The following is a 56,797-nucleotide window of genomic DNA, read 5'->3' as shown; positions in this document are numbered from 1 at the left end:
TACACGCATGATCAGGCTACGGCCTTCCTTGGTGACTTCCATCGGACCATCCCCGGTACGTGGTTTCATCGCAGCCATTAGCGCTGTTCCCTTTCATTTGAGGTAAAGGCCTTTTGGGCCCCACCCGGTGGTGAGTTAATCGGCGAACCTGGATAATCGTGATCCGCTTTCAACTTGCTACGTCCTATTATTCCGAAGAATGGCTCGTGTTGCTAATCACAGGCTCTTTTCCGTGTGCCGCGATGACCTCATGCAACCGACTTAACTCGGCGGAAAGGGAATCCAGGACCTCGTCAACCTGATCACAGCGATATCCACGCAGCGCCAGTGAAAAGCCCACCTTCTCCACATCCTCGGCCTTCGGCTGCTCGGGAAGGAGCACCGGAGGAAGGGTGGCCACAGGTTCGACCAGCCCCTGCACGGGACCACGGATCGGCTCAAAGCGCCGCCCGTCCCGACCGGTCCGGCTCCGCCTGGTGCCGATGCCCAAGCACACTGCTGTGCCCAGGATTACGATGGCGACCACCAGCAACATGTAGACCAACGCGTGCTCCCCTGCTGTTTTCGATCCGTATCGGGAATTTATTCAGCCACGACAAAGCCATTGGGCCTGGCTGAATTGACGACAATATCCACGGCTTCTTCGATATCGTCCGTCACGTGAATCAAGTCGAGATCCGAAACGGAAATTGCACCGTCCACGGCAACGGTGTTTCGAAGCCATTCCAGAAGCGGGCTCCAATACGCGATGCCGACCAAAACAATGGGGAATCCTGTGACCTTTTCCGTTTGCACGAGGGTCAGCGCCTCAAAGAGTTCATCCAAGGTTCCGTATCCACCGGGCAAAACAATAAAGCCCTGGGAGTACTTGACGAACATTGTTTTCCTGGCGAAGAAGTAGCGGAAATTGATCCCCAGGTCCACCCACTCGTTGAGTCCGGTTTCGAATGGGAGCTCGATGCCCAATCCGACCGAGATGCCCCCGGCAGCCACAGCCCCCTTGTTCGCGGCCTCCATGGCCCCGGGACCACCACCGGTGATCACGGCCACCCCTGCGGCGGCAATCAGCTCGCCGATCTTCTCGGCCTGTATATAACGTTCGGATCCGCGCGGGGTACGAGCCGAACCGAACACACTGATGGCCGGACCCAGACCGGCAAGGGCACCAAATCCTTCAACGAATTCGCTCTGGATGCGCAGGACGCGCCACGGATCCGAATGGGTGAAATCCTCGTCCTCGCGCGTATCGAGCAGATAGGCGTCGGACTGCTCGGTCTTGGCCTGCGAGCGGCGCAACACCACCGAGCCTTTTCGGCGCGCCGGGTCGGGCAGTGAATCAAAGTTCTTGGAGTGCGAATTCTGGCGATGCATGCCCTCCACTGTAACGGCAATACCGCGTCCGACTGGCCGCGTCGTGGCGCAATTAGGCAAAGATTTGGCATCGGCTGTTCAAATTATGGTCGTGAAGCGCGTCACTTCGGATAGGGTTCTTGTCATGAGCACTGATTCCCACTCGAATAGCGCTAAGTCGGACCTGACTCCCATCGTCAGGCTCTCCGCGGTGAACAAGCACTATGGCCAACTCCATGTTCTACAGAACATCAACCTTGAAGTCAGCAAGGGTGAGGTCGTCGTCGTTCTGGGCCCATCCGGCTCGGGCAAATCGACCCTATGCCGCACCATCAACCGCCTCGAAACCATCGACACCGGAACCATCGAAATCGATGGGAAGGTGTTGCCCGAGGAAGGCAAGATGCTGGCCAAACTCCGTGCCGATGTCGGCATGGTTTTCCAGTCATTTAATCTCTTCGCGCACAAATCCATTCTGGAGAACGTCACCCTTGGCCCGATCAAGGCCAAGGGCATGAAGAAGGCCGAGGCCGACAAGCTCGCCATGTCCCTGCTGGAACGTGTTGGCGTTGCCAACCAGAAGGACAAGCTACCGGCACAGCTCTCCGGCGGGCAGCAGCAGCGCGTGGCCATCGCCCGTGCCCTGGCCATGCGTCCGAAGGTCATGCTCTTTGACGAGCCGACCTCCGCACTGGACCCCGAAATGATCAACGAGGTCCTCGACACCATGATCGGCCTGGCCAAGGAGGGCATGACCATGATCGTGGTGACCCACGAAATGGGCTTCGCCCGCAAGGCCGCCGACCGCGTGATTTTCATGGACGGCGGCCAGATCGTCGAGGAATCCACGCCCGAGCAGTTCTTCACCAACCCCCAGAGCGCGCGGGCCAAGGATTTCCTCGGCAAGCTCATCACCCACTAAAGCCATTTCACGACGTTCTTAGTTCGATGGATGAGAAACTCGCTCTCATCCTTGATCACAACAAGGAGAAACGATGCGTAAGTCTCGCATTTCAGCAGTAGCAGCCATGGCAGCAGCCGCGGCCCTGGCCCTGACCGGTTGCGGCGGGTCCGGAGGCGATGCCGGTGACGGCGACACGGTCAAGATCGGCATCAAGTTCGACCAGCCAGGACTCGGGTTCAAGGACGGCGAAGCGTACAAGGGCTTCGACGTCGATGTTGCCAAGTACGTGGCGAAGGAACTCGGCTTCGCCGAGGACAAGATCGAATGGGTCTCGGCACCGTCGGCCAACCGCGAAACCCTGCTCGAGACAAAGCAGGTCGACATGATCTTCGCGACCTACTCGATCACCGACACCCGCAAGGAGCGCGTCGCCTTCGCCGGACCGTACTTCGTTGCCGGCCAGGACCTGTTGGTCCGCCAGGACGACACCTCCATCACCGGCCCGGAAACCCTGACCGGCAAGAAGCTTTGCTCCGTGACAGGATCGACGTCGGCCAAGAAGGTTTCCGATTCCTACCCCGGCGTGAGCCTGGTTGAGCAGGGCGGCTACGCCGACTGCCTGGGTCTGCTGGAAACCGGCGGCATCGACGCGGTCACCACCGATGACATCATCCTGGCCGGCCTGGCTGCAACCGAGGCCAACAAGGGCAAGTTCAAGGTCGTGGGCAACACGTTCTCCGAGGAGAAGTACGGGGTTGGCCTGAGCAAGGACGCCACCACCTGCGCCGACATCAACACTGCCATCACGAAGATGATCGACTCCGGCGAATGGGAGAAGGCGCTCCAGGCAAACACCGAGGGCACCGGCTACTCGCCCAACGCGAAGCTGAACCCCCCGAAGCCCGAGGCCTGCGCCTAGCCGCTGACCGTTTCTCCATGGGACCCATCCGGCGCGCGATCCGCGCTGGGTGGGTCCCGAACCAATCGCACCCTAAAGGAGTAAGCCATGCAAGGCTACCTTTCCCTGTGGGATGAATACGGCGGACAAATGGTGTCCGCCTTCTGGGGCAACCTGCAGCTGACCTTTTGGGCAGCCATCGGGTCGTTGGTCCTGGGCACGATCCTGGCTCTGATGCGAATTTCGCCGGTGCCCAGCTTCCGTGCCTTCGGCACCTCGTACGTGAACATTTTCCGAAACACCCCGCTGACCATCATCATGGCCTTTGGCGTGCTGGTGTTGTTCGGCGTGTTCCAGGTCCAGTTCAGCTCGGATTTCAATCTCAACTTCTTCCAGATCGCGATCCTCGGATTGACGATCTACCATTCCGCATTCGTGTGCGAGGCCATCCGTTCGGGCGTCAACACCGTCCCCCTGGGACAGGCCGAGGCGGCCCGCGCCATCGGGTTGAGCTTCATGCCCGCCGCCCGACTGGTCATCCTGCCGCAGGCCTTCCGCGGAGCCATTGCCCCGCTGGGCAACGTCCTGATCGCGCTGATCAAGAACACCACCGTCGCCGTGGCCGGTTCGGTGGCCGAGATCTCGGGCCTCATGAAGACCATGCTTGAGTTCCGCGCCGATGTGGGAATCCTGATCTTCCTCACCATCGCCGTGTTCTTCGTGATCGTCGTGATCCCCGTCGGCCTGCTCACCACGTACCTATCCAAGAAGTTGGCGGTGGCACGATGAAAGTCTCCGAATCCGTACTCTTTGACGCCCCCGGGCCCAAGGCGCGGCGCCGCGTCGTCGTCATCAACGTCATCGGCGTGCTGCTGGCCCTTGCCCTGGTCTACTACCTCTACAAGGTCCTGAACGATGCCGGACAGCTGACCGCAGAGAAGTGGTCGGTCTTCGGCAAGGGCTCCATTTGGGAGAACTACCTGCTCCCGGGCCTGTTGAACACGCTGCGGGCGGCTGCCGTCGCGATCGTCACCTCGATGCTCTTCGGCTTCATCTTCGGCATCGGACGGCTGTCCACCAACAAGGTGGTCAACTGGATCAGCTCGATCGTCGTGGAGTTCTTCCGCGCGGTGCCGGTGCTGCTGATGATGATCTTCCTCTGGATCATCCTGGCGCGCTCCGGGATGGTGGCCCCCAGCGATTCGCCGTTCGTCGCGGTCGTCGTGGGCCTGACCCTCTACAACGGCTCGATCGTCGCGGAACTCATCCGCTCAGGCGTCTTCGGCCTGCCCAAGGGCCAGCGCGAGGCGGGCATTGCCATCGGCCTGACGCGGGGGCAGTCGCTGCGCAACGTCGAGATCCCGCAGGCACTGATTGCCATGCTGCCGGCACTGATCGGCCAGTTCGTGGTCATCTTGAAGGACTCCGCGCTGGGGTACATCATCAACTTCAACGAGCTGCTCTTCAACGCCAAGCTCATCGGCACCGGCAACGCGAATGTGCTGCAGGGACTCGTTGTCGCCGCAGCCATCTTCATCCTGATCAACTTCGCGCTCTCGAAGCTGGCCTCCGTTGTCGCCCGTCGCCTGAGCAGCCGCGGCATCAGTGCGGGCAAGCCCCAGGACCCGGCGGTGCCCGTCGTGGTCGCGGACCTCAACACCAAGCTGCCCGGAGGATCCGCCACCTGATCCGCTGCGGGTGCCTCGGCCCCGCGCACGGCACGTTTAGGGGCCGGGCCGCAGTCGCTCTCGTTTTCCACGAGAACCGACCGCGGCCCGGCCCTTGCGCGTTGGCGGCACGGCCCGAAGGCCCCGCGGCTAGGCTCCGCCGCCGGGGAGGGCGGAGGGTTCCCCGCCCAGCCAGCGGCGCAGGGCGCCCAGGCAGTCGTGGATGGCGGTGCGGGTGACATGTTCGTCGTCCGAATGGGCCAGCAGCGCATCGCCCGGCCCGAAGTTCACCGCCGGGATGCCCAGCTCGGAGAACCGCGCCACATCGGTCCAGCCGAACTTCGGCTTCGGCGTCTGTCCCACCGCCGCGACGAAGGAGGCCGCCGCCGGATGGCGCAGCCCGGGCCTGGCACCCGGGGCGCCGTCGGTGCGAACGATCTCGAAGCCCTTGAAGAGCTCGAAGACGTGGGCCTCGGCGGCCGCCACGTCCTTGTCCGGCGCGAAGCGGTAGTTGACCTCGACCTCGCAGTAGTCCGGGATCACGTTCCCGGCAATGCCACCGTTGATCCGCACGGCGTTGAGCGACTCGCGGTATTCCAGTCCGTCAACGTCCACGGTCCGCGGTTCGTAGTCGGCCAGGATCGCCAGGATCGGCGCGGCGGCGTGGATGGCGTTTTCGCCCATCCAGGCGCGGGCCGAGTGGGCTGCGACGCCGCGGGTGCGCACCTTGTAGCGGCTGGTGCCGTTGCAGCCACCCTCCACCGTGCCGTTGGTGGGTTCGAGCAGGATGGCAAAGTCGCCGCCAAGCAATTCCGGGCTGTTGCGGAAGAGCCGGCCGAGGCCCGACTTCGAGCCCTCGACTTCCTCGTGGTCGTAGAAGATGTAGGTGACGTCGCGGTTCGGGTCCGCCAGCGTCGCGGCCAGGGCAAGCTGGACCGCCACCCCGCCCTTCATGTCGGTCGCCCCGCGGCCGTAGAGCGTCTCCCCGTCCCAGCTCACCGGCACGGTTCCCCGGGCACCGGGGGTCGTGGGCAGCGGCACGGTGTCCAGGTGCCCGGCCAGGATCACCCGTTCGGCGCGGCCCAGCATCGTGCGGGCCACGATCGCGTCCCCGTCACGGTGCAGCGACAGGCCCGGAACCCTGCGCAGCGCGGCTTCGACGGCATCGGCCAGTGCGGTTTCGTTGCCGGAAACGGACTCGATGTCCATCAGGCGGGCGGTCAGGTCGGCAACGTCCCCATGCAGGTCCAGGTCGATGGGCGTGGCGGGGACGGCGGGGTACTCGGGGCTGGGTTTGCTGTGCACATTCCAAGGTTAGTACGGTGCCCGCGCTAGGATTGATTCATGACTTCGGTAGACACCAACGCAACGCCCGCTTCCGCGCAAGACCTCAGGATCGCCTCGGCCCACGGCCTGGCCACCTATGCCGCCGACGGCGCGGTTCTGGACGCCTGGTTCCCCGCGCCCGTCATGGGCGAGCTGGACGACGCGGCACAGATCTCCGGCGACCTGGCCGCCGCGGCCCGCGACGACGCCGAGCGCGGCACGACCCAGGCGGTCATCGCCCTGGAGATCAACCTCGACGTCGCCCCCGCCGACACCGCGGACGTCTGGCTGCGCCTGCACCTGCTCTCCCACCGCCTGGTGACCCCGAACAACGTCAACCTCGAGGGGGCCTTTGGCCTGCTGCAGAACGTGGTGTGGACGAACTTCGGGCCCTGCGCCGTGGCCGACTTCGAGCGCACCCGCCTGCGCTTGCGCTCCCGCGGGGCGCTGACCGTGTACGGGGTCGACAAGTTCCCGCGCATGCTCGACTACGTCGTTCCCGCCGGCGTGCGCGTTGCCGACGGCGGCCGCGTCCGCCTCGGTGCCCACCTGGCCCCCGGCACCACCGTCATGCACGAGGGCTTCGTGAACTTCAACGCCGGCACCCTGGGCGCCTCCATGGTCGAGGGCCGGATCTCCGCCTCGGTCGTGGTGGGCAACGGCTCGGACGTGGGCGGCGGCGCCTCCATCATGGGCACCCTCTCCGGCGGCGGCAAGGAAAAGATCGTCATCGGCGAACGCGTGCTGCTGGGCGCCAACTCCGGCGTGGGCATTTCCATCGGGGACGACTCGGTCGTCGAGGCCGGGCTGTACGTCACCGCCGGGACCCGCGTCCAGCTCGGGGACGCGGTGGTCAAGGCCTCGGAACTCTCCGGCGTCTCCAACCTGCTCTTCCGCCGCAACTCCCTTACCGGCGCCGTGGAGGCACTGCCGCGCGCCGGCCAACACGTCGAATTGAACAGCGTCCTGCATGCCAACTAACGCACACCAACGCGTTCTCGCGTTGGGCTCGCGGGGCGCCGAGCAGCACCACGGCCGGCACCGCGGGCCCCGACGCTGGGGCCGCACCCTGCTGGCCCTGGTGCTTGCCCTGGGGCTCATCGCGGGTGGGCTCTACGCAGCGGTGAACTTCATCGGGATCGATGCCACGGTGGTGCGCCAGAAATGCACCGCCCTGGTGGGTTCCACGCTGCACACCCTGACCCCCGACCAGGCGTCGAATGCCGCGGTGATCGCCGGGGTCGCCGGCAAGCGCGGCATGCCCACGCGGGCCGCCACCATCGGGATCGCCACCGCCATCCAGGAATCCAAGCTCACCAACATCGACTACGGCGACAACGCCGGCCCCGACTCCAAGGGCCTGTTCCAGCAGCGTCCGTCCATGGGCTGGGGCACCGAGGCGCAGGTCCAGGATCCGGTCTATGCGGCGAACCGCTTTTTCCAGGAGCTGGAGACCTTCGACTACCAGTCCATGGCACTGACCGATGCGGCGCAGAAGGTGCAGCGCTCGGCGTACCCCGGGGCCTACGCCCAGCACGAGGAGAAGGCCAGTGCCTTTGCCTCGGCACTGACCGGGGCCTCCCCCTCCACGCTCAATTGCACGCTGCGCCCGGCGGAGGCCGCCGGCTCGGCGAAGTCGGTGGCGGCCGACCTGTTGGCGGCCACCGGCAAGGATGCCGACGAGCCGTCCGGAAACAACGTGCGGATTCCGGTGCGCGGGCAACAGGGCTGGGCCACCGCCCAGTGGGCAGTGGCCAACGCGCAGAAGCACAACATCGAATCGGTCTCCTACGCCGGGCTCGTGTGGAACCGCGCCGAGGGCCGCTGGGTGCCGGCGGCAACCACCGACGGGTACGTCATCATCTCCCTGGCCGGTTCCCCGAAATGACGCCCAGCCTGCGCGCCTAGGTCATCAGTTCGATGATGGGCTGCAGGTAGCTGCGGAAAAGCGTCGCGTCCCGCATCAGTTCCTGGCTCAGGATCACCGTGTTCGGTTCCACGAACCAGGCACGGCGTTCGGACAGCGGAAGCTCGACCAGCTTCAGGTGCAGGTCATCGACGTTCCTGCCCTCCAGCTCGCGTTCGGCAAAGAGATGGGCCAGCAGCGCCAGCCGCTCCTTGGTATTGTCCTGGCAGTATTCCCGGTACTCCCCCAGCCGGTTCTGCGTCCAGGTGTAGGCATTGCCGTAGTGGGCCCGCAGAAGGTGCTGCAGGCTCGGCGAATCGGAGAAGCCCGCAAAATCCGGTTCCGCGTCGATGTCGATGGTCGGATGGTCATCGGCAAGGATCCTCTCCCACCAGCTCTGCCATTCCTGGCGCAGCTCGCCGGCGGCAATCACCGCTCCCTCGCGTGCGGCGGCCGGCTTGACCCGGGGAGTCAGCGGCGCGAGGAACATGGCATCCACGGGCTCGATGGCCGCCAGATCCCGGAAATACAGCGCCAGCAACATCTCCTTGTCGATATCCGCCGAAACCTTCCAACCCGAACCAGACTCCAGCACCATGTGTGCACACCCGTTTCCTTGAAATCGCTCGCCTATCTCTAGGATAAGCCCGGAATCGCAGGTTTGCCCCGAAATTCCGGAGACCTGATGCAGCCGGCCGCGCATGCAAAAGGGGTCGGTGCCGTCGAAGGAGATTTACTCCTGCGACGGCACCGACCCCCGGGGATGCAATGCTGCCGGCCGAGGGCCGCGGGAATGACTCCCTGCGACGCCTGCCGGACGTCCCTAGTTGTTCGGGTAGCTGCGCTCGGACTCGCCGATGTAGAGCTGGCGCGGACGCCCGATCTTCATTTCCGGGTCCTGGATCATTTCGCGCCACTGGGCAATCCAGCCCGGCAGGCGGCCGATGGCGAAGAGCACGGTGAACATCTTCTCCGGGAAGCCCATGGCCTTGTAGATCAGGCCGGTGTAGAAGTCGACGTTCGGGTAGAGCTTGCGCGAGATGAAGTAGTCATCGTTCAGTGCGCGCTCTTCGAGGGACATCGCGATGTCCAGCAGCTCGTCGTTGCCGCCGAGCTTGCCCAGGATCTCGTGGGCCGTGTTCTTGATGATCTTGGCGCGCGGATCGTAGTTCTTGTAGACACGGTGCCCGAATCCCATGAGGCGGACGCCGTCTTCCTTGTTCTTGACCTTCTCCATGAAGTCCGCGGGCTTCAGTCCGTCGGACTGGATCTGGCGCAGCATCTTCAGCACCGCCTCGTTGGCGCCGCCGTGGGCGGGGCCGAAGAGGGCGTTGATGCCGGCGGAGACCGAGGCGAACATGTTCGCGTTGGAGGAACCGACCAGGCGCACCGTGGAGGTGGAACAGTTCTGCTCGTGGTCCGCGTGCAGGATCAGCAGCTGGTCAAGGGCCTTGACCATGACCGGGTCCATGTCATACGGTTCGGCGGCCAGGCCGAAGCTCAGGCGCATGAAGTTCTCGACCAGGTTCATCGAGTTGTCCGGGTACAGCAGTGCCTGGCCGATGGACTTCTTGTGCGCGTAGGCTGCAAGCACCGGCATCTTGGCCAACAGGCGGATGGTCGAGAGCTCGACCTGCTCCTCGTTGAACGGGTCCAGCGAATCCTGGTACCAGGTGGACAGCGCCGACACGGCCGAGGACAGCACCGGCATCGGGTGCGCGTCGCGCGGGAAGCCGCCGAAGAAGCCCTTAAGCTCCTCGTGCAGCAGGGTGTGCCGGCGGATCTTCTGGTCAAAGTTTTCCAACTCGGTGGCCGAGGGCAGGTTGCCGTAGATCAGCAGGTAGCTGGTCTCCAGGAAGCTGGACTTCTCGGCGAGCTGCTCGATCGGGTAGCCGCGGTAGCGCAGGATGCCCGCGTCGCCGTCGATAAAGGTGATTGCGGACTTGGTTGCCGCAGTGTTCATGAAGCCGGGGTCGTATGTCACGCCACCTGTCGCCTTCAACAGGGGTGCGATGTTAAAGCCATTGTTGCCTTCTACCGCGGGCACAACAGGGAGTTCGATGTTGTTGCCGCCGAAGCTGAGCTGAGCAGAATTGTTATCCGTCATTGTCTCTCCTAACCGGAATGCAGATGAATCCGATGGTCAGTAATCACTGTCACGCTACCTTTTAGTAGGCGATTGGCACCAATTGGTTGGTCACGCTTGTCTTTCAGGCTGCCGCATTCAACCGCTCGACGGCGCTTGCAATGCGCTCGTCGCTGGCGGTCAGCGCGATCCTCACGAAGTTCTCCCCGGCGGTCCCGTAGAACGCGCCGGGACCGGCCACGATGCCCAGCTCGGCAAGCCGACCGAGGGTGGTCCAGCAGTCCTCGTCCGCGGTGCACCACAGGTACAGCCCGCCGACCGAGTCAACGATGCGCAAACCGAATGCCCCGAGTGCCGGGACGAGCGCCTCGCGGCGTGCCCGGTAAAGATCTTTTTGTGTCCTGACATGGTCGTCGTCGTTCAGTGCCGCAATCATGGCGGACTGCACCGGAGCCGGCACGATCATTCCCGCGTGCTTGCGGTTGTTGACCAGCGCGGGCATCAGGTTCGGGGCCCCGGCCACGAAGGCGGCCCGGTAGCCGGCGATGTTCGACTGCTTGGACAACGAGTACACACTCAGCAGGTCGGTGAAGTCCCCGCCGCAGACGGATTCGTGAAGGACGCTCGGAACGCCCGACTCGTGTTCGCCCCAGCCGAGTTCGGCGTAACATTCATCCGAGGCCACCACCGCGCCCAGCGAGCGAGCGTCATCGACGAGCGCCTTCAGTTCCGCAACACCGCGGACGATGCCCGTGGGGTTGCCCGGCGAGTTGACCCACACCAGTTTCACGCGCGCGCGGTCGGCCTCGGAGAGGTCCTCCAGCGAATCCGCGGCGATCGAGTCGGCCCCTGCGAGCTGCGCGCCGATGTCGTAGGTGGGGTAGGCGACGAGCGGGCGGACCACCAGGTCGCCGGCACCCAGGCCCAGCAGCAGCGGCAGCCAGGCCACCAGCTCCTTGGAGCCGACGGTCGGCATGACGTCGTCGGCGGCCAGGCCACGCACGTCGCGCCGGCGGGCAAACCAATGCACGATGGCCTCGCGCAGCTGAACCGTGCCATGGGTGGTCGGGTAGCCCGGGGCATTTGCGCCCTCGCGCAAGGCCTGGGTGATCACCTCGGGGGTCGGATCAACGGGGGTGCCGATGGAGAGGTTCACGGCCCCGCCCTCGTGCTCGGCGGCGCGGGCCGCGTACGGGGCAAGGGCATTCCAGGGGTAGTCAGGAAGCGTCAGCATGGTGGCGGCGGTCAGTCCTGGATTTGGGGCGGGAGGGCGGAGATGATCGGGTGGTCAATGCCCATGTTGCCGAGCTTGGCCGCGCCGCCGGGGGAACCGACCTCGTCGAAGAACTCCACATTGGCCTTGTAGTAGTCGGCCCACTGGTCCGGGACGTCGTCCTCGTAGTAAATGGCCTCCACCGGGCACACCGGTTCGCAGGCGCCGCAGTCAACGCATTCGTCGGGGTGGATGTACAGCGAGCGTTCGCCCTCGTAGATGCAATCCACGGGGCATTCCTCGATGCACGCCTTGTCTTTGACGTCGACGCACGGCTGGGCGATGATGTAGGTCACGGTACCCGGGGCCTTCCTTTACAACGAATCATGAACTGTTTGGTCATGCGGCACGCGGCTATGCATGCTCTCCAATAGCTTAGTACCGTTGGGGCCGCTTTGCCCCGTCGAACAGCGCCCGGGGACCCGAATGTGGCCTCGGACACATCAAGGCCGGAGGGGCCGTCCCGGGGTGCATCCCGGCCTAGACTCGAGACATGAGTCCGGATTTCCTTTCCACGATCCAGGTCGGCGCCCGCGTGGTCATTCGCTATCGCCTGGCACCCGACGAGCGGGGAAACGCCGGAGAGCAATTCACCGACGCGCTGGGCCACGTGCGCTCGGTGACCGAGACCCAGGTGCTCATCGAGACCCGCGGCGGACTGGTGCACATCGACCGCGCCGGAATCACCCATGCCAAGGCCGTCCCTCCCCCGCCGCCCCGGCGGCAGCGCGGCTGACCCGCACGGCCGCCAGCCACACGCCGAGCGATTTGAAAGTTTCAATCAGTGGCGTGATTTCCCGTATGCTAAAAACATGGCCACTGATGAAGAGGTACAGGCCCGTGCCAGGGCGTTGAGCTCCCCGCTCCGCCTTCGCATCCTGCGACTTTGCTTGCACGAATCGCGTACCAACAAGGAAATAGCGGACATGCTGGACATCAATCCGGCGACCTCGCTCCACCATGTGCGAACCCTGCTCTCCAACGGGTTCCTCGCAGCCGAAGAGACGCGCCGGGGCAACCGAGGGGCCAAGGAAGTGCCCTACCGCAGCACGAAACTCTCGTGGGGCACCAAGCTGCCGGACGCCGCACCCCTGCTCGTCGACACGTTCCTGCAGGAAATCGACGGCCTGGCTCCGCAGGAAATCCAGGTCATGCGCGTCGGCCTGAAGCTCAGCGAGGCCACGCAGAAGGAGATGATGTCGCGCATCCACGCCGTCATCGAGGACTACGCCATGCGCGATGCCGAGTTCGACGGGGTGGCCACCTCCCTCTTTCTGGCACATCACCTGGATATGAAGTCAAGCAAGTCCGAGCCCCGCACCGCATAGGTCCCGGAAATCAGGCAAGGCCCCCGCAGAACTGCGGGGGCCTTGCCTGAAGTAATCCGTTATTGCGTTTTATTGCGCTGCGGGCAGTCCCAATCCGGGGATCAGCCGCGCGACCGGGCAGCATTGCGCAAATGCCGGGAAGCCAACAGGATCGCAACGATGACAGGCACGATGATGCCGTACACCCAAATGCCGCCGGCCAGTGCCGGGCCCGGAAGCAGCTCGAAGTACTGGGTCGAGACGATCATCTGGTTGTTCGAGTCGGTCGCGATCAATGCCACGAACACGTACGTCGCCAAGCCGGCGAGGGCGCTAACCCACAGCTTGCCGCGCAGCAGCCCCACCCAGTAGGTCAGGGCCCCGGTCAGCAGCAGAGCCAGGGCGGCGCCCCAGGGAATCGGGACGTCCCCGGCGTAGCTAATCGAAGCGTGAAGGATAGTACCCACCACCGCGGCCAGCGCCCCGGCCGCAAATGCGGCCAAGACGCTGTACACGGTGGTGGCTACGGAGCCTGGTGCCTGATTAGTTCTTGGCCCGGGCACGGTTGGACTTGGCGCGGTCGCCGGCGTTCAGGATGAGCTTACGGATACGGATTGCCTCCGGGGTAACCTCAACGCACTCGTCCTCACGGGCGAATTCGAGGGACTCCTCAAGAGTCAGGTTGCGCGGCGGAGTCATGTTCTCGAAGGTGTCCGAGGAAGCTGCACGCATGTTGGTGAGCTGCTTTTCGCGGGTGATGTTCACGTCCATGTCGTCTGCGCGAGAGTTCTCGCCGACGATCATGCCCTCGTAGACCTCGGAGGTCGGTGCCACGAAGAAGGACATGCGTTCCTGCAACTTGATCATTGCGAACGGGGTGACGACGCCGGAGCGGTCAGCCACGATCGAACCGTTGGTGCGGTATTCGATCGGACCGGCCCAAGGCTCGTAGCCCTCGGCCAGCGAAGCGGCAATGCCCGCACCGCGGGTGTCGGTGAGGAAACGGGTACGGAAGCCGATCAGGCCACGTGCCGGAACCATGAACTCCATGCGGCACCAGCCGGTGCCGTGGTTGGCCATGTTGGTCATGCGGCCCTTGCGGGCAGCCATCAGCTGGGTCACGGCGCCAAGGAATTCCTCGGGCACGTCGATGGTCATGTGCTCCATCGGCTCGTGCAGCTTGCCGTCGATCATCTTGGTGACAACCTGCGGCTTGCCGACGGTCAGCTCGAAGCCTTCGCGACGCATCTGCTCCACGAGGATGGCCAGTGCCAATTCGCCACGACCCTGGACTTCCCAGGCATCCGGACGTTCGGTCGGAAGGATGTTCAGCGAAACGTTGCCGATCAGTTCCTTGTCAAGACGGTCCTTGACCTGGCGGGCGGTGACCTTGGCACCCTTGACCTTGCCGGCCAGCGGCGAGGTGTTGATACCGATGGTCATCGAGATGGCCGGCGGGTCGACGGTGATCAGCGGCAGCGGCTTCGGGTTCTCGATGTCGGTGAGGGTCTCGCCGATCATGATGTCTTCGATGCCTGCAACTGCGACGATCTCGCCCGGTCCAGCGGACTCGGCCGGAACACGGGTCAGGCCCTTGGTGGCCAGCAGTTCGGTGATCTTTACGGTCTTGAGCTCGCCGTCCTGGCGGGCCCATGCAACCTGCTGGCCCTTGCGCAAGGTGCCGTTGAAGATGCGCATCAGCGCCAGGCGACCCAGGAACGGGGAAGCGTCAAGGTTGGTGACGTGTGCCTGAAGAACTTCGCCCTCGGTGTAGGTCGGGGCGGGGACGTGCTTGATGATGGTCTCGAACAGCGGCTCGAGGTCCTCGTTGTCCGGCATGGTGCCGTCGGCGGGCTGGTTCACCGAGGCGAAGCCGGCCTTGCCCGAGGCGAAGACGACCGGGACGTTCAGGATCTTGTCCAGGTCCAGGTCCGGGGCTTCGTCGGCCAGGTCGGAGGCCAGGCCGAGGAGCAGGTCCATGGAATCGGAGACGACGCCGTCGATGCGGGCATCGGGACGGTCGGTCTTGTTCACCACGATGATGACCGGCAGGTTGGCAACGAGTGCCTTGCGCAGCACGAAGCGGGTCTGCGGCAGCGGGCCCTCGGAGGCATCCACGAGCAGCACAACGCCGTCGACCATGGACAGGCCGCGCTCGACCTCACCGCCGAAGTCGGCGTGGCCGGGGGTGTCGATGATGTTCATGGTCATCTTGTGGCCGTTGGCTGCCGGCCCCTCGTAGAACACGGTGGTGTTCTTGGCCAGGATGGTGATGCCCTTTTCGCGTTCCAGCTCGCCAGAGTCCATCACGCGGTCTTCGGTTTCACCGTGGCTGTCGAACGCACCGGTCTGCTGGAGCATTGCGTTGACCAGGGTGGTCTTGCCGTGGTCAACGTGCGCAACGATGGCTACGTTGCGCAGGTCTTCACGAGCGATGATGGTGGTATCTGACATGCGAAAAGGCTCACTTCTTCTAGAGAATTTGGGTCTCGGGGGTCGGGGCCACGACTGACCCAATTAACCATTCTAGTCCTATTGGGAAATCTGGTGTTAAACGTGCCTTATCTCACGCATGAACACTTGGTCGAGCCAGACCGGGCGGGTCTAGGCTGCGGCACTTGCGGTGGGCCCGAGCGGCCCCGTTTTGGTCGGCGCGGCACAATGGGCAGGCACGCGCTGTGCGTCTCTCCCGCGGCATAAAGCAGGGCGGCTTCGGAAGTAATTCCCGAAACCGCCCTGCCGGTGCCGTACGGCGAACCTGCGCCGCCGTCACCTGTTGTCGATGCCTAGCCCATCGGGTTGACCGGTCCGGCGTGGGCCGGAGGAACCGGCGGCGGCTGCTTGTTTTCCAGCTTCTGCAGCGACCGGGCGGCAGCTTCGCGTCCACCCAGGCCGTAGGCCAGTGCCGCGGCCAACGCTCCGCCGATGACCACCGCGCCAAAGGCCATGTTGATGATGGAATCGGCTATGCCCATGTACTTCAGGCCCATCGCGATGAACAGTGCGATGGTGGCCCAACGGATCACCGTGGCGGCCGTTCCCGGTCCGACGATCTTGACCACGATGTTGGCGATCAGGAATCCCGCCGCGATGATCAACCCGCCGAACAGCACGCTGCCGCCAAGGGCCAGGATCTGGTTGAGGATATTGGTGACTTCAGGGAAGTTCAGCTGCCGTGCCGCCATGATGCCGAAGAACAACATGATGGCGATCTTCACCAGCAGCGCGATGATGCCCGAGGCACTCCGGTCGGCGGGGACAATTCCCCACCTGTGCACCACCGAGTCGGTTCCGATTCCCTGAAGTGTGCTTTCCAGGATCGTTCCGACAAATTTGGCGATGATATAACCAATGGCCAGCAAGATCAGCGCGGCGATGATTTGCGGGATCGCGTTCATGATCATCGTCAGCATCTGCTGGGCCGGATCCGAAATGGCAGCGATTCCCAAAACCTGGAGGGCACTAATGCCCACCACGATGATGATGATGGCAAAGAGCAGGTTTCCAATGACCGAGATGATCTTGGCGTTCTGTTCACGTGTCGCGACGGGGTCGACTTCTTCCGTCCCGCGCCGGAACCTGGCAGTGATTCTGCTGAAATCGATGGTACCCAATGCCGTGGTCACCAGTTGCCGCACGATCTTGGCGATCATGTACCCGATGAAGAAGATGATTCCCGCACCAATGAGGTTCGGGATGAAGGCCATGACCTTGCCGAGCAGATCCTGCACCGGGGTCAAGACCTCGGAGAGTGCAAAGACTTGCAGGATGGCAACGAGCCCAAAGAGCCAGATGATCAGTGCCGCAATTTTGCCGAGTGATTCCCCCAGTTGTTGTCCGTCGTTGCCTTGACGCTGCAACCCTTTAACCCGCCCCACGAGTTTTCCAATGGCCCACTTGACCAACTTGGCCAACAGCCAAGTCACCAGCAGGATTATTACGGCGATGGCAACTTTTTGTGCCATGCCCGTCCAATCGAAACTTTCCATGTTCATGAGAAATCCTTCACTTGGAGAAAACGTGCCTGCGAACTGCTGTCCTTTCCGAATAGAGTGCTGACTATAGGAAACATGCTTCGGGACACTAAAACAACCAATGGTTGCGATGGACATCCTGCGGTTTCAGCGGACAATGAAACCCAATGCAGCGAAATCACCGGAATCATGGGTGGCTAATGGCACAGATGCTCCGTTTGGTTGGATCTGCGCCACGAACCAAGTGTTTCTGGATCAGGTACTTGTCCTCCTGAGTATGGCATGATGGCCAGCCGATGCCGTCCCTGCCGCAGGTCGCTTCGCGGGATAACCGCCTGAACGCAGAAATGGCGCAACTCTCTCGAGTTGCGCCATTTCTCCATGCCGGGAACTAGACGTTGAAGCGGAACTCCACGACGTCGCCGTCCTTCATGATGTATTCCTTGCCTTCGATTCGCGCCTTGCCGGCGGACTTGGCCGCGGCGACGGATCCGGCCTCGACCAATTCCTCGAAGCCGAAGACCTCGGCCTTGATGAAGCCGCGCTGGAAGTCGGTGTGGATGACGCCGGCGGCCTGCGGGGCGGTGGCGCCCTTGGGGATGGTCCAGGCGCGGGTTTCCTTCGGTCCTGCGGTCAGGTAGGTCTGCAGCCCCAGGGTGTCGAAGCCCACGCGTGCCAGCTTGTCGAGGCCGGACTCGGTGTAGCCGGCGTCCTCCAGCATTTCCTCGGCTTCTTCCTCGGTCAGCTCGGCCAGCTCGGATTCGAACTGCGCATCAAGGAAGATGGCCTCGGCCGGTGCGACCAGTGCTGAAAGCTCGGCCTGCATCTCGGTGTTGGCCAGGCCTTCCTCATCGGTGTTGAAGACGTAGATGAAGGGCTTGGTGGTCATCAGCTGCAGCGGGGCCAGCTCTTCGATGTCGATGCCTGCCGCCTTGCCGGCGGAGTAGAGGGTCTTGCCCTCCTCGAGGACCTTCTGCGCGGCCTTGACCACGTCGATGAAGGAAGCCTCGATCTTCTTGGCGCGCAGCTCCTTCTCGAGGCGCGGCAGCTGGTTCTCGATGGTCTGCATGTCGGCGAGGATCAGCTCGGTGGCGATCGTCTCGATATCCGAGGCCGGGTCGACCTTGCCGTCGACGTGGATCACGTCGGGGTCCGAGAAGACGCGCGTCACCTGGCAGATCGCCTCGGCCTCGCGGATGTTGGCCAGGAACTTGTTGCCCAGGCCTTCACCCTCCGAGGCGCCCTTGACGATGCCGGCGATGTCCACGAAGGACACGGTTGCCGGCAGGATGCGCTCGGAGCCGAATATCGACGCGAGCACCTTCAGCCGGGCATCGGGCAAGGGCACGACACCCACGTTGGGTTCGATGGTCGCGAACGGATAGTTGGCCGCGAGGACCTGCGCGCGGGTAAGAGCATTGAACATTGTTGACTTGCCGACATTGGGCAGTCCGACGATTCCGATTGTAAGAGCCACGGAAGTAGAGTCTACCGTCCAATAAGTGTCGGTGCTTGCTGGCGCCGTTTTGCGGTGGACGCGAGGGTCCCGGCGGCGCCCGCGCGTGTCCAGGCGGCAGTGGCGTGGCGCCCGCCTGTTGCGAGGGCGCCACGCCACGGTTAGCAGGTGCGGTCCCCGGTGGGGGTGCCGCTCCGGGAGCCTAGCTGCTGATGTCCGACTTGGTGATGCGCCCGCCCGGGCCGCGGGAGTCGTCCCCGGCCTCCTTGAGCTTGGCGCGGATCTCCTTGGGTAGTGAGAAGAGGATGTCTTCCTGCGCCGTGGTGACTTCCTCGACGCTGCCGTAGCCGTACTCGGCGAGCAGTGCCAGCACGTCGCGGACCAGGACCTCGGGCACCGAGGCGCCGGAGGTCACCCCGACGGTTGCCACGCCCTCGAACCAGGACTCGTCGACCTCCGAGGCATAGTCCACGCGGTGGGCGGCCTTCGCCCCGTATTCCAGGGCAACCTCCACCAGGCGCACCGAGTTCGAGGAGTTGGAGGAGCCGACGACGATGACCAGGTCGCTCTTCGGGGCGATGGCCTTGATCGCGTCCTGGCGGTTGGTCGTGGCATAGCAGATGTCGTCGCTGGGCGGATCCTGCAGCTTCGGGAAGCGGGCGCGCAGGCGGCGCACCGTCTCCATGGTCTCGTCGACGCTGAGCGTGGTCTGCGAGAGCCAGATCAGCTTGTCGGGGTTCTTGACCTCGATGGTGTCGGCCTCGTCTGGATTGTTCACGATCTGCGTGTGCTCCGGGGCCTCGCCGTAGGTGCCCTCGACCTCTTCGTGGCCCTCGTGCCCGATCAGCAGGATCTCGTAGTCGTCCTTGGCGAAGCGCACCGCTTCCTTGTGCACCTTGGTGACCAGCGGGCAGGTCGCGTCGATGGTGCGCAGGCCGCGGTCCGCGGCCGACTGCACCACGGCCGGGGACACGCCGTGGGCGGAGAAGACAACCAGCGCGCCCTCGGGCACCTCCTCGTTTTCCTCCACGAAGATGGCGCCGCGGGCCTCGAGCGTGGAAACGACGTGCAGGTTGTGGACGATCTGCTTGCGGACGTAGACCGGGGCGCCGTAGTGCTCCAGCGCCTTTTCCACCGCAATGACCGCGCGGTCGACGCCGGCGCAGTAGCCGCGCGGGGCGGCCAGCAGGACGTTGCGCTCGCCCTGGATCGGCGCCGCGGCGGCGATTTCCGCCGGGCTGCGACGGGTGCGCGGGATCTTGGGCATCGGAAGGGAGACCTGAACGGTGGAACTGGTAGCCATGGGTCCAAGTCTACTGGGGCGGGCAAAATCGGCGGTGTGGATTCCGCCACCGGCCTAGCCGCGTCTCGGGGTCCGCTCCCCGCGGGCGGCCCAGATGGCCCACCCGATCCCCGCGATCACCAGCACGATGCCGCCGCCGCCCAGGATCGTGGCGAGTGTACCCACTTCCTCCCCCAGTGCGGCAAGCACCCGGCCGGTGACCAAGCTCTCCACGCCGGAGGCCTGTGCGGTGGCATTCCCCGTCCCGAGGTTGCCGAACCACAGCCGCGCGGCGCCGCCCAATGCCAGTGCCGTGGACCCGCCGGCGAGCACCGCCCATGGCCGCCCGCCCCGGGTGGCCAGCAGCAGTCCAGCCGCGGCGGCCACCACGGCCCCGGCGAGCATCCAGCCCCAGGCCCGCGCCACCTCCAGCCAGGCGTTCAGGGTTGCGGCCCGGAGCTGCTGCGCATCAGGCCAGCCGGTGTCGAGCACGGTGGGCGGCATCGAGAGGGTCGCGGGCAACAGGGCACCCAGGGCGGAGCCGTCGAGGGACGCATGCAGGGTGCCGTATCCGCTGCCCAGCAGCGGGGCCAGGTCAAGGCGCAGCGTGACCTGTTCGCCCTGTGCCGGCTCCGCCAGCCGGGAGGTGAAGTCGGCGCGGGCGGACTCAATCGTCGTGCCCCAGGCCTCGGGGAAACCGGGGTCGTCCAGCAGTGCCCCGCCGGCGGTGGCGATGGCATTTTGCAGCGGGCCGGCCAGTTGCGGCGGCACCGCGGTGTCCCGGGTGATGCGGTCCCCCAGCGCGGCGCCGAGTTCCGCGGGCAGCACCCGGCGCAGCTCGGGGTCGGTGGCCAGCGGGCCCAGGATGCGCCCCAGCGGCCCGGGGGTGTCGGCCAGGGTGGTGGCGGCTGACCCCAGCAGAGCCCCGGTGCCCAGCAGCACGGCGAGCACCAGCAGGGCGCTGGCGGCGATGTTGCGCAAAGGTGTTGATATTCTCACGTTGCTCCTGCATGTTGGTGCCCGTGCGGCGGGGCGTGCGTGCCCGGCATCAGCGTTTTGTCCCACGTTACTGGTATCAATGGTGTTGGTGTAGTTTCGAATTTCAGCACCAAGGAAGGCGCGCACCCACGTGGAGCAAGCACAAGAAGCACAAGGGTCGCTGCCGCGCACCGCCGCGGCGACCACCCCGCAGAACCCCTGGCCGCTGCGGGTCCTGAGCGAAAAACTGAAACAGCACATCGAGAACTCCCCCGAATCCTGGGTGGAGGGCCAGCTGCTGGAGGCCAACGTCCGCAACGGCCACGCGTACCTGACGCTGCGCGACGTGGACGTCGACTACTCGTTTTCGGTGACCGTCTGGGCCTCGGTGATGCGTTCGCTGGACACGCCGCCCGAGGTCGGTTCCCGGGTGGTGGCGCGGGTTAAGCCCAGCTTCTACGCCAAGACCGGCCGGCTGTCCCTGAACGCCTCGGACCTGCGGCCCGTGGGGCTCGGCGACCTGCTGGCCCGCCTGGAGCGCCTGCGCCGCTCGCTCTTTGACGAGGGGCTCTTCGACCCGGCGCGCAAGCGCGCCCTGCCGCTGCTGCCGGGCCGCATCGGGCTGATCACGGGCCGGGACTCCGACGCGGAGAAGGACGTGGTGCGCAACGCCACGCTGCGCTGGCCGGCGGTCGCCTTCGACATCCGCAACACCGCGGTGCAGGGCGTCAACGCCGTCGGGGAGGTCATCGCCGCGCTGCGCGCGCTGGACGCCAACGAAGACGTCGAGGTGATCATCATCGCCCGCGGCGGCGGGGCCCTGGAGGACCTGCTGCCGTTCAGCTCCGAGGAACTGGTGCGCGCCGTCGCGGCCTGCACCACCCCGGTCATCTCGGCCATCGGGCACGAGGCCGACCGGCCGATTCTTGACGACGTGGCCGATGTGCGTGCCTCGACCCCCACCGACGCGGCCAAGCGGGTGGTGCCGGACCTCGCCGAGGAGCTGGCCAACCTGGCCCAGGCCCGGAACCGGCTGGACCGGGCGGTGCGGGCCAACGTGGACCGCGAGACCCAGCGCATCTCCGCGCTGCGGGCCCGCCCCGTGCTGGCCAACCCGGAGACCATGGTGCAGGGCCGCCGCGAGGACGTCGTCCGGCTGGCCAGGCGCAGCACGCTGGCCATGCGCACCTCGCTGGCCCGCGGCCACGACTCCATCGCCCACCTGCGCGCCCAGGTCCGCGCGCTGTCCCCGCAGCAGACCCTGGACCGCGGCTACGCGGTGGTGCAGCTGGATTCCGGGGACATCGTCCGCTCGGCCGCCGACGCCCCGGAAGGCAGCGGCATCCAGGTCCGCCTGGCCCGCGGCCAGCTCTCCGCCACTGTCACCCACAGCCACACCCCGGAAGAAGGAAACACCCCATGAACCCCGAAGCAGCAAACCACGACATCGCCGCGCTGAGCTACGAGCAGGCACGCGAGGAGCTGGTGGCCGTCGTCGCGCAGCTCGAGGCCGGCGCCGCCACGCTGGAGCAGTCCCTGGCCCTGTGGGAGCGCGGCGAGGCGCTGGCTGCACGCTGCGAGGCCTGGCTGCAGGGCGCCACCGCCCGCCTGGATGCGGCCCGCGGGCCCGCGTCCGAGTAGTCTCCCCGCCCGGGCGCCGGGAAGCCGCCGAGGCCGGGAAGCGGCCCGGGGACGGATAGTCGCCCGGAACTAGGAAGCGGCCAGGCGGCGCTTTTCTTCCTCCACGTCAAAGTCGGCGGCCGGCCACTGCGGATCGATGCCCTTCAGCGCCTGGGCGAGCAGCGTCGCCACCGCCAGCCGGGCGTACCACTTGCGGTCGGCGGGCACCACGAACCACGGCGCATCCTGCGTGTGGGTGCGCCGGATGGCGGTCTGGTAGGCCTCCATGTACTCGTCCCACACCTCGCGCTCGTCGATGTCGGCGGGATTGAACTTCCAGTGCTTGTCCTCCCGCTCCAGCCGCTCGGCCAGGCGCGCACGCTGCTCGTCCTTGGAGATGTGCAGCATGACCTTGACGACGGTGGTGTCCTTGTCCGCCAGCCCGGCCTCGAACTCCCTGATGGCGCCGTAGCGGCGCTCGATCTCCTCGGCCGGCGACAGGCCCCTGACCTTGTGGATCAGCACGTCCTCGTAGTGCGAGCGGTCGAACACGCCGATGAAGCCGGCCTTGGGCAGCGCCCTGTTGATGCGCCAGAGGAAGTCGCGCTTGGCCTCCGCGGCCGTCGGCGCCTTGAAGGCGCTCAGCTGCACGCCCTGCGGGTCGACGGCGCCGATGACGTGGCGCACGATGCCGCCCTTGCCCGCGGTGTCCATCGCCTGGAGGACCAGCAGGACCTTGGCCGGGGCCCCGGCGCGAGAGGCGGCATAGAAGCGCTCCTGCAGCTCGCCGAGTTCGCGTCCCACCACGGCCAGGTCGCGGGCGCCGCCGGCCTTGTCCCCGGTGTAGCCCGGGGTCGAGGACGGGTCGACGCCCGCCAGCTCGAAGTCCGCGGAGGCCGCCAGCGCGGGGCCCACGGCATCGGCAAAGGGAACGGGGCGTGACTTGGACTTCTGCTTCTTGCTCATGGCTGCAACCTTCATCCTCGGGACTTGTGGAGATCAGCGTACGGCATGGGCCTTAACAATCGGCGCAGGCGGACGGGCGCCGCGTGCCCGGACGCGGCCCGGGGCAGGGCACGCAAGGGGCGCGTCCCCTGCCCCGCCGGTGGCAGGGAAGGGAACGCGCCCCGGGGCGGCCGTGCGGCGTCGCTAGACGGAGACCTTGCCCTCGCGCAGGTCCTCGAGGAACTCGCCGATGCGCCCGATCGCGTCCTTCAGGTCGCGCACCGACGGGAGGGTGACCAGGCGGAAGTGGTCGGGGGCGACCCAGTTGAACGCGGTGCCGTGGGACACCAGCAGCTTCTGTTGCTTGAGCAGCTCCAGGGCGAAGGCCTCGTCGTTGTGGATCGGGTAGATCTCCCGGTCCAGCTTCGGGAAGAGGTACAGCGCGCCCTTGGCCTGCTGCACGGAAACCCCGGGCAGCGCGTTGAGCATCTCGAACGCGGTGTCGCGCTGTTCCTTCAGCCGCCCGCCGGGCAGGATCAGGTCGTTGATCGACTGGTAGCCGCCCAGCGCCGTCTGGATGGCGTGCTGGCCCGGCACGTTGGCGCACAGGCGCATGTTGGTCAGCAGGTTGATGCCCTCGATGTAGTCCGATGCCAGGTGCTTGGGCCCGGAAATGGCCATCCAGCCGGAGCGGAAGCCGCAGACCCGGTAGGCCTTGGAGAGCCCGGAAAAGGTCAGGACCAGCACGTCGTCGGCCAGCGCGGCGGTGTTGATGTGCACCGCGTCGTCGTAGAGGATCTTCTCGTAGATCTCATCGGAGAACACCACCAGGTTGTGCTTGCGCGCCAGCTCCAGGATCCCCTCGAGGGTCTCTTTCGGGTACACCGCGCCGGTGGGGTTGTTCGGGTTGATGATCACCACGCCCTTGGTGCGCGGGGTGATCTTCGCTTCCATGTCCTCGAGGTCCGGCAGCCAGCCCTCTTCCTCCACGTTGAGGTAGTGCACCGGGGTGCCCCCGGCCAGCGACACCGAGGCGGTCCACAGCGGGTAGTCCGGGGCCGGGATCAGCACCTCGTCGCCGTTGTTCAGCAGCGCGTTCAGGGACAGCGTGATCAGCTCGGAGACGCCGTTGCCAAGGTAGATGTCATCGACGCTGATCGACTGGATGCCCCGGGTCTGGTAGTACTGCGAGACCGCGGTGCGCGCCGAGAAGATGCCGCGGGAGTCCGAGTAGCCCTGCGCCTGCGGCAGGTTGCGCATCATGTCCACGAGAATCGCATCCGGCGCCTCGAAGCCAAAGGGCGCGGGGTTGCCGATGTTCAGCTTCAGGATCCGGTGGCCCTCGGCCTCCATCCGCTGGGCGTGTTCCAGCAGCGGCCCGCGAATGTCGTACAGGACGTTGTGGAGTTTCGTGGACTGCTTGAATTCTGGCATGCTCTTACTTTCTCATTTGGGGCCGGGGGCGGGCGCGCACTGTGAGCAAGGCAACTCGGTCGGTGCGCCGAGTGTGAAGCCCGCGCGTCATCATGGGGCGCTGACCAGCGATTTGTCGGCCAGCCAGTCCGCGGCGGCCTTGTGGGCCTCCAGCGCGTCGCGGCCGGAGACCATGCGGTTCAGCTCCAGCAGGTCCTCCTGCTTCAGCGCGGCGCTGAGCTTGTTGATGGCCTTGATCGCGTCCTGCCCCACCCCGTCGGTGGTGATCAGCGGGGTCACCGCTTGCGGGGCGAAGAGCGTTCCGGCCCTTTGCAGCACCACCAGGGCGTTGTCGGGGATCCCGGCGTTCTCCAGGGTGGTCGCCTGCACCTGGACCGCGTCGCTGATCACCGGCATGACGCCGCGTGCCTGCTCGTCGGTGAGCTCGGCGACGGACTTGGGGGTGCAGGAGGCCTTGGTTGCCAGCGCCGGCACCAGCGAGGCCCTGGCCGCGCGGGAGATGCCGAATTCCAGCCGCGGGCACAGCGCGCCGAGCTGGTCGATGTCCAGCAGTTTTTCCCGGGCGCTGGTGGCCGCGGTGACAACCAGGGTCCCGGTGCGCTCCGCCTCGGCGGTGTCCAGCACCGCGAAGCCCGCGGGTTTCAGCGCGTGCAATTGCTTGGTGACGGTGGCGGCGTCCAGGTCCCCGGGGCCGTCCGCGGCGTCCGATGGCCCCGCCGCGCCCCCGCCCTCGGTCGGGGTGCTTGCCGATCCGTCCGCCGCGCCCTGCGCGCCGGGCAGCTTGCCCAGGGCGGCGAGCAGGTCGCTGGACCCGGCCACCGCCAGATCCGCCCGGCCCGCCAGGACCTCCGCGACCGGATCGGCGGCCGGCGGGGCCAGGCGCGCGCTGACGCCCGCATCGGCCAGGATGTCCTTGTAGGCGTGGCCCAGGGCCTGGGAGGTGGCGTCGGGCCGTTGCACGAGCAGCAATTCGCGTTCCGTCTGCGCCTGGGAGGTTGGCACCTCGGTGCCCGAAGTGCACCCCGCCAGGGCCAGCAACAGGGCGCCGAGCCCCAGGACGCGCAGTCCTCCGGCACGCCGGGGCCGGTTGTTCTCCATCATCGGGCGCTTTCCTTGTCAAGGTTTTCCCGGTAGAGCGCTATGGCCGCGTCGACGCGCTGGATGCGGTTCAGCGCGGCGACCTCCTCCAGCGGGAACCACGCGGCCTGGCTGGTGGTGCCCTCGGCCTCGTGGCGCAGTTCCCCGCCGGTCACGCTGGCCGCATAGAGGACCGCGACGGTCTGCATGGGATATTCGGTGCCGCTGTAGCGCTGGTGCGCCGGGATCAGGCCGGAGTCCACGGAGAGCAGCGTGTCGATCCGCACCCGGTACCCGGTTTCCTCCTCGACCTCGCGCACGGCGCCGGCGTCGATCGCCTCGCCGAGCTCCACGCCGCCGCCGGGCAGCGTCCAGCGCGGCACGAATCCGGCGTCGCGCCCGCGCATGTCCCACAGCGCCAGCAGGATCTCGCCGTCGCGGATCACCACGCAATAGGCGGCCAGCCGGGTGTCGAAGCCGCGGTGGGCCTGGGGTTCGGGGGTAGTCATGAGTCCATTTTAGGGTGTGCACGGCCTTTCCCCGGGGTCCAAATCTCCCGATGCGCCCACAACTGTGATGGAATATCAGCATGGCACCTTCAACTTTTCCGCAACAACCGGTTGAACTTGACGCCGTTGACCGTCGGATTATTCAGGAATTGGTCAATGACGCGCGCATAAGCAACGCGTTGCTGGCGCAGCGCACCGGCATCGCCCCGTCCACGGCGCTGCTGCGTACCCGCGCGCTGGTGGAGCGCGGGGTGCTCACCGGCTACCACGCGGAGGTCAGCCTGCCGGCGGTCGGACGCAGCGTGCAGGCGCTGATCTCGGTGCGGCTGCGGGTGCACGACCGCGTGCAGATCGACAAGTTCACGCAGAAGATGCCGCAGCTGCCGGAGGTGCTCTCGATGTTCCACACCTCCGGGGTCACCGACTACCTGCTGCACATCGCCGTGAGCTCCACCGAGGCGCTGCGCGACTGGGTGCTGGACTACCTGGCCACCGACGAGTCCGTGGGACACACCGAAACGACCCTGGTCTTCGGCCACCACAAGGGCCTGGGCGGGCCGATCCCCGAGAACCTGCCGAACTAGGCGCACCGGTCCGGGACCGCGTTCCGGATTCGCGGGTCGGCCGGGTGGGGCTGCGGGGCGGACCGGATCAGGCGAACGCGTCGGCGCGGCGCACCAGCTCGTGCACGGCGCGCAGCCGGGCCTCGGCCACCTGCTCCCACCGGTCACTGCCGAGGCCGCGGGCCCCGGCGATCAGGGTCAGCGCGACAGCTGCCGACCGCGCCCACAGCGCGCGCGGATCGACATGCAGTTCAAAGACACGGGCGAAATGCCCGAGCGCTTCGGCGGCACCCCGGTTCTTCTCTCCCAGCGACGGCAGGATCGCCAGGTGCCCCAGCAGGCACGCCAGGTCATCGACCCGGTATCCGGGCCCCAAGGAGTCAAGATCGAGCAGGGCGCTGATCCGTCTTGAGCTCAGCAGGATGTTCGCGTCGTAGAAGTCCCCGTGCGCGGGCACCGGCTCCCCGCGCTCGGAGGCCGACAGGTGGGCCTCGATCCCGGCCGCCAATTCCTCCAGCTCGCCGGCCCGCTGCGGCAGGGCCAGCGTGGCTGCCTGCAGGTAGCGTCGGATCGAATCACTCCAGGCGCCCCTGGCCTGCAGCTGCATCACGCCCGCGGGCAGCGCATCGAGCAGGGCGGTGAAGTCCTTCGGGTCCAGGTCGGCTCCCGCGTGCGGGCGGATGGCCGACGCCAGCGATTCGCCGCTGCCCGCCTCCAGCGCCAGCACCCCGGGGGCTGCGGGCCCCAGCACGGCCGGGACGGGAATCCCGGTCCCGGCCAGCAGTCCGTGGCGCAGGCGCAGGCCGGCGATAGCGTCGGGGCGTCCCACCTTCAGGAAGATCGTCCGTTGCATGTGCAGCGGACCGCGCGTGGTGAACGTGGCCCGGAGCACCGCGCGGCGCAGCGGCCGGTAGGCGATGGTCTTCAGCCCGGTCAGCAGGTCGCCCTCGCCCCAGGTCTGCCGCACCAGCGCCCGGTTCACGGCCAGCTCCAGATCGGGCAGCAGCGGGTCGTGGGGGTGGATCCATCCGCTGACGGTGATTCCGGGCGCCTCTGCGCCCGCGCCGATCGCGGTGGCGGCGACGCCGGGGACGGTGATCTTCTCGGTGGTGGCGCCCAGCTCGTTGAATCCGGTGCCTGCGGGCATGCGGTACATGGCGCTGATCCCGGCGCCGGGCCGATGCTGGATGCCCACCCGATTCGCCTCGTAGTCCCAGGTCCCCCGGGGCACGCTGCCACCGAGTTGGCGCACCAGGTCCGGGATCGCGGCCGCCAGCGCGGCTAGCTGCGCCGCATCGGCAGGACCCGGTGCGCCGGCGCTCATCGAAACGGGAGGCGGTGGCCGGTTAGGCGCGGCGGCGCTGCATGACATCGTCGAGATTGATGCGGTCCCCGGCGGCTCCGGTGCGTGCCGCGCGGGCTGCGTTTGCCTCCGCGGCGGCGGGCTTCGCCACGTGGTCGTCCGTGCCGGCGACGGGAGCCGGGGCGGCGGAGGCTGCGTGGGCGACGGGGAAGACTGGGGCTACTGGGGCCTCGGGGACTGCCGGGAGGGTGGCAACCTCCTGCGCGGCGGTGCCGACGGACTCGGCCAGGCGGGCGGCGGCTTCCTGCGAACGCAGGGTCGCATTGGTCGAAGCCTTCAGCTCGGCACTTGCCGGAAGCGGGGCGGGGGCCGGACGTTGTGCGGCGTTGGCCACGACGTACTGCGGCAGCGGGATCTGCTTGGGTTCCCAGCCCTCGGGGCGCTGGACGGCTGCTCCCTTGTGGGCGATGCGCAGCGCCTCGGCGCGCAATTCCTGGACGGTCAGGCGCGGGGCGCGCTTGTTCGAGTCCGGCTGGGCGTCAAAGACCGCCGCGGACTTCTTCACCGGTTCCGGGTGCGGGGCGCGGCCGGTTTCCATGGCACGGGTCCGCGTGGTTTCCAGCCGGGCGAGCAGCTTGCCGCGCCGGTCCCGCACGGCCAGCCCGCGCAGGGTGGAAAAGCATGCAATGGCCAGGGCCAGGGCCACCAGCGGCACCCAGCCGGAGAACACGCCCGCGAGGGCAAGCACGCCGCCGATGGGCAAGGCCAGCACGGCGAGGCTTCCGACCAGGGCAACGGCCAGACGGTCGTAAAAGATGCGCAAGGGCGGCTGCTCCGTCGAGTTGGACGCGACTGAAGCGTTGGATGCTACCGGTGCCATTTTGCTCCTCCGTCGGCTGGCGACTGATTTCTGCTGCGGATCCGCCCGGCCCTGCTCGAAAAAGGCCGATTTACCCCGTCGTGGTGATTCCATTGCCGTGCAACCTTGCCGGCGGACGGGTCCGCCGCCGAAAATTGTTGTCAATGTGAAACGTCCACGTCAACCACATTAAGCATGCTTGTGCACACGATGCCGCATTCAACCCGGTGTGTCCGGCAATACTCTGGACAAATTTGGGATATTGCCGCTTTTCGTCCCGGTGTCCGACCCTATGGCGTCCTGGCCAGCCAGCGGTTGAGCATCCCCTCGGGGACCTCCTCGGCTGTCAGCGCAAAGCTGCGGTGGTCGGCCCACGCCCCGTTGATGTGCAGGAAGTCCTTGCGCACACCCTCGTCGCGGAAGCCAAGCTTTTCGACCACGCGGAGGCTGGCGCCGTTTTCCGGGCGGATGTTGATCTCGATGCGGTGCAGCCCCAGGGCCTTGAAGCAGTGGTCAGCCGCCATCGCGACGGCTTCCGGCGCGATGCCGGTACCGGCGTGTCCGGCGTCTACCCAGTAGCCGATGGAGCCGCTGCGGGCCGCTCCCCACACGATCGAGGAGACCGTCAGCTGCCCCACGATCGGGGCATGCCTCGCATGCAGGGCCGGCAGGGTGATGGCCCAGGGCAGGCACTGCCCCAGGCGTGCAGCGCGGTTTTGCGTCGAGACCATCTGCCCGAAGTCCGCCGGGTACCCCGCGCCCTCGGGCAGCGTCGCATCCCAGGGAGCCAGCCACTGGTCGTTGGCGCGGCGCAGGTGCATCCATTCGGCCTTGTCACGGCGGCGCAGGGGGCGCAGCACCAGCCGCGGTCCCTGCACGCTGACAGGCCATTGGCGATCAAATTCGGACATGTCACCAATCCTAGCGATTCCGCCGGGGCCCGAGGGCCGCGCCCTGCCGCCGTGGCGCCCGCCGGGCCCCGCACCGGCCGCGGCGCCGCGGGTCTCCCCCTGCCCCTTCGCCCCAGGGTGTCTAGACTGTTGGACGTGAGCGAGATGAACCCCAAGGACGAGGCCCGGAACGAGCTGCGCGCCCAGCGCCGGGAGATGGGACCCGCCCGGCGCGAGTCGGAGATGGCGAGGCTCGCCGGGCACCTGTTGCCGTGGCTGGGTCAAAACGCGCCGCGGCGGACGCTGACCTTCTTCCTGTCCTACGGGACCGAACCGCCCACCACCGCCCTGCTGGTCGGGCTGCATGCCGCCGGCTACACGATCTACGTGCCGATCTGCGAGCCGTTGCGGCGACTGTCCTGGACCCGCTGGTTCCCCGGGGTGGAAATGGCCCGCAGCGCCGTCGGGCCCATCGACGAACCGGTCGGTGAGCGCTTCGGCCCCGAACTGATGAAGGACGTCGACGTCATCCTGGTGCCGGCACAGGCGGTCGATGAAAACGGGGACCGGCTGGGGCAGGGCGGCGGCTACTACGACCGCTTCATCGAGTCCCTGGCGGACACGGGGCCGCGTCCGAAGCTGCTGAGCATCGTCTTCGAGCACGAGTTCGTGGCCGCCGGGCGTTTCCCCGTCGAACCCTTCGACCAGCGGGTCGATGCCGTGGCGCTTCCCTCCGGGGTGCGCAATCTCACCGGGTAGCGGCGGGAGCGTACGTTAGAATTGGTGCAGGCGGTCGCTTCGGCGCCCGCACCCACCACCTCTCCGACAGTCGCTTGCCCGGGTGACCGGCCGCGCCGCGTGGCGCTTCCTCCCCGCGGCCAGGCACGCAACGCCCGTGCGAAAGGATCAATATGCCTACCTATGTTTATGCCTGCAAGGACTGTGGCCATGCCCTGGAGGTGGTCCAGTCCTTCAGCGACGAGGCCCTGACCATCTGCCCCGAGTGCCAGGGTGCCTTGCGCAAGAAGTTCAACAGCGTCGGCGTGGTGTTCAAGGGCTCCGGGTTCTACCGCAACGACTCGCGTTCGACCACGAGCTCCAGCACCCCGGCCGCGTCAAGCAGCAAGGTTTCCGCCCCGGCGTCGACCTCCGCCTAGGGCTTGCCCGCGGGCGGTTCGCGCGTCGATCGGCGATTGCCGGCCGACGGCCGACCGGTCCCGGCGGGGGCCTGCGGCCGCGGAGGAGCCGGGCGGCGCGCCTCCCCGCACAGTCTGCGCCCGGGCCTTGGGCATGACCGTCCCGTCATGGGCCCCACCCTTTTGGGTGGGGCCCATGAGTTGCTTAAGCCATGTCCAAAATTCGTCGTACCGATCCTCCGCGCCAGGCCTTCTCCGCGCGGGCTCCCCGCCGTTCGGGCAGGGAGCTGTTTGCCAAGTACCGCAGGCACCTGGCCGCGGCGCTCGCCATGCTCTCGCTGGCCCTGTCCCTGGCGTTCCTCGCCCCCGCGACCGAGGAACGCGTCGAGGTGCTGGTGGCCGGCCGGGATCTGCCCGTCGGCTCCCTGCTGCGGCCGGAGGACCTGCGCAGCCAGTCGGTTCCCCGATCCCTGGCGCCCGAGGGCACCTACGGGAACCGGCCGCCGGCCGCCGGCTCGCGGCTGGCAATTCCCGTACTGGCCGGGACCCCGGTGTTTCCCACGATGGTCATCGGCCCCGGGCTGCTGGCGGGCCTGGAGCCCGGGTCCGTGGCCGTGCCACTGCGCCTGGACGACGAGCAGACCGCGTCATTGGTGCGCGCCGGGCAGCGCGTCGATGTGGTGCTCACCGAGGGCAACGGGTTTGAGACCAAGCTGGCGTCACGGGTGCTGGCGCGGGCGGTGCCGATTCTGTGGACCGGGGCGCAGGACCAGCCCGACGGGCAGGGCCCGTGGAGTGTTTCCACCGGGTCCGGGCCCGGCGGCCTGATCGTGGTGGGGGCCGGGGCAGGCAGTGCCGAGCAGCTCTCGACCGCATCGCAGCGGGGCAAGGTGTCGGTGGTGCTCGTCAACCCCTAGGCACGGGCAGCGCCGCCGTGCGGGTGCGGGCGAACCTGCGTCCGGGACCCGGCGGCCGCGACCCGGCGGGTGGCTCAGTCCCAGTGCGGCGGGCGCTGGGATTTCAGCCAGTCGCCCAGGTCGTCGTCCACATCGCCCCAGCGGCGCGGGTCGTCCTCCGCGGCCTGCTGGTCAAGGACCTGGTTCGGCTTCCCGGCCCTGGGCGCCTTGGGCTCCTGGGGCGCCTGGGCCGCGTCGTCCCCCGCGGCGCGGGAACCGGCGTCGGACTCCCCCGGCGCCGCGGCGGTCCCCGGTGCCGCATCGGCGTCCGTGGAGGGGCCGGGCGCGGGCCGACCGGCGCCGTGGGGCAGCTCAAAGACACCGACCAGCGTCGAGTCGCTGACCTGTTGCGGCGGCGCGGTGAAGCGCCGCGGCTTCCTGGGCCGCGGGGCTCCCGGTTCAGCTGCCATGGCTATGCATCGGCCAGGTCGGACTCCCGGCGCGCGGCCTGTGGCGAACCGGTTGCCGACGGGCCGGGTCCCGTGGAAGCGCCGCGGGCAGTGTCGTCGCCGGCCGCGTCGAGCCCCAGGAAGCCGGCCAACTCGTTGGCGACCTTGTCCGGGTCGGAGAACACGTCGATGGTCCACAGTGGCACGTAGCGCCAGCCCAGGGCCTCGAAGAGCTGCGGGCGCAGGCGGCTGCGCTCGCGCACCGACAGCTCGCGGTAGCCCTGCGTGCCGTCGTACACCACTGCCAGCGGTGCGGCGGTGCCGGAGCCGGTGACATCCAGCGCGTGCGCGGCAATGTCCAGCACCCCGCGGTAGTGCTGGGTCACGATGGCCCCGCGCTCGGCCAGGCGGGCCATCAGGTCGGTGACCAGCGGGTCCTGCAGCGGCGTGGCGGTCGCCGACATGCCCGAGTCCCCGCCAAGCACCCGGCCGAAGAGCTCCAGGAAGCGGTAGGCGCCAAAGCGCATGCGCGCCAGGTCCATGTCCTGCGGGCGCAGCGCGGAGACCAGCACCATCGACTCCCGGGCGCGGGTCACCGCATTGACGAACAGCTCGTCGCCGCCGGGCTGCGACAGGGCGCCGAAGTCGTGCACGGTCTTGCCGTGGGTGGTGCGGCCGTAGCCCAGCGAGAGGATGATGGCATCGCGCTGCAGCCCGGCCAGGCGGTCCACGCTGGTGACCAGGAAGCGTTCCTCCGCGGTGCGGAAGTACTTGGTCGCCCAGGGGTGGTTGGGCAGCTGCACGCGGATGCCCTCGGCGATCGCGGCGGCGTGCCGGCGGCTGCCGGCGATGACGGCCAGGGTCTTCTCGCCGCGGCGCGAAAGGTGCGTGAAGACCAGGTCCACGACGCGCTGCACCTCGGCCACGGTGGTCTCGACGGATTCGCCGTCGGAGCCCAGGGACCCGGTCCCGTCCATCACGTACTCGGCCTTCAGCGCCGGGGTGCCTGCGCCCAGCGAGCGGGCGGCCGGCAGCCGGGAGAGCGAATCGGCGTAGAAGTCGTGCGAAAGGGACTCGGTGAGCCCCTCGTCGATGCCCCGGTAGGCGGTGGACAGCCGGATCAGCGGGAGCACCTCCTGGAGCGTTTCCATCGCCGAGATCGGCGCCGACTCGATGCGCGTGTGCGCCGTGGGATCCACGGAGACCTCGAACGGGTTCGGGGCGCCCATCATGGTGTCGCCGAACGCGATGACCTGCGTCGAGCGGGAGATGGAGCCGAGCACCGAGCGCAGCGAGAGCGAGTCGGCATCCAGCAGGATGACGGCGTCGAACTTCATCCCGGCGGGCACGGTGGCGGGGACCAGCAGCGGGGACCCGACCCAGACGGGGCACAGCGAGTTCAGCAGCGAGTCGCCCAGGGCGGCGAGGTCCGCGACCGACGGTTCCCCGTCCTTGAGCATGGCCCGCAGTTCGCGCGATGCCGCCCGGTGGTCCGCCAGCGCCGCCTTCCACGCCTTGGCCAGCGCCCAGCGCAGGCGCGCGGCGCCGGAGGAGACGTGCGCGGAATCGGCCAGCCGGTAGTCGGCCTCCAGGCGGCGCAGCTTTTCCCCGTCGCTCATCGCCAGGAAGTCGTCGCCGGAGATCATGGCCTCCAGCGCCGACTGCCACCAGGCCAGGTCGAGTTCGGCGGCGACGGCCTCGGGGGCGACGTTGCGCGCCCGGAAGTCGTCCATCAGCTCGCCCAGCCCGTGCTCGGCGAGCTGCTCGGTGAGCAGCGTGCGTTCGGGCAGCTGTTCCAGCTCGCCCTGGTGCGCCAGCAGCTCGTCCATGCGGCCCTGCAGCGTGGCGACGGGTTCGTCGCGCAGCGAGCTGCCCACGGATTCGGGCAGCAGCGTGGCCAGCTTGTCGATGCGCGATCCGGCATCCTGGTAGCCGGCGTTGACGTCCAGCAGCCCGGCGGGCACCATCGGGTGGCGCTGGGAGGTGGCATGGTGGTGCCAGGCGAGGTGCTGTTCCTGGACGGCCTCGAGCGCCGCCTGCAGGTCCGAGACGTGCACGCCGGGGCGCACGTAGTCCTTGGCGACCTTGCGCAGCCGCGAGCGGGTCATCGAGCTCATCTCGATGCCGCGTTCCCGGCGCCAGGAAGAGGAGGCGGTGGCGGAGATGAGGTCCTCGACCGACTTGTCGAAGATGTCGGACTCGAACTTGTCCAGCGAGCCGCGCACCGCGACCAGCAGGTCCAGCTGCTCGCCCCACTTGTTGTAGGAGTCGGCGAGCCGGATCTCGGAGTGGGCGGCGACCTTGAGCATGTGCTCGCGCAGGATCGGCAGGTCGCGCTGCAGGCCGGTGACCAGGTCCAGCGCGGTGTCGGTGTCGCGCTTGTTGCGCAGCCGTGCGCCGTACCAGGGGCTGGAGGCCGAGGCCCGCACGAACGCGCCGAGCTCGGCGGCGCGCTTGAGCTGTTCGGCGGTGGAGGTGCGGCTGGTGATCGAGTCAAGCACCGAGCGCTTCAGCCGCACCGTGGTGGCCGGGGCCGGGGACAGGGCGGAAAGCCGGGCGAGTTCCTGCATCGCCCGGTAGGGCGAGCAGCCCCAGCGGGCGCGGGTCGAATGCAGGGAGCGGACGTGGTCAAGCAGCGCGTGGCGGTATTCGCGCAGCGAGGCGTGCAGCTTGCCCAGCTGCGGCTCGGTGGCGCGCTCGTTGCGCAGGATCGCCCGGGTCAGCAACTCGCGCAGCGCTTCGGGGTCGTCCTCCGGGGAAAGCAGCAGCGCGGTCCCGGCCAGGTCAAGCCCGGCGAAGCGCGTGACGAATTCCTCGGCGCTGGAGCGCCGTTCGGCCACCACCAGCACGCGCTTGCCCGCGGAGGCGAGCACGCCCGCGGCGTTCAGCGCCGTCTGGGTCTGTCCGCTGCCGGCCGGGGCGCTGACGGCCACCGACTCCCCCGCCTCGACGAGGTCCAGCACGGCCTGCTGGGATTCGTCGGCATCCAGCAGCAGCAATTCCTCGGCCGGGTTGCGTTCGTCGCTGCTGCGGGCGGGGCGGCTCTGGCCGGGGCGCGCGGCGGCGCCCGGTCCGCGCTCGCCGCGGTTCAGCTCGGCCTCGAAGAGCTTCTCCAGCACCGGGTGCTGCATGTCGATGCTGCCCGGGTCGGCAGGGTCGGCGAGGTCGGCAAAGGTGGAGATCAGCAGGCGGTGGGCGATGACCATGCCGGAGACGTCGGCGACCTGGGTGCGCAGCGCGTCCATCGCACGGGTCGGGTCGAAGCGGGCGATGGAGTAGGCCGCGGAATTGATGGCCGTCACGTCGATGTCCAGGTGGTGCTGGCGCCTGAGGTAGCGCAGCAGCGCGGGCGAGAACTCGGCCCTGCCCATGAGCTGAATCTCGAAGTCGTCCTGGTCCTCGCGCACGGAGAGCACGATGCGTCCGAGCATGATGGGCGCGTTGAACTGCTCGCTGCGGCCCTCGTGCACGGCGCGCCAGTTGGCCTGGCCCGCGGAGAGGTAGCCGACGTCGATGCCGCGCTCGTCCCAGAGCTCGCGGATCTTCCCGCGCAGCGCGTCGGCGGTGCGGCGGGCCGAATCGTACTGGTCCGAGTCCCGCAGCAGCGTGGAGAGGCGGGTGCGCCGCCCGGCCAGGAACTGGGCCAGTCCCGAGGGGTGGGCATGGGTGATGTCGATGCTGTTGGACACCGAGGGGGCGAACCGCAGCAACGTGTCGGTCCCCACCCCTGGGCCCAGGGAGTCAACCCACGTGGAGACCAATTCATCTGCGTGCTGCTGGTGCTCTGTCACCATACCGTCCCTTCACCTCTTGCCTGAATGCTGCCGCACCCGCGTGACGCCTTGCCGCGTGGATACATTCAGCCCTTACCAACCTAGTCCAAAACGGGCCCGCGATGCCGAACCAAAACACGTTGGACACCGGCCTCTTGCGCATCCGGGCGCCTGCCGCCGGCCCGCGGGGCCAGGTCGCGCCCGCCCGGGCCACGTCGGGGCCGCTTTCGGGTGAACCATGGGTGTCCGACGGGTGAACGCTGCGCGCCCGATCCATCATGGCGGCGCCGCTTTGCCCCGGGGAACCCGCGGCCCGGGGCGGGGCTTGCCCCCGGAAAACAGTTCAGGGGGAAGCCCGCGTAGGCTTCCCCCTGAACTTTGCCGCCGGCGCGTCTACGCCGTCGGGCTTACTCCCATTCGATGGTTCCCGGCGGCTTGGACGTCACGTCCAGCACCACGCGGTTGACCCCGTCGACCTCGTTGGTGATCCGGTTGGAAATCCGGGCCAGCAGGTCGTAGGGCAGGCGCGACCAGTCCGCGGTCATGGCGTCCTCGGAGGACACCGGACGCAGCACGATCGGGTGGCCGTAGGTGCGGCCGTCGCCCTGCACGCCCACGGAGCGCACGTCGGCCAGCAGGACGACCGGCATCTGCCAGACTTCCTCGTCCAGCCCGGCGGCGGTGAGCTCGGCGCGCGCAATGGCGTCGGCCTTGCGCAGCAGTTCCAGGCGCTCCTCGTTGACCGCACCGATGATGCGGATGCCGAGGCCCGGGCCGGGGAACGGCTGGCGCATGACGATCTCGGCCGGGAGGCCAAGCTGCTTGCCCACGGCGCGGACCTCGTCCTTGAAGAGCGCGCGCAGCGGCTCCACCAGCTCGAAGTCCAGGTCCTCGGGAAGTCCGCCGACGTTGTGGTGGCTCTTGATGTTGCTGGCGCCCTCGCCGCCGCCGGATTCGACGACGTCCGGGTACAGGGTGCCCTGGACCAGGAACTTCACCGGCTGGCCGGAGTCGGCCGCCTCGGCAAGGATCGCGGTTTCCGCGGCCTCGAACGCGCGAATGAATTCGCGGCCGATGATCTTGCGCTTGGTCTCCGGGTCGGTGACGCCGTCCAGCGCGGTCAGGAAGCGCTCGCGCTCGTCGGCGATGTAGAGCTTCGCGCCGGTGGCGGCGACGAAGTCCATCTCGACCTGTTCGGCTTCGCCCTCGCGCAGCAGTCCGTGGTTCACGAACACGCAGGTGAGCTGGTCGCCGATGGCGCGCTGCACCAGTGCGGCGGCCACGGCGGAGTCAACTCCGCCGGACAGGCCACAGATGGCCCGGCCGTCGCCGACCTGGGCGCGGATCTTCTCGACCTGCTCGTCCAGGATGTTGGCGGCGGTCCACGAGCCGCTCAGGCCCGCGCCTTTGTACAGGAAGTTCTCCAGCACCTGCTGGCCGTGGGCCGAGTGCTTGACCTCCGGGTGCCACTGCACGCCGTAGAGGCGCTTGGCCTCGTTGGCGAAGGCCGCAACGGGTGCGCCTGCGGTGGTGGCCAGGACCTCGAAGCCCTCGGGCGCGACCGAGACGGAGTCGCCGTGGCTCATCCAGACGTTCTGGCTCTCCGGAATGCCGGCCAGGATGGAGCGTGCGGTTCCGGAGGAGGTTGCGTCGGTTGCGCCGTATTCGCGCAACCCGGTTTCGGCGACGACGCCGCCGAGGGCGTTGGCCATGGCCTGGAAGCCATAGCAGATGCCCAGGACCGGCACACCTGCCTCAAACAGGTCGGCACCGACGCTCGGGGCACCGTCGGCGTAAACGCTCGAGGGGCCTCCTGAGAGGATGATTGCCGCCGGGTTCTTGGCGAGAATCTGTTCGGTGGTGAAGGTATGCGGGACGATCTCCGAATACACGTTGGCTTCGCGTACACGCCGAGCAATCAGCTGTGCGTACTGGGCCCCGTAATCGACGACCAGAACCGGCTGGTGCTCTGGGGTGCTGGGAGTGTTGGTCACGCGCCTAAGCTTAGCCGCCCGGAGAGCCCGCTTGCATCTTCAACGGGCCGAGGGTGACGCAAACTACTTTGGCCGTGGCCCGGGCCGCGTCATGTTGGCCGGTGAGGCGGTATCCGCGGATGCCATCCACCGGTTGACCGCGCGCAATGCGGCAGGCCGATCGACTGCTGGAACGGCGGATGGAACGGTGGGTGGAACAGCAGTCGACCCCCGGCCGCTCAATCGGCGAAGAGCGGAGGGGCGTATCCGGCGGTGCGCAGCTCGGGGTGCCAATACAGGTTTCGTTCCGGGTCCCCGCGGGGCTGGCCGGCCCGGGCGATGACGTAGGGAATCCCGTTGATCATCTTCAGGGTGATCAGTCCGGCATGCACCATGAGGTGGTGGTGCTGGCAGAGGCAGGCGCCGTTGTCGACACTGGTCGGACCGCCCTCCGTCCATGGCTTCACATGGTGGGCCTCGGAGGTGGAGGCCGGGCGGTGGCAGCCGGGGATGACGCAGCCGCGGTCGCGCAGGGCGATGGCCTTGCGCTGGGCGGGTGTGAAACTGCGCACCTCGCGTCCCAGGTCCAGGATCTCCCCCTCGGAGCCGAGCAGCGCGGGCAGAATGCCGCCGATGCAGGCCAGGCGGCGGATGTTCGCCGCGGAGATCGGGCGCCCATGGGCGGTGATCCCGGCGTCCTCGCACTGGCCCAGCAGGGCGCGGTAGCCGATCAGTACCCCGATCTTCACCGGCATCCCGCCGCTTTGCAGCGGCGAGGAGCCCGTCAGGGCCCCGGTGAGTGCGGCAAGGACGGCGTCGAGCAGCAGCTGCGGCGAGGTCCGCGGGTCCCGGTTCCGCAGCATGTCCCCCGGGGTGCCGGAAGCGCCGGTTGTACCGGCGGGGACGCCGCAGTCCAGTTCGCTGACGGGTGCCAGCGCCGGGTCGGCGCCCGGGTCCAGGGCCCAGTCCGGGGCGGGAACGCCCGTGGTCGCGGGGGCCGCGGGGGCCGCGGGGGCCGCGGGGGCGGGGGACGTCGAGGAGGAGGCAGGCGGGAGCCTGTCGGAGCGCGGGTTGGTCCAGGCCTCGCCGAAGGCGAGGATCGTTTCGGAGTCGATCGGGTCGCAGCGCAGCAGGAACTCGTCGCATCCCTCGCGGAATCCGCGGTAGACCATGCCGCGCTTGGCGCGGATCTCCTCGTCGGTGATCGGAGCGCCGTTCTCGGTCAGGAAGGCGCCCCAGTCGGCCAGGGCCTTGTGGCTGTGCCGGGGTGCGGCGGTGCGGGCCTCGTGGGCCAGGGATTCCTCGATGGCGAAGTTCAGCTTGGCGGCGTCGGGCCGGGCGGCAATGCGCGGCTGCATCGACTCCAGGCGACCGGCGAGCTGTGCCAGGGTTCCCACGTCCGCGCTGCCGTCGGCCGCGGCGCCGGCCAGCACCGGGAAACTCGGCGCCCGGACCGCGGTGACCTGATCGGCGGCTTCGCCGGCGGGGTTCGGTGCCGGCGGGGCCGGGGCGATGAGCAGCCGGGCGCCGGTGAGCCGGCGGCGGGCCTCGGTCGCGGAGATGTGCAGGTGCGCCTGCAGGTACTCGGAGGTGTTGCGGTGCACGGCCATGCCGGGGACGAAACGCTCCGGCGGGACGGTGGCGCTGCACTCGGCCAGGGGCCGGGGATCCGCGGCGAGGGCGTCGATGGTGCTCGCGGTGTCCGGGTCAAGCCGGTGGATGTCGGTGGCGTCGGCCTGGAAGGTCGCCTGCAGCTGGGCGTAGCCGATGGTGCGTTGTCCGTGCTCGAGCAGGCCCAGGACCAGGGCGCCGGAGGCGGCGTCGAGGTCGAGGCCGCCGGCCCTGCGTGCGGCGGCGCGCAGCCCCAGCACCGCGGCGGCCAGGTCCCTGACCGCGGTGTTGGTGATCTCCTGCCCCCTCGGGGTGCCGGCTGCCGGTGTGCTCATGCCATCGAGTTTGCGCCACCCGGTCCCCTGCGGCGAGCCGGGGCCCGGGCATCTGGGGACGGCCCCGCATCGGGATAGGCCTGGTGCGGGAAAGTGCGGATGCGGGGACCGGAGCCAGCGGCGGGGCCAAAAGCCAGGGGGCAACGGCGGAGCCAAAACCGGGACCAAATGCGAAGGGGCGGCCCGGAGGCGCGCCGTGGCACGTCCCGGGCCGCCCCCTGGCGGCGTACTGGGTCTCAGTACCGCTTGGCTGCCTGCGGGTGGGAGGCAAGCTCGGCGTCGACCTCGCCGTGGACCTTCTTCTCCATGAAGAAGGAGAGCAGCGGCACGACGCCGCCCAGGGCTATGGTGATGAAGCGGCTGAAGGGCCAGCGCATCAGCGACCACAGGCGGAAGTCCGCCAGCAGGTAGACGACGTACATCCAGCCGTGGATGATCAGGATGGCCAGCGAGACGTTGACGCCGCCGGCGATGTCGGCGCGGTTGACCAGGCCCACGGCGTTGGAGCCGCCGTCAAGCAGGGTGCCGCCGATGAACAGCTCCAGGTGCCAGAAGTACTTCACGATCATTTCGGCGCAGAGCAGCAGCAGCATCACGCCGGTGGCGTAGGCAAGCACCTTGTAGAAGGTGGAGGCGCTGCGGATCTGGGCGGGGGTGCCGGCAAAGCGGCGCACCTTGGGGGCGGGGTTGACGTCTGTCACGGCTGGTCCTTGGGTCGGGATGCGGGGTTCGGGGTCTCGGTGCTCGGGTTCTCGTGGTGCAGCTGGCGCCGGTAGACGTCCACCGGGTCCAGTCCCGCGGCCAGCGCGGCGGCATCGGCGATGTCCTCCTGCTTGCGGCGGAAGTCGTCCGCCACCAGCCGATACCAGAGGAAGACCGCGAAGCCGGCGAAGACCACCCACTCGATGCCGTAGAAGATGTTCAGCCAGTTGAGCTGGCGTTCCTGGGGCTGCGGGCCGACGTGGACCGGGACGAGCCCGGTGGCGGCGGCCGAGCGGTCGGCGCCGTCTGCGCCGGTCACCGCGGTGGCGGCGATGAAGCCGCTGTAGGAGGGCACGTCCCACACGTTGATCAGCTCGGCCACCGAGAGGGAGTCGTAGGCCACCTGGCCGGCGTCGCGGGAGATGGGGGCCTCGGTGGGCAGCAGGCGGCCGGTGATTTCCAGGGCGCCGTCCGGGGCGGGGGCCGGGGCCGCGTCCTCGGCCTGCCAGCCGCGCACCACCGGGATGGTGTTTCCGGCCGGGGCGCCGTCGACCTTGAAGGCGGCGACGACCCAGTAGCCCTTCTTGCCGTCCTGCAGGCGGTTGCCCACCAGGACCTGCTTGCCGGGCAGGAAGCTGCCGGCGGCCGAGACCATCTGGTCGGCGTCGCGGGCCAGCAGGTCGGTGGCGGGCTTCAGGTGGCCGGTGAGCGGCACGACGCGCTCGGTGGTGGTGACCGGGGGCGGCGCCTCGGTCTGCGAGCGGTTGAACTGCCATTGGCTCAGCAGGACGAAGCCGGTGGCAACAACGAGGGCGCCAACCAAGGTCAGGATCCAACGGGGTTTGAGGGCAGTTTTCAGCACAGTACAACCGTACTTCGATTCGACATGGAAGAGCCAATGGAACCAAACCGGGCCGCCGGCCGTTCGCGCCGGCGCCCGCCGCCGTGGGCGGCTGGCCCGGGGGCGCTTTTCCGGCCCGGCCCGGGGGTGCAGGCGCTCCGGGCGGAGGCCCGAGCGGGGGCCGGCGCAGGACACCGACATGTCGGGGATCACACCCGCGGCGGGCGGCGGGGCGCCGGCGGGTCAGACGGTGGAGAAGTCGACGGTGGAGTTGATCAGCTCGGCGATGACCCCGGCGTCGTTGGCGCGGCGCAGGGACTCGCGGAAGGACTGCTTGGCCAGCGAGCGGGCCAGCGCCGCGAGCATCATCAGGTGCCCGGAGTAGCTCGTTGCGGGAGTGGCGAGCAACAGCACCACGTGCGCGGGGCCGTCCTTGGCGCCGAAGTCCAGGCCCTGGCCGTAGGCCATCACGCCCACGGCGATGCTGGGAGCCTGGACGAATGAGCTGCGGGCATGGGCCAGGCCGATGCCGCCGGGAAGCCCGGTGGCCAGCTGGTGTTCGTGGCGGTGGACCTCGGAGAGGAATCCGGGCACCTCGGCGATCCTGCCGGCGGCCAGCAGCCGCTCGGCCAGGGCGGCAACCGCCTCCTCGCGGGTGGGTGCCCCGAGCTCAAGGAGCACCATGGCCGGGGTGGTCAGCTCCGGCGTGGCATCGCCGGCGGTCATCGGCTGGGTGGAAGTCATGGCATCGATTCGCGGGGGTGGGGGAAACTGTCGGGAAGGGCGGCGCGGGGGCCGCTGCCTTGTAGCGTACACGGGGCCGACCGGCCCGGGCGCCTGCGGCGGGGATGCACAACGACCGGGCGCGTTCCGCCGCTTCCGGGGAAGCGGGGCGGATCGTTCCCGGCCGTCGTCGTGGCGGAACTGCGGTGCTAGTCGGCCTCGTAGGGGGAAACCACCACGTCGACGCGCTGGAATTCCTTCAGGTCCGAATACCCGGTGGTGGCCATCGAGCGGCGCAGCGCGCCGACGATGTTGGAAGTGCCGTTGGTGTGGTGCGAGGGGCCGAAGAGCAGCTGCTCGAGCGGCGCCACGGTGCCGACCTTGACCCGGTCCCCGCGCGGGTTGTTCTCGTGCGTGGCCTCCATGCCCCAGTGCCAGCCGGCTCCCGGGGCCTCCTCGGCGCGGGCCAGGGCGGTGCCGAGCATCACGGCGTCGGCGCCCATGGCGATGGCCTTGACGATGTCGCCGCTGGTGCCCAGGCCGCCGTCGGCGATCACGTGCACGTAGCGTCCGCCGGACTCGTCCAGGTAGTCGCGGCGGGCAGCGGCGACGTTGGAGATGGCGGTGGCCATCGGCGCGTGGATGCCCAGTGCGCGGCGGGTGGTGCCCGAGGCGCCTCCCCCGAAGCCGACCAGCACGCCGGCGGCGCCGGTGCGCATCAGGTGCAGGGCCGGGGTGTAGCCGGCGGCCCCGCCGACGATGACCGGGACGTCGAGTTCGTAGATGAACTGCTTGAGGTTCAGCGGCTCCTGGGTCTTGGAGACGTGCTCGGCCGAGACCGTGGTGCCGCGGATGACGAAGATGTCGACGCCGGCGGCAACGACGGTCTTGTAGTGTTCCTGGGTGCGCTGCGGGGTCAGCGAGCCGGCCACGGTGACGCCGGCGTCGCGGATCTCGGCCAGCCGCTTGGTGATCAGCTCGGGCTGGATCGGCGCGGCGTAGAGCTCCTGCAGGCGCGCGGTGATGGCCGGGTCGAAGTGCCCGCCGTTGGCGGACTGAAGGGCGGCGATCTCCTCGAGCACCTTGGCCGGGTCCTCGTAGCGGGTCCACAGCCCCTCGAGGTTCAGCACGCCCAGGCCGCCGAGCTTGCCCAGCGCGATGGCAGTGGCCGGGCTCATCACCGAGTCCATGGGTGCGCCCAGGATCGGGGTCTCGAATTTGTAGGCGTCGATCTGCCAGGCCACCGAGACGTCCTGCGGATCGCGGGTGCGCCGGTTGGGGACAACCGCCACGTCGTCGAGGGAGTACGCCTGGGCTGCGCGCTTGGAGCGCCCGATTTCAATCTCGTAAGTCACCGCACCACCCTATCAGCCCGGTGGCGGGGGCGGGTTCCCGGAAGAACCCGTCCCCCTCCTGCGTGACGTGCCGCGTTGGCGCGCGCGGCCCCGGCGGGGGGCTTCAGTCGCCCAGGGTACCCAGCGTGGCGGCCAGGGCGGTGGCCGCGCGTTCCTCCGCCGCGGCAATGACCTCGAGCTGGTCGGCCAGCTCGGCGAAGTGCGCGGAGCGGGCCGCCGGGTCGATGGCCGGGTCGACCAGGTCGGTGAACACGATCCAGTCCTGGGCCAGGTGCGCGTAGTCCCCGGCGTGGGCGGCCAGCGGCGCGAGCCCGGGCAGCGTGGCGGCCTCGGTGAGGAAATCGGCGTACTGCCCGCGCAGCGCACCCAGCCCGCCGAAGCGGGTGTCGGTGAGGAAGCCGAGGACCTGGCCCAGGCCCGATTCCAGGCGGGCCGGATCCTCGAAGATCCGCGTCCAGCCCTTGGCCGTGGTGGTGTCGCGCAGCTTCTCGGCCCAGTTGTTCATGCCGGCCACGCCGAAGTTCTTGGCGAAGTGCGCCGGGATGCCCTCCAGTTCACTGGTGCCCAGCAGGCGCCCGGTCGTCTGGGCGACGGCGGCGCGCACATTGGCCGCGAGCGTGTCGGCGTCGGGGCCGGTGGGCTCGGGCACCCAGGCCTGCCAGTGCTTGTCCTTCTTGCGCCGGGAGCGGGCGAAGGCCAGGTCCTCGGGCGAAATCGGGGTCAGCGAGCCGGAGCCGTCGTCGATCAGCAGGTCATCGCCGTGTTCGCCGACGACCACCAGGTCGATGGAGTCCGAGTCCTCCACGGCGTCGGCGTCGATCCACGGCAGGGCGGCGACGGAGGCGCGCACCACCACGGCGCGCCCGGCATCCAGCCCGGCATCCAGGTAGTCGGCGGCCAGGCGCGCGCTGCCGGTGGTGCGCTCGCTGAGCGTGGCCCCGCAGCGGGCCAAAAGGTTCGCGGTGTACGGCTCCGGGTGCGCCCGGGTGACCACGGTGGCGGTGGTGACTTCCTCGTAGACGAAGGTGAAGGCCATGAAGCCGATGCCGCCCGCAAGCCCGGCCAGCAGCGCCTCGCTCATCGGCTTGCCGGTCAGCGGGTGGGTCACCCCGGCCTGGGTGAGCACGCGGTGCCAGAGCCCGGCGTCGTACTGCAGGACGTTCTCCGGGGCCGGGTACTCGGGCAGTTCCGCCTCCTCGGCTGCCGCGGCTGCCGCGGCGGCGTCCTCCGCGCTGGCCGGGCGGTGGGGCTTCGCCGAGAGGATTGCCTTGCGGGCGGTGGTGTAGCTTTCCCCGGTGCGATCCATGCGGGTGCGGACGAGCTTCTTCAGGTTCTTCGGTTGGGCCACGGTGTGCTCCTTATGTGTTGCGTGTGCGCGCAGGCGCGGGTTTTTCCCGCACGCCGGGGAGGCAGCGCCAGTGACACATTCTACGTGGGGACGGCGCACCGGCCGACACCGCGCCCGCGCGTGCGCATCGGCGCCCCGCGAGGGGAACCGGGGCTAGACCGGGCGCACCGCGATGAGCAGCCGGGGCGCCAGCGCGCCGGATTTCACCGCCGCCACCGCGTGCCCCATCCGGTCCCGGGCGTCCTTCCCGAGCAGGACCGCGGTGGCCAGCGGCCCCGCGGACGCGAGTTGGGCGGCAGCCGCCGCCTCGAGCACCGCGGCGCTGCGGTCGGTGTCCTGGGTGACGATGAACCCCGCGGCGCGCAGGTGGTTGGCGTAGGCCTCGTCCGGCTCCACGTAGGAGGCCGCGGCCGCATCGGCCCACGGCACCGGGTATTGCAGCTCGTTGGTGCCCATCAGGTCATAGACCCCGAACACTCCCCCGGGGCGCAGCAGCCGGTGCACCTCGGCGAACACCGCCTGCTTGTCGGCCAGGTTCATGCCCACATGCAGCATGGTTGCCGCGTCGAAGGAGCCCGTCGGCAGCGCGGTGTCCTGCGCCGGGGCCAGCACCATGGTGATCGACCCGGCCATGGCGCAGGCGAGGTTCAGCTCCCGGGCCAGGTCAACGAATTCCGGCGTCACGTCCACCCCGGTGACCACCGCGCCCAGCTGCGCGAAGTACCGGGCCGGGCCGCCGATGCCGCTGCCCACGTCCAGCACCCGGGTTCCCAGCCCGATGCCCACCGCCCGCGCCACCTCCTGGGTGGCAGCCCTGCCGCCGGTGTGGAACTGGTCGGCCTCCTCCAGGTCCCCGGGCCGGAGCACCTCGGGCTCAAGCCCCGCGTCCCGCAACGCCGCATGCAGCCGCCCGCGCAGGTCCCCGGTGGTGTACCGGCTGATGGATTGGTCGATGTCGCTCATCACGGTCTCCTCGCGGCGGCTGGGCGCACCCTCCGCTTCCCGCGGCGTCGCGCATCCATGGCTTGTCCCCATGATAGGCCCGGGACCACCCGGAGTCACCGGTGCCCGGCACCCCGTTCCGCCCGCCCCGCACCGGGGCCGAGCACCAGGGCCGAGAGCGCGGCCTGGTCAACCACGTGGGGTTCCCCGGCGGCCAGCCAGTCCCCCACCTCGCGCAGGGCCATCTGCCCGGTGGCCAGCCGCGGCTGCCCCGGCGCGTCCCGGTTGCCGGCCGGGATTTCGGCCCCGTCGCCGGGGTGCAGCACCGTCCAGCCGCGCACCTGGAGCCCGGGGAACCGCCGGCGGTATTCGGCCACGGCCCACGACAGGCGCTCCGGGGCCCGCTCCGGGACGCGGCCGGAAGCCGTCCCTGCCGGAATGTCCTCGGGCCGGGAACCCCGGCCGGCGGGGCCGCGGACGGATTCGAGCAGGGCCAGCCGGTCGCCGCACAGCACCGCGTGCCCCACCCGCGGGAGGCCGTCGCGGGAGGATCCCGCCGGGTGGATCGTGCGGCTGCCGGGCAGGTGGTCAAGTCGCGCCAGCAGCTGCCCGGTCAGCACTTCGGCGATCCACCGGCCGCCGTCGTTGTCCCCGGCTTCGGGCACCGGACGCGCCGCAGGTCCCGGGCCAGGTTCCCAGAGCGTGCGCTCACGGATCTCCCGCGGGTCAAGCAGGGCCCGGGCGGCCGGGCGGCGGCCCCGGCGCGCGGTCGCCCGGAAGGTCTCGATCACCAGCAGGTAGCCGCCCAGCCACGCCAGCGGGACGGGGTTCGCAGCGGGCCCGCCGGCGAGCGCCGGGACCAGCAGGCCGCCGGCATAGGAGAGGAACAGGACCAGGGGAAGTGCCGGCCAGGTGCCCGGTGCGCCGCGGGCCCGCGCCCATCCGCCTAAAAGCGCCGGCAGGGGAACCAAGAACAGCAGCAACAGCGCGGTTGCCACCGGTGCCCGTCCGCCCCTCGCGGCAAGGACGGCCGGCACGCAGGCCAGCGCGGCCAGCAGACCCAGCGCCAGCCAGGCGAATATCCGGGGTGCCGGTCCGCGGCGGGGCGGCGCCGGGCGCAGGCGCAATGGCGGGTATTCGCGCTGGTGCCAGCGCATGGTCGATACGTCGATGTCGCCGCGGGCAAAGACGTCGAGGTCGGCCGGGCGCGCGGGCTCCTGCCGGGCGGACCACCTGGCGCCGGCCCGGGCGGCGGCTTCCCGGCGCGCCCTGGCCGCGTCGCGTTCGCGCTCCCGGGCGATCGCCTCGGATGCAGCGGCACGTTCACGGTCCCGCACCCGGGCCGACCGCTCCCGGACTTCGGCCTCGGCCGACGAGGCGCCTCGTGCACCGTCCGCGGCGGCGCCCGCGCGGGCGGGCTCGGCGCGGTTCCCCGACGCCGCGGCGATCCCCAGGCCGAGGCTCGCGTCGTAGGCTGCGCGCAGCTTCCCGTCCTGCAGGACCCGCAGCGCCTCGTTCAGGGCCTGGGCCATCGCCTCGCTTCCGGTGGGCGCGTCGGGATGGTGTTCGCGCATTTGGGCGCGGTGGGCGGCCTTGATCACCGACAGCGGGGCCGTGACAGCGACCCCGAGCACCGCGTAGTGGTTGGTCCCGTTCATGGTCCGGCTCCGCCCGTCCCAACGCGTCCATCGTGGACCATGACGTCCCCATTCCCCCGTGCGCGGTCCCCAAGACCGATGCGCTGCATCCGTGATGTTCACCCGAACATACCAACATGCGGCCTGTTTGGGCAGGGTTGGGGCACACCGGCAACCGACCGGCCCCGCCGGGACGGGGAACGGCGCCGGCACCGGCGTTGACCCGGGGCCCGGCGGGGCGCATACTGGCGCCGTGGCCACCCGAATCTCACACCTGTTGAACCAGTCATTGTCCGCCCTGAGGTACGAGCCAACCGGCAAACGGGTCCGCGCGGGCCTCGGCGGACAACCGGTCCTGGACACCACGCACGCGCTGCTGCTCTGGGAGCCGAGGCGCATCGTGCCGATCTACGCCGTTCCGGAAAACGACGTGCTGGCGGAGCTCACCGCGTCCCGGGCGGAGGTGTCCAGGGTGCCGGACGCGGCCGGGGTGCTGACACCCAACGACGCCTTTGCCCTGCACACCGCCGAGGGAACCGCACTTGACGTCCAGGTCCCCGGGCATGCGGCGCAGGCCGCGGCCTTCCGCCTGGCGGATCCGGACCTGGGTGGTGCCGTGCTCTTTGATTTTTGGGCCTTTGACTGGATGGAGGAAGAACAGCCCATCCATGCGCACCCGCGCGACCCGTTCAGCCGGGTCGACATCATCCCCTCGGGCAGGCACGTCCGGGTGGAGCTTGAGGGCCTGGTGCTGGCGGATTCCCGGCACCCGCTCATGCTCTTTGAGACGCGTATTCCGCCGCGCTATTATCTTCCGCCGGCGGATGTGAGGTGGGATGCCCTGGTGGCCACGGAAACCAGCAGCATGTGCCCCTACAAGGGCACCGCCAACTACTGGGCGCCCGCCAGCGGGGGCAGGAACGTGGCCTGGAGCTATGCCCAGCCACTGCCGGAGTCCGCGGCCCTGGCCGGGCTGGTCGCCTTCTACAACGAGCGCACCGATTTTCTCATCGACGGGCAGCGCCAGTCCCGCCCGCACACACCTGTTGGCTAGCTGCCGACGGCCACGGGCGGCCAGCCGAGGTCGATGGCGCAGCGGTGTGCAAGCGGCGCCGTTCGGTCCCGCGGTGACACGGTCCGCTGCCCGCGGCAGGGAGCCGGAAAAGGAAAAGGAAAAGGGCAGGATTTGATCGTTTACCGATGAAATCCTGCCCGGAGTGCCCACAGCTTGGGGTCTGCGGCGTTTCTCCCATGGAAGAAAGTGGCACTTGGGGGTGGCCAGTTTCTTCCGAAAATGGTCCTGCTCTGGGGGGATGACAGGACCATGGGGACCAGTCTAACCTACCGGGAGTTAACTTACGCAACCGCCGAAGTCACACGGACGTTCAGCGGCTATCGCCGGCCCATTGGTGCCGGCGTCCTGCCCGGCGCGCCGCCCGGGGCGGCACGGCACAGGGCCCCGGAGGTTTCCGGGGCCCTGTGCAGCTGGCGGTGACTTAGCGCGAACGGTAGTTCGGGGCCTCGACGGTCATCATGATGTCGTGCGGGTGCGATTCCTTCAGCCCGGCCGCGGTGATGCGGACGAACTTGCCGCGGTTCTTCAGCTCGGGGATGGTGCGTCCGCCGACGTAGAACATGGTCTGGCGCAGGCCGCCGACCAGCTGGTGTGCCACGGCCGAGAGCGGGCCGCGGTACGGGACCTGGCCCTCGATGCCCTCGGGGATCAGCTTCTCGTTGGAGGGCACGTCCGACTGGAAGTAGCGGTCCTTGGAGTAGGAGGTGTTCTTGCCGCGGGTTTCCATGGCGCCGATCGAGCCCATGCCGCGGTAGGCCTTGAACTGCTTGCCGTTCATGAAGACCAGGTCGCCCGGGGACTCGGCGGTGCCGGCCAGCAGGGAGCCGAGCATCACCGAGTCGGCGCCGGCAACCAGGGCCTTGCCGATGTCGCCGGAGTGCTGCAGGCCGCCGTCGGCGATGACCGGCACGCCGGCCGGGATGGCCGCCTTGGCTGCCTCGTAGATGGCGGTGACCTGCGGGACGCCGACGCCGGCGACGATGCGGGTGGTGCAGATGGAGCCCGGGCCCACGCCGACCTTGATGGCGTCGGCGCCTGCGTCGATCAGTGCCTGGGCGCCCTCGCGGGTCGCGGCCTGGCCGCCGATGACGTCCACGTGCGCTGCCGCCGGGTCCTTCTTCAGGCGGGCGATCATGTCCAGCACGCCCTGGGAGTGGCCGTTGGCGGTGTCGACGACCAGCACGTCGACGCCGGCCTCGATCAGCTTCATGGCGCGGTCGTAGCCCTCGCCGAAGAAGCCCACGGCCGCGCCGACGCGCAGCCGTCCCTCGTCGTCCTTGGTGGCCAGCGGGTACTGCTCTGCCTTGTCGAAGTCCTTGACGGTGATCAAGCCCTGCAGCAGGCCGTCGTTGTCGACCAGCGGCAGCTTCTCGATGCGGTGCTTGCCCAGCAGGTTGATGACCTCTTCGCGGGACACCCCGACCTTGGCGGTGATCAGCGGCATGGCCGTCATGGCCTCGTAGACCTTGGTGGTCATGTAGTTTTCGCGCGGCACGAAGCGGGTGTCGCGGTTGGTGATGATGCCCAGCAGCTTGCGGTTCTCGTCCACGACCGGCAGGCCCGAGACGCGGTAGTGCGCGCACAGGTCATCCCACTCGGCCAGCGTGGCCCCCGGGTTGACCGTCACCGGGTTGGTGATCATGCCCGACTCGCTGCGCTTGACCTGGTCCACCTGGTTGGCCTGGTCCTCGATCGACAGGTTGCGGTGGATGATGCCGATGCCGCCCTGGCGGGCCAGGGCGATGGCCATCGGGGCCTCGGTGACGGTGTCCATGGCAGCGGACAGCAGCGGGATGTTGATGCTGATCCGCTTGGTCAGGCGCGTGGTCGTGTCGGCTTCCGAGGGGATCACATCCGTCGGGCCGGGAAGCAGCAAAACGTCATCGTAGGTGAGGCCTTCAAAGGCAAATGGATTGAACTCAGTCACGGGGGACCTTTCACGCCGGTGCGGGGATTGATTACATCCTAGAACGCTTCACCGCCAAGCGACATTCCCGCATGGTTGGTGTGGCGAACGCAACGTCGCAAAGCGGGCCCCCGCGGGCTTGCGGCTACCCGGCGAGCGCCCGGCGGCGGGCCCCGGTCCCCTGTCTGGGACGGTGTCCTTGCAGGGCGTCGTGGGCGAACAGCACGTACCCGGCGAGCATGATCAGCGCGAAGGCGATCAGCGGCATCGCGGTGTTCAGCATCACCACGATGCCCAGGTGCAGTCCGGCACCGACCAGGAATGCGATCGGCCGCAGCGCGGGGATCCACAGGGCCACCGAGAGGAACAGTTCCGCCGCCACGCTGCCGGCCGCCAGGAGGGGAAGCAGCTGCTGCGAGACCGGGACCCAGTCGCGCAGGTGGTGTCCGATGACCTCCCCCGAGAGGTACTGCTCGTTGACCTTCGAGATGGCAGTCCAGGCATAGACGGTGGTGATCTGGAGCTTCACCAGGAACGCCGGCCAGTACTGCACCTGCACTTTTCGGTTCCACGCCCCGGGCTTCAGGGTCAGGCCCGACCCGCTGCAGGAGAGGTAGAACGCGAGCAGGGCCAGCAGCACCAAGTGGTTGCTGAACGCCTGCTCGTCCGCGGCAAGTGCCGCCACCGAGGTGGCGCAGACCAGGATCATCGGGAGCCGACCGGCAATGCCCAGGACCGCCCCGAGGCCTGCCACCATGGCCACGGCGAACATCCCCAGCACCATCGAGGGGCCGAGGTCCGGCAGCGCGTCGAAGTAGGGCAGTTGCAATCGGGTGCCGGTGGAAACCCGGCCGAGCGTCTCGAACCATTCGGTGGCCACGATCAGCGAGGCGAGGCCCAGCAGGATCCTGCCGGCGGCCAGGGGCCGGGCGTCGATGGTGCGACTCAGAAGCCGGAGCATGCGAAGACCTCCTCGCGCGCCGGGGTTTCATTCCACACGCGCACGCTCAGGACGTCCTCACGGGTGCGGCAGAGAAATTCGGCCGAAGGGGCGAAATAGTCGATCTCGATCCGCAGCCCGGAAACCAGATCCCGCAGGGAAACCTGTTCCTTTTCCCCGTCGACGGTGGTCACCTCGGCCTCGGGCAGGGACACATACCGGGCGTACATGTTCCAGCCAAAGCGCTGCGGCCCCTCGCCGCCGGTGGCCAGCAGCGGTCCGAGCAACATCGCCCCCGCGGCGAGCGACACGGCGATCCCGCGCAGCGCCAGCCGCGATCGCGTGGGCGGCGAGGCGCCCGTGCCGGCCATGTCTGTGCCGGCGGCAACGCTCGCCGCAGTGACCCGTGCAAATTCCCCAACATCCCCCAATGCCATGATCGGATTCTAGACCCCGGAGGTGGTGTTCGTCACGCCCTGATGTAGATCGCGGTGGCACGCGAGGAGTCCACCCCGGTCTGGCTGATCGACTGGATCATGTACCAGTAGGAGTGCCCGAGCACCACGCCGGTGTCCAGCCAGGACTGGGCCGAGGTGGTGCGCCGGCGCACGGCGCGCAGGTAGGTGGCGGTCGACTGGATGTACGGGACGACCGAGCCGGTGGATTCCCAGCGCCAGATCGCGATGAGCTTGATCGGCTCGCCGCTGGAGCTGGAGGTCCAGCTCAGCCGCACCCCGGTGCCCTCGCGCACGGCCCTGGTGATGGTCGGGGTGTAGGGACGCGTGGCGAAAAGCTCCGGGTAGGGCACCGGGAGGCCCGGCCGCGCGTAGTGGCGGGCCTTGAGGATCCCGATGGCGTTGAGCTTGTTCGCCCGGAAAGCTGTGGTGTTGTAGTACGCCTGGCCGCGCACCGCGGGCACCGAACGGCACTTGGTCACGTGGTCGCGCAGCTCGTTGGGATCCTGCCAGGCGGCGGTGTTCGGGTCCCCCACCTTGTAGGCGGCCTCCCCGGTGTACAGCTTCACGCCGGTCCCGGCGACCTGCTTGGCCCACCAGTCGACCAGCACGTTGTAGTTGGCCACGGAGTACCCCTGGTACCAGTAGAGCTGCGGGGCGATGTAGTCGACCCAGCCTTCCTTGACCCAGCGCCGGGTGTCGGCGTAGAGGGCATAGAAGCTTTCCAGCCCGCTGGTGGCCGAGCCCAGCGTGCTCGAGGTCCTGTTGGCCCAGATGCCGAAGGGGCTGATGCCGAACACGACCCGCGGCTTGGCCGCCCGGATGGCGTTGTGGGTGTCGCGGACGAACACGTTGATGTTGTTGCGCCGCCAGGAAGAGATCGAGGTGAAGGAGCCCTTGTAGGTGTTGTAGGTCGAGGAGTCCGGAATCGACTGGCCGGACACCGGGTAGGGGTAGAAGTAGTCGTCGAAGTGGACCCCGTCCACGTCGTAGCGCTTGACCAGGTCGATGACCACGTTGCGGATGTAGGTGCGCACCGCCGGGATCCCCGGGTTGTAGTAGCGCCGTGGACCGTAGGCGAAGGACCAGGAAGGGTTCAGCCGCGCGGGATGGTTGGACACCAGCGAGGTGAGGGAGGTATCCATCGAGACGCGGAACGGGTTGATCCAGGCGTGCAGCGCAATGCCGCGCTTGTGCGCCTCGGAGATCGCGTAGGCCAGCGGGTCGTAGCCCGGGTCCCTGCCCTGGGTGCCGGTGAGGTACTTTGACCAGGGCTCCCCGAGGGTCGACTTCCACATGCGGTCAGCGGCCGGGCGCACCTGAAGGATCACCGCGTTCAGGTTCCGCGACACCGCCAGGTCCAGGATGGAGCGCAATTCCGCCTGCTGGGCGGCGATGGACAGCCCGGTTTTCGAGGGCCAGTCGATGTTCACCACGCTGGCGGTCCACAGCGCACGGAATTCGGTGCGCGGGTAGGTGGCGGACGTGAAGGTGTTTCGCGAGGAGACGGTGTAGACGTGGTTGCGGATGACGGCCGCGGCGGCCGGGGCCGCCATGAGCCCGGGACCCAGGGCTGCGCCGGCAAGTGTTGCCACCGCCGCCGAAAGCACCGCCCGCCGGCTCACGGGATTGGCAAGCGACGGGGACGATGAGGCCAATTCCGTTTTCATGGCGGTGACTCCGATGGTGCGCGAGTTGTCACGGCCGCGCTGGATCGTTCGGCCGCTCGGAGGCAACATTACGCCGCGCCGGCTGCCCCGGAAAGTACCGAAATATCACGCTTGCGCGGCACTTTGGTTACGCCAAGACCACCTCCGGGGCGGGCCACCGGACCGCCACCCGGCAGGGGGGAAATCAGCGTGGACCGGCGAGGGCGGCGAGGAAGCGCTTCTCGAATTCCGCCGCAGTGGTCCGGGCGAAGGTGCTGGTCAAGTGCGACTCGTCGAGGTAAACCAACACGTTCCCGATGACCGGCCGGCAGATTCCGTCCGGGCAGAGCTGGTCGGTCATGTCCATGGTGGAGAACCCCTTGCCCAGCGTGCCGCCGGCCGCCAGTCCCTCCAGCGGCGAGGTTTCGGCCATGAGCTCGGACACCGGGGCGCTGCATTGCTCCGCCTCGGCGCCGAAGCGGTCCACGCACTCCGGGGCGGCGGTGGGGAATCGCGGGGTGTCGCGCAGGGCCACCACGGGGATGTCCGCCTCCAGCAGCGGACGGATCCCGGCCTCGTAGTCGGGCACCACCCGCTCCTGCTCCCCCGCCGTGCGCCCGTGCCGGTCCGGCCCCAGCGCGGTGAAGCTCCCGAGGGTGATGACCGCGTCGGGGCCGTGCCCAAGCACATACTCGCCGGCGGCGGCGTTGAATGCCCCGCACTCCTGGCCGCGGGTATCGGAGGGCCCGCCGAAGCGGCACGACGGCTTGGTCAGCAGGATCCAGCGCCACCCGTGCTTTTGCGCCATGGCGTCAACCGCGCCGCTCCAGTGCTGGGCGTGGGAATCCCCCAGCAGCACGATGGTCTTCTCCGCCTGCGGGTTCCCGCCCTGCTGGCAGTACTCGATGGCCGGCGACTCCGGTGCCCACTGCCCGGTGCACTCGGCACCGAAGTTCGACCATTCCTCGTCGAGCTTCGTGGTCAGCGGGACCATCACGGCGGCGGAACTTGGTTCGTGCCCGAAACCGGGATCCAGGATCGCCGCGCCGGGGTTGTCGACCTGGGCCTGGGACGCCGCGCGCGTCTCCTCGGCGACGACCCGGTGCTCCCACCCTCCCAGCGGCACCAGCACCAGCGAGAGCAGCACCGCAATGCTCAGCCCCGCGCGCCGGCGCTTGGCCGAGAGCCAGTGCCAGGATCGCATGGGCGATTCGACGATGCGCGTCGTGGCCCAGGCCAGCAGCAACGACACCACCATGATGCCCAGCCCGGCGCCGAGGGAGATGCGCTCGCTTCCGGATTCGACGAGGAAGAAGACCATGACCGGCCAGTGCCAGAGGTACAGCGCGTAGGAGAGGTTCCCGAGCCAGCCGAGGGGCGGCACCGACAGGACCCGCTGCACGCCAAGCCGGTGGCTTGGTGCGATGATGACGAATGCCGCGGCGAGCGTGGGCCACAGCGCCAGGTAGCCGGGGAACTCGTGGTCAACCTGCAGCAGCACGCCGCAGGACAGGATCGCCCCCAGGCCAAGCCAACCCGCCGGCACGGTCAGTGCCGCGGGAAGCCTTTGCAGCAGCGGCAGGAAGATGGCGACGAGCGACCCCAGCGCAAATTCCCAGAGCCGGGCACCGGTGTCGAAGTAGGCCCACTCCTGTGCAGTGGCGGTGGCGTGGATCGAGTAGGCCAGGGAGAGCGCGAACACGACGCCGAAGAGCGCGCCCAGGGTCATCCGGTAGCTCAGCGCGGGGATCCTGGCGCCCAGCGCCCGCCACAGCAGCATGCCCGCTGCCAGCAAGAGCGGCCAGAGGATGAAGACCTGTCCCTGGATGGACAGCGACCAGAAATGCTGCAGCGGGCTGGCCGTGGCGTGCTCGGCCGCGTAGTAGTCGACCGATTCGCGGGCCAGCTGCCAGTTCTGCACATAGAAGAGGCTGGCGGTGATCTGCTCCATGATGGAGTTCCAGCGCGCCTTGGGCAGCAGGGCGACGCTCGCCGCAATGGTGGCCAGCAGCACCAGGACCGCCGCGGGCAACAGCCTGCGGAAGACGTTGAGCCAGTAGGTCAGCAGGCCCACCGGCCGCCCGCCCTCGACCTTGCGGATGAAGGCACCGGTGAGGAAGAACGCGGAGAGGAGAAGGAACACGTCCACGCCGCCGGAAACCCGGCCAAACCACACGTGGTAGACCATGACCAGCACAACGGCCAGCGCCCGCAGGCCCTGGAGCTCGGGCCTGAAAGCGGATGCGGTGTTCGCGGCAAATGGACTCCGCCCTGCCACGCGTTGCGCAGGTAAGGAAAGCGACATCAGTACATCCTGGAAAATCGACAGCGTCCCATGCCCGGAACGTTGGGCATGGGCATCCAACGCTACCAAACCTCGTTATCGATTCGTTACGGGATGTTCCCTGACTGGCCACGTGGTGTGACTCGCCGCGCCAAGCGGTACCCAGCCATCAGGGTCACTCTGCTGCCGTTGGCCGAGCGGGCGCTTTTCGCGCGCCTGCGGCCCAGTCCGGCCCAGGGTTGCCGACCAGGGACGAAGTCGCCGACGAGGAAACCCGATGGCATTCTTCGGGAAGCGCACGCGAGGACTTGTCTGGGGAAACAGTATCCCCGCGTGCACCGCTCCATAGCGAGTTCCGATCCCGATTGCACGGGCGCGGCTGCACCCCCGAAATCCGGAGCGGGCGGCCTTCCAGGCAGGCTCCGATCAGCGCCGTCACAGATCCTGCGTTGGCTTCGAACCACAGGTCAACCGTGAAACAACGTTCGCGGACATACCCTGCGAAAAGCTTGCGCCCAATGGCAACCTCCGGGCCCTACGCCATCGGCCGCAGTCCGAGCGCGCGCACGATTCCGGGCCCTAGGTTTTTACAAGCTGAGGGGACTACTAATGAGCGTCATGGGGCGGCGGGGCATGTCGTTCCTGCCCAGTGGGGGGCACACCCTGTAGTAGGAGTCATCATGTTTCAGAAGACCCGCACCAAAATGACGGGAAAGCGCGACCTCAAAAGAACCCGCTCCTCGGTGTTGGCAGGTGCGGCGTCAGCGGCACTGCTCGCCGCGGCACTGGTTCCATTGGCAGGAACCGCAGCATCCGCCAACACCGCAGGCAATGGACCGGTCGATCCACAAAATGGCTTCCCGACCTGGTTCTCCGACGGCACCGCGAAACTCCAGCTGTGCTACACGGCCGGCACCGGCTGCCTGATGGAACCGCCGAATCCCGATCTTCCCGCGTCCTACCCGGACAACTTCCCCGACGAGGCCTTCTGGTTCGCCGCGGAAGCCAGCGGCGGGAACCTGCGCCTCTACGAGGCAGCCCTGGAGGCAGCGCATGCCAACGAGATCGTCCAGGACGGGGGCCAGATGGGCTTTGGCCGGCTGCGCTTCATCATCGAGAACATCGTCGCGGGCCAGCAATACACCGTGACGCACCCCTAT

General features: G+C 68.4%; 53 protein-coding genes (1 of these 53 cut by a window edge). 16 read left to right on the top strand and 37 right to left on the bottom strand.

What is annotated here, in order from left to right:
* From KRR55_RS10555 to KRR55_RS10545, 3 genes are all read right to left on the bottom strand, one after another.
* Positions 1-78 carry the 5' portion of a DUF3117 domain-containing protein gene (locus KRR55_RS10555; protein WP_217389055.1) on the bottom strand. Its footprint begins 90 nt before the window's first position, so 78 of the gene's 168 nt are visible here — the first part of the coding sequence; its start codon is at positions 76-78; its stop codon lies off the left edge, out of view.
* Positions 79-187: 109 nt separating this feature from the next.
* Positions 188-535: a DivIVA domain-containing protein gene (locus KRR55_RS10550; protein WP_217389255.1), complete on the bottom strand. Its 348-nt coding sequence runs from the start codon at positions 533-535 to the stop codon at positions 188-190.
* A gap of 47 nt (positions 536-582) precedes the next feature.
* Positions 583-1,371, bottom strand: a complete 789-nt coding sequence (locus KRR55_RS10545) for an LOG family protein (protein WP_217389054.1) — start codon at positions 1,369-1,371, stop codon at positions 583-585.
* Positions 1,372-1,495: 124 nt separating this feature from the next.
* Between KRR55_RS10545 and KRR55_RS10540 the strand changes: the two genes are divergently transcribed.
* The 4 genes from KRR55_RS10540 to KRR55_RS10525 all read left to right on the top strand — a co-directional run bounded on the left by KRR55_RS10540 (position 1,496) and on the right by KRR55_RS10525 (position 4,840).
* On the top strand, positions 1,496-2,272 hold the full coding sequence (locus KRR55_RS10540) for an amino acid ABC transporter ATP-binding protein (RefSeq protein ID WP_254456086.1): 777 nt from the start codon (positions 1,496-1,498) through the stop codon (positions 2,270-2,272).
* Between the two features lie 73 nt (positions 2,273-2,345).
* The gene (locus KRR55_RS10535) at positions 2,346-3,173 is read left to right on the top strand and encodes a glutamate ABC transporter substrate-binding protein (protein ID WP_217389053.1); all 828 of its coding nucleotides are present in this window, start codon (positions 2,346-2,348) and stop codon (positions 3,171-3,173) included.
* Between the two features lie 87 nt (positions 3,174-3,260).
* On the top strand, positions 3,261-3,941 hold the full coding sequence (locus KRR55_RS10530; RefSeq protein WP_217389052.1) for an amino acid ABC transporter permease: 681 nt from the start codon (positions 3,261-3,263) through the stop codon (positions 3,939-3,941).
* Complete coding sequence (locus tag KRR55_RS10525; RefSeq protein WP_217389051.1) at positions 3,938-4,840, top strand: amino acid ABC transporter permease; 903 nt, start codon at positions 3,938-3,940, stop codon at positions 4,838-4,840. The genes KRR55_RS10530 and KRR55_RS10525 overlap by 4 nt, the downstream gene beginning before the upstream one ends.
* Before the next feature lie 129 nt (positions 4,841-4,969).
* Here KRR55_RS10525 and dapE read toward each other — a convergent pair whose 3' ends face one another.
* On the bottom strand, positions 4,970-6,124 hold the full coding sequence (dapE, locus tag KRR55_RS10520) for a succinyl-diaminopimelate desuccinylase (RefSeq protein ID WP_217389050.1): 1,155 nt from the start codon (positions 6,122-6,124) through the stop codon (positions 4,970-4,972).
* A gap of 39 nt (positions 6,125-6,163) precedes the next feature.
* On the opposite strand from dapE, the gene dapD reads away from it, so the two are divergent.
* Positions 6,164-7,126 (top strand): 2,3,4,5-tetrahydropyridine-2,6-dicarboxylate N-succinyltransferase, encoded by a 963-nt coding sequence (gene dapD, locus KRR55_RS10515; RefSeq protein ID WP_217389049.1) that lies wholly within the window; start codon positions 6,164-6,166, stop codon positions 7,124-7,126.
* Positions 7,116-8,033, top strand: coding sequence for a hypothetical protein (locus tag KRR55_RS10510; RefSeq protein ID WP_254456085.1), 918 nt, complete (start codon positions 7,116-7,118; stop codon positions 8,031-8,033). Before dapD ends, KRR55_RS10510 begins: the two co-directional genes overlap by 11 nt.
* A 16-nt stretch (positions 8,034-8,049) precedes the next feature.
* Here the strand turns inward: KRR55_RS10510 and KRR55_RS10505 are convergent, their stop codons facing one another.
* From KRR55_RS10505 to fdxA, 4 genes are all read right to left on the bottom strand, one after another.
* On the bottom strand, positions 8,050-8,649 hold the full coding sequence (locus KRR55_RS10505) for a hypothetical protein (protein ID WP_217389048.1): 600 nt from the start codon (positions 8,647-8,649) through the stop codon (positions 8,050-8,052).
* Between the two features lie 225 nt (positions 8,650-8,874).
* Positions 8,875-10,158, bottom strand: a complete 1,284-nt coding sequence (locus KRR55_RS10500) for a citrate synthase (protein ID WP_217389047.1) — start codon at positions 10,156-10,158, stop codon at positions 8,875-8,877.
* A gap of 103 nt (positions 10,159-10,261) precedes the next feature.
* Complete coding sequence (gene dapC / locus KRR55_RS10495; protein WP_217389046.1) at positions 10,262-11,371, bottom strand: succinyldiaminopimelate transaminase; 1,110 nt, start codon at positions 11,369-11,371, stop codon at positions 10,262-10,264.
* Between the two features lie 11 nt (positions 11,372-11,382).
* A complete protein-coding gene (gene fdxA, locus KRR55_RS10490) occupies positions 11,383-11,706 on the bottom strand; it encodes a ferredoxin (RefSeq protein ID WP_217389045.1) in 324 nt (107 codons plus the stop codon).
* 197 nt (positions 11,707-11,903) lie between these two features.
* Between fdxA and KRR55_RS10485 the strand changes: the two genes are divergently transcribed.
* Both KRR55_RS10485 and KRR55_RS10480 read left to right on the top strand, forming a co-directional pair.
* Positions 11,904-12,146, top strand: a complete 243-nt coding sequence (locus KRR55_RS10485; protein WP_254456084.1) for a putative acetyltransferase — start codon at positions 11,904-11,906, stop codon at positions 12,144-12,146.
* A 76-nt stretch (positions 12,147-12,222) separates the two neighbouring features.
* Positions 12,223-12,738, top strand: coding sequence for a helix-turn-helix domain-containing protein (locus tag KRR55_RS10480; RefSeq protein WP_217389044.1), 516 nt, complete (start codon positions 12,223-12,225; stop codon positions 12,736-12,738).
* Between the two features lie 101 nt (positions 12,739-12,839).
* Here KRR55_RS10480 and KRR55_RS10475 read toward each other — a convergent pair whose 3' ends face one another.
* From KRR55_RS10475 to KRR55_RS10450, 6 genes are all read right to left on the bottom strand, one after another.
* Entirely contained in the window at positions 12,840-13,232 is a 393-nt protein-coding gene (locus KRR55_RS10475) for a hypothetical protein (RefSeq protein WP_217389043.1), read from the bottom strand.
* A 28-nt stretch (positions 13,233-13,260) separates the two neighbouring features.
* Positions 13,261-15,171 (bottom strand): translational GTPase TypA, encoded by a 1,911-nt coding sequence (gene typA, locus KRR55_RS10470; RefSeq protein ID WP_217389042.1) that lies wholly within the window; start codon positions 15,169-15,171, stop codon positions 13,261-13,263.
* A 332-nt stretch (positions 15,172-15,503) separates the two neighbouring features.
* Positions 15,504-16,706, bottom strand: a complete 1,203-nt coding sequence (locus KRR55_RS10465) for a mechanosensitive ion channel (RefSeq protein ID WP_336245093.1) — start codon at positions 16,704-16,706, stop codon at positions 15,504-15,506.
* Positions 16,707-17,082: 376 nt separating this feature from the next.
* A complete protein-coding gene (gene ychF / locus KRR55_RS10460; protein WP_217389040.1) occupies positions 17,083-18,168 on the bottom strand; it encodes a redox-regulated ATPase YchF in 1,086 nt (361 codons plus the stop codon).
* A gap of 181 nt (positions 18,169-18,349) precedes the next feature.
* Positions 18,350-19,450 (bottom strand): 4-hydroxy-3-methylbut-2-enyl diphosphate reductase, encoded by a 1,101-nt coding sequence (locus KRR55_RS10455; RefSeq protein WP_217389039.1) that lies wholly within the window; start codon positions 19,448-19,450, stop codon positions 18,350-18,352.
* Positions 19,451-19,504: 54 nt separating this feature from the next.
* Positions 19,505-20,428: a hypothetical protein gene (locus KRR55_RS10450; protein ID WP_217389038.1), complete on the bottom strand. Its 924-nt coding sequence runs from the start codon at positions 20,426-20,428 to the stop codon at positions 19,505-19,507.
* Positions 20,429-20,558: 130 nt separating this feature from the next.
* On the opposite strand from KRR55_RS10450, the gene xseA reads away from it, so the two are divergent.
* Both xseA and KRR55_RS10440 read left to right on the top strand, forming a co-directional pair.
* Positions 20,559-21,830: an exodeoxyribonuclease VII large subunit gene (gene xseA / locus KRR55_RS10445; RefSeq protein ID WP_217389037.1), complete on the top strand. Its 1,272-nt coding sequence runs from the start codon at positions 20,559-20,561 to the stop codon at positions 21,828-21,830.
* Entirely contained in the window at positions 21,827-22,048 is a 222-nt protein-coding gene (locus tag KRR55_RS10440; RefSeq protein WP_217389036.1) for an exodeoxyribonuclease VII small subunit, read from the top strand. The genes xseA and KRR55_RS10440 overlap by 4 nt, the downstream gene beginning before the upstream one ends.
* Before the next feature lie 69 nt (positions 22,049-22,117).
* On the opposite strand, the gene KRR55_RS10435 is transcribed toward KRR55_RS10440, so the two are convergent.
* The 4 genes from KRR55_RS10435 to KRR55_RS10420 form a co-directional block, all read right to left on the bottom strand.
* Positions 22,118-22,993, bottom strand: coding sequence for a PPK2 family polyphosphate kinase (locus tag KRR55_RS10435; RefSeq protein WP_217389035.1), 876 nt, complete (start codon positions 22,991-22,993; stop codon positions 22,118-22,120).
* Between the two features lie 183 nt (positions 22,994-23,176).
* Positions 23,177-24,406 carry a pyridoxal phosphate-dependent aminotransferase gene (locus KRR55_RS10430; protein ID WP_217389034.1) on the bottom strand — a complete coding sequence of 410 codons (1,230 nt, stop codon included), beginning with the start codon at positions 24,404-24,406 and terminating at the stop codon, positions 23,177-23,179.
* A gap of 90 nt (positions 24,407-24,496) precedes the next feature.
* Positions 24,497-25,507, bottom strand: a complete 1,011-nt coding sequence (locus KRR55_RS10425) for a glycine betaine ABC transporter substrate-binding protein (RefSeq protein WP_217389033.1) — start codon at positions 25,505-25,507, stop codon at positions 24,497-24,499.
* On the bottom strand, positions 25,504-25,992 hold the full coding sequence (locus KRR55_RS10420) for an NUDIX hydrolase (protein WP_217389032.1): 489 nt from the start codon (positions 25,990-25,992) through the stop codon (positions 25,504-25,506). Before KRR55_RS10420 ends, KRR55_RS10425 begins: the two co-directional genes overlap by 4 nt.
* Before the next feature lie 80 nt (positions 25,993-26,072).
* Here KRR55_RS10420 and KRR55_RS10415 point away from each other — a divergent pair, with 80 nt between their 5' ends.
* Complete coding sequence (locus KRR55_RS10415; RefSeq protein WP_217389031.1) at positions 26,073-26,576, top strand: Lrp/AsnC family transcriptional regulator; 504 nt, start codon at positions 26,073-26,075, stop codon at positions 26,574-26,576.
* Between the two features lie 67 nt (positions 26,577-26,643).
* Here the strand turns inward: KRR55_RS10415 and KRR55_RS10410 are convergent, their stop codons facing one another.
* From KRR55_RS10410 to KRR55_RS10400, 3 genes are all read right to left on the bottom strand, one after another.
* Positions 26,644-27,879 (bottom strand): phosphotransferase, encoded by a 1,236-nt coding sequence (locus KRR55_RS10410; protein WP_217389030.1) that lies wholly within the window; start codon positions 27,877-27,879, stop codon positions 26,644-26,646.
* A 22-nt stretch (positions 27,880-27,901) separates the two neighbouring features.
* Complete coding sequence (locus tag KRR55_RS10405) at positions 27,902-28,738, bottom strand: hypothetical protein (protein WP_217389029.1); 837 nt, start codon at positions 28,736-28,738, stop codon at positions 27,902-27,904.
* 269 nt (positions 28,739-29,007) lie between these two features.
* Positions 29,008-29,628, bottom strand: coding sequence for a GNAT family N-acetyltransferase (locus KRR55_RS10400; RefSeq protein WP_217389028.1), 621 nt, complete (start codon positions 29,626-29,628; stop codon positions 29,008-29,010).
* A gap of 144 nt (positions 29,629-29,772) precedes the next feature.
* Between KRR55_RS10400 and KRR55_RS10395 the strand changes: the two genes are divergently transcribed.
* From KRR55_RS10395 to cpaB, 3 genes are all read left to right on the top strand, one after another.
* A complete protein-coding gene (locus KRR55_RS10395) occupies positions 29,773-30,366 on the top strand; it encodes a 5-formyltetrahydrofolate cyclo-ligase (protein ID WP_254456106.1) in 594 nt (197 codons plus the stop codon).
* Positions 30,367-30,518: 152 nt separating this feature from the next.
* Positions 30,519-30,764: an FmdB family zinc ribbon protein gene (locus tag KRR55_RS10390; protein ID WP_217389026.1), complete on the top strand. Its 246-nt coding sequence runs from the start codon at positions 30,519-30,521 to the stop codon at positions 30,762-30,764.
* A 191-nt stretch (positions 30,765-30,955) separates the two neighbouring features.
* Positions 30,956-31,660 carry a Flp pilus assembly protein CpaB gene (gene cpaB / locus KRR55_RS10385; protein ID WP_217389025.1) on the top strand — a complete coding sequence of 235 codons (705 nt, stop codon included), beginning with the start codon at positions 30,956-30,958 and terminating at the stop codon, positions 31,658-31,660.
* Positions 31,661-31,734: 74 nt separating this feature from the next.
* On the opposite strand, the gene KRR55_RS10380 is transcribed toward cpaB, so the two are convergent.
* From KRR55_RS10380 to KRR55_RS10330, 11 genes are all read right to left on the bottom strand, one after another.
* On the bottom strand, positions 31,735-32,109 hold the full coding sequence (locus KRR55_RS10380; RefSeq protein ID WP_217389024.1) for a hypothetical protein: 375 nt from the start codon (positions 32,107-32,109) through the stop codon (positions 31,735-31,737).
* A 2-nt stretch (positions 32,110-32,111) separates the two neighbouring features.
* A complete protein-coding gene (locus tag KRR55_RS10375; protein WP_254456083.1) occupies positions 32,112-35,882 on the bottom strand; it encodes a DNA helicase in 3,771 nt (1,256 codons plus the stop codon).
* Positions 35,883-36,268: 386 nt separating this feature from the next.
* On the bottom strand, positions 36,269-37,855 hold the full coding sequence (gene guaA, locus KRR55_RS10370; protein WP_217389022.1) for a glutamine-hydrolyzing GMP synthase: 1,587 nt from the start codon (positions 37,853-37,855) through the stop codon (positions 36,269-36,271).
* A 218-nt stretch (positions 37,856-38,073) separates the two neighbouring features.
* Positions 38,074-39,780 carry an HNH endonuclease signature motif containing protein gene (locus tag KRR55_RS10365; RefSeq protein WP_217389021.1) on the bottom strand — a complete coding sequence of 569 codons (1,707 nt, stop codon included), beginning with the start codon at positions 39,778-39,780 and terminating at the stop codon, positions 38,074-38,076.
* 236 nt (positions 39,781-40,016) lie between these two features.
* Positions 40,017-40,481, bottom strand: a complete 465-nt coding sequence (locus KRR55_RS10360) for a DUF3817 domain-containing protein (protein WP_217389020.1) — start codon at positions 40,479-40,481, stop codon at positions 40,017-40,019.
* Positions 40,478-41,344: an SURF1 family protein gene (locus KRR55_RS10355; protein ID WP_336245092.1), complete on the bottom strand. Its 867-nt coding sequence runs from the start codon at positions 41,342-41,344 to the stop codon at positions 40,478-40,480. Before KRR55_RS10355 ends, KRR55_RS10360 begins: the two co-directional genes overlap by 4 nt.
* Before the next feature lie 222 nt (positions 41,345-41,566).
* Positions 41,567-42,067 carry a PTS sugar transporter subunit IIA gene (locus tag KRR55_RS10350; RefSeq protein ID WP_217389018.1) on the bottom strand — a complete coding sequence of 167 codons (501 nt, stop codon included), beginning with the start codon at positions 42,065-42,067 and terminating at the stop codon, positions 41,567-41,569.
* 188 nt (positions 42,068-42,255) lie between these two features.
* On the bottom strand, positions 42,256-43,401 hold the full coding sequence (locus KRR55_RS10345; protein ID WP_217389017.1) for a GuaB3 family IMP dehydrogenase-related protein: 1,146 nt from the start codon (positions 43,399-43,401) through the stop codon (positions 42,256-42,258).
* Positions 43,402-43,504: 103 nt separating this feature from the next.
* Positions 43,505-44,749 carry a BtrH N-terminal domain-containing protein gene (locus KRR55_RS10340; RefSeq protein WP_217389016.1) on the bottom strand — a complete coding sequence of 415 codons (1,245 nt, stop codon included), beginning with the start codon at positions 44,747-44,749 and terminating at the stop codon, positions 43,505-43,507.
* A 153-nt stretch (positions 44,750-44,902) separates the two neighbouring features.
* The gene (locus KRR55_RS10335) at positions 44,903-45,712 is read right to left on the bottom strand and encodes a class I SAM-dependent methyltransferase (protein WP_217389015.1); all 810 of its coding nucleotides are present in this window, start codon (positions 45,710-45,712) and stop codon (positions 44,903-44,905) included.
* 95 nt (positions 45,713-45,807) lie between these two features.
* Entirely contained in the window at positions 45,808-47,349 is a 1,542-nt protein-coding gene (locus tag KRR55_RS10330) for a J domain-containing protein (protein ID WP_217389014.1), read from the bottom strand.
* A 232-nt stretch (positions 47,350-47,581) separates the two neighbouring features.
* Between KRR55_RS10330 and KRR55_RS10325 the strand changes: the two genes are divergently transcribed.
* On the top strand, positions 47,582-48,382 hold the full coding sequence (locus KRR55_RS10325; RefSeq protein ID WP_217389013.1) for a DUF427 domain-containing protein: 801 nt from the start codon (positions 47,582-47,584) through the stop codon (positions 48,380-48,382).
* A 442-nt stretch (positions 48,383-48,824) separates the two neighbouring features.
* Here the strand turns inward: KRR55_RS10325 and guaB are convergent, their stop codons facing one another.
* From guaB to KRR55_RS10300, 5 genes are all read right to left on the bottom strand, one after another.
* Positions 48,825-50,330 (bottom strand): IMP dehydrogenase, encoded by a 1,506-nt coding sequence (gene guaB / locus KRR55_RS10320; RefSeq protein ID WP_217389012.1) that lies wholly within the window; start codon positions 50,328-50,330, stop codon positions 48,825-48,827.
* 124 nt (positions 50,331-50,454) lie between these two features.
* Positions 50,455-51,270 (bottom strand): HTTM domain-containing protein, encoded by an 816-nt coding sequence (locus tag KRR55_RS10315; RefSeq protein ID WP_217389011.1) that lies wholly within the window; start codon positions 51,268-51,270, stop codon positions 50,455-50,457.
* Positions 51,255-51,686 (bottom strand): DUF677 domain-containing protein, encoded by a 432-nt coding sequence (locus KRR55_RS10310; RefSeq protein ID WP_217389010.1) that lies wholly within the window; start codon positions 51,684-51,686, stop codon positions 51,255-51,257. Before KRR55_RS10310 ends, KRR55_RS10315 begins: the two co-directional genes overlap by 16 nt.
* Before the next feature lie 32 nt (positions 51,687-51,718).
* Positions 51,719-53,374, bottom strand: a complete 1,656-nt coding sequence (locus KRR55_RS10305; protein ID WP_217389009.1) for a glycoside hydrolase family 10-like protein — start codon at positions 53,372-53,374, stop codon at positions 51,719-51,721.
* 184 nt (positions 53,375-53,558) lie between these two features.
* On the bottom strand, positions 53,559-55,658 hold the full coding sequence (locus KRR55_RS10300; RefSeq protein ID WP_217389008.1) for an acyltransferase family protein: 2,100 nt from the start codon (positions 55,656-55,658) through the stop codon (positions 53,559-53,561).
* A 659-nt stretch (positions 55,659-56,317) separates the two neighbouring features.
* On the opposite strand from KRR55_RS10300, the gene KRR55_RS10295 reads away from it, so the two are divergent.
* A partial coding sequence (locus KRR55_RS10295; protein ID WP_217389007.1) for a hypothetical protein occupies positions 56,318-56,797 on the top strand: 480 nt, incomplete at its 3' end.

Source organism: Paeniglutamicibacter quisquiliarum, assembly GCF_019084045.1.
GTDB lineage: Bacteria > Actinomycetota > Actinomycetes > Actinomycetales > Micrococcaceae > Paeniglutamicibacter > Paeniglutamicibacter quisquiliarum.
Note: the sequence above shows the minus strand (reverse complement) of the source record. Positions and strands in the feature narration are given on the sequence as shown.

Bases quoted from the DNA above. Each gene is read 5' to 3' on its own strand.
- KRR55_RS10550 (WP_217389255.1), bottom strand. From the start codon at position 535: ATGTTGCTGGTGGTCGCCATCGTAATCCTGGGCACAGCAGTGTGCTTG.
- KRR55_RS10545 (WP_217389054.1), bottom strand. From the start codon at position 1,371: ATGCATCGCCAGAATTCGCACTCCAAGAACTTTGATTCACTGCCCGAC.
- KRR55_RS10540 (WP_254456086.1), top strand. From the start codon at position 1,496: ATGAGCACTGATTCCCACTCGAATAGCGCTAAGTCGGACCTGACTCCC.
- KRR55_RS10535 (WP_217389053.1), top strand. From the start codon at position 2,346: ATGCGTAAGTCTCGCATTTCAGCAGTAGCAGCCATGGCAGCAGCCGCG.
- KRR55_RS10530 (WP_217389052.1), top strand. From the start codon at position 3,261: ATGCAAGGCTACCTTTCCCTGTGGGATGAATACGGCGGACAAATGGTG.
- KRR55_RS10525 (WP_217389051.1), top strand. From the start codon at position 3,938: ATGAAAGTCTCCGAATCCGTACTCTTTGACGCCCCCGGGCCCAAGGCG.
- dapD (WP_217389049.1), top strand. From the start codon at position 6,164: ATGACTTCGGTAGACACCAACGCAACGCCCGCTTCCGCGCAAGACCTC.
- KRR55_RS10510 (WP_254456085.1), top strand. From the start codon at position 7,116: ATGCCAACTAACGCACACCAACGCGTTCTCGCGTTGGGCTCGCGGGGC.
- KRR55_RS10505 (WP_217389048.1), bottom strand. From the start codon at position 8,649: ATGGTGCTGGAGTCTGGTTCGGGTTGGAAGGTTTCGGCGGATATCGAC.
- KRR55_RS10500 (WP_217389047.1), bottom strand. From the start codon at position 10,158: ATGACGGATAACAATTCTGCTCAGCTCAGCTTCGGCGGCAACAACATC.
- dapC (WP_217389046.1), bottom strand. From the start codon at position 11,371: ATGCTGACGCTTCCTGACTACCCCTGGAATGCCCTTGCCCCGTACGCG.
- KRR55_RS10485 (WP_254456084.1), top strand. From the start codon at position 11,904: ATGAGTCCGGATTTCCTTTCCACGATCCAGGTCGGCGCCCGCGTGGTC.
- KRR55_RS10480 (WP_217389044.1), top strand. From the start codon at position 12,223: ATGGCCACTGATGAAGAGGTACAGGCCCGTGCCAGGGCGTTGAGCTCC.
- typA (WP_217389042.1), bottom strand. From the start codon at position 15,171: ATGTCAGATACCACCATCATCGCTCGTGAAGACCTGCGCAACGTAGCC.
- KRR55_RS10465 (WP_336245093.1), bottom strand. From the start codon at position 16,706: ATGGAAAGTTTCGATTGGACGGGCATGGCACAAAAAGTTGCCATCGCC.
- KRR55_RS10455 (WP_217389039.1), bottom strand. From the start codon at position 19,450: ATGGCTACCAGTTCCACCGTTCAGGTCTCCCTTCCGATGCCCAAGATC.
- KRR55_RS10440 (WP_217389036.1), top strand. From the start codon at position 21,827: ATGAACCCCGAAGCAGCAAACCACGACATCGCCGCGCTGAGCTACGAG.
- KRR55_RS10435 (WP_217389035.1), bottom strand. From the start codon at position 22,993: ATGAGCAAGAAGCAGAAGTCCAAGTCACGCCCCGTTCCCTTTGCCGAT.
- KRR55_RS10430 (WP_217389034.1), bottom strand. From the start codon at position 24,406: ATGCCAGAATTCAAGCAGTCCACGAAACTCCACAACGTCCTGTACGAC.
- KRR55_RS10425 (WP_217389033.1), bottom strand. From the start codon at position 25,507: ATGATGGAGAACAACCGGCCCCGGCGTGCCGGAGGACTGCGCGTCCTG.
- KRR55_RS10420 (WP_217389032.1), bottom strand. From the start codon at position 25,992: ATGACTACCCCCGAACCCCAGGCCCACCGCGGCTTCGACACCCGGCTG.
- KRR55_RS10415 (WP_217389031.1), top strand. From the start codon at position 26,073: ATGGCACCTTCAACTTTTCCGCAACAACCGGTTGAACTTGACGCCGTT.
- KRR55_RS10410 (WP_217389030.1), bottom strand. From the start codon at position 27,879: ATGAGCGCCGGCGCACCGGGTCCTGCCGATGCGGCGCAGCTAGCCGCG.
- KRR55_RS10405 (WP_217389029.1), bottom strand. From the start codon at position 28,738: ATGGCACCGGTAGCATCCAACGCTTCAGTCGCGTCCAACTCGACGGAG.
- KRR55_RS10400 (WP_217389028.1), bottom strand. From the start codon at position 29,628: ATGTCCGAATTTGATCGCCAATGGCCTGTCAGCGTGCAGGGACCGCGG.
- KRR55_RS10395 (WP_254456106.1), top strand. From the start codon at position 29,773: ATGAACCCCAAGGACGAGGCCCGGAACGAGCTGCGCGCCCAGCGCCGG.
- KRR55_RS10390 (WP_217389026.1), top strand. From the start codon at position 30,519: ATGCCTACCTATGTTTATGCCTGCAAGGACTGTGGCCATGCCCTGGAG.
- cpaB (WP_217389025.1), top strand. From the start codon at position 30,956: ATGTCCAAAATTCGTCGTACCGATCCTCCGCGCCAGGCCTTCTCCGCG.
- KRR55_RS10380 (WP_217389024.1), bottom strand. From the start codon at position 32,109: ATGGCAGCTGAACCGGGAGCCCCGCGGCCCAGGAAGCCGCGGCGCTTC.
- KRR55_RS10375 (WP_254456083.1), bottom strand. From the start codon at position 35,882: ATGGTGACAGAGCACCAGCAGCACGCAGATGAATTGGTCTCCACGTGG.
- KRR55_RS10365 (WP_217389021.1), bottom strand. From the start codon at position 39,780: ATGAGCACACCGGCAGCCGGCACCCCGAGGGGGCAGGAGATCACCAAC.
- KRR55_RS10350 (WP_217389018.1), bottom strand. From the start codon at position 42,067: ATGACTTCCACCCAGCCGATGACCGCCGGCGATGCCACGCCGGAGCTG.
- KRR55_RS10335 (WP_217389015.1), bottom strand. From the start codon at position 45,712: ATGAGCGACATCGACCAATCCATCAGCCGGTACACCACCGGGGACCTG.
- KRR55_RS10330 (WP_217389014.1), bottom strand. From the start codon at position 47,349: ATGAACGGGACCAACCACTACGCGGTGCTCGGGGTCGCTGTCACGGCC.
- KRR55_RS10315 (WP_217389011.1), bottom strand. From the start codon at position 51,270: ATGCTCCGGCTTCTGAGTCGCACCATCGACGCCCGGCCCCTGGCCGCC.
- KRR55_RS10310 (WP_217389010.1), bottom strand. From the start codon at position 51,686: ATGGCATTGGGGGATGTTGGGGAATTTGCACGGGTCACTGCGGCGAGC.
- KRR55_RS10305 (WP_217389009.1), bottom strand. From the start codon at position 53,374: ATGAAAACGGAATTGGCCTCATCGTCCCCGTCGCTTGCCAATCCCGTG.
- KRR55_RS10300 (WP_217389008.1), bottom strand. From the start codon at position 55,658: ATGTCGCTTTCCTTACCTGCGCAACGCGTGGCAGGGCGGAGTCCATTT.